General features: G+C 47.0%; 54 protein-coding genes (1 of these 54 only partly in view). 15 read left to right on the top strand and 39 right to left on the bottom strand.

Annotation, left to right across the window (positions count from 1 at the left end; all coding sequences use genetic code 11):
* A protein-coding gene (locus AC2VDX_RS10930; protein ID WP_378179732.1) for a plasmid replication protein, CyRepA1 family crosses the window boundary here: on the bottom strand, positions 1–57 show its start. Its footprint begins 3,096 nt before the window's first position; the window shows 57 of its 3,153 coding nt (coding positions 1–57); it begins with the start codon at positions 55–57; its stop codon lies beyond the left edge, outside the window.
* A gap of 114 nt (positions 58–171) precedes the next feature.
* Between AC2VDX_RS10930 and AC2VDX_RS10925 the strand changes: the two genes are divergently transcribed.
* Positions 172–372 (top strand): hypothetical protein, encoded by a 201-nt coding sequence (locus tag AC2VDX_RS10925; protein ID WP_378179734.1) that lies wholly within the window; start codon positions 172–174, stop codon positions 370–372.
* A gap of 18 nt (positions 373–390) precedes the next feature.
* Here AC2VDX_RS10925 and AC2VDX_RS10920 read toward each other — a convergent pair whose 3' ends face one another.
* The 3 genes from AC2VDX_RS10920 to AC2VDX_RS10910 form a co-directional block, all read right to left on the bottom strand.
* Positions 391–1,962 (bottom strand): adenylate/guanylate cyclase domain-containing protein, encoded by a 1,572-nt coding sequence (locus AC2VDX_RS10920; RefSeq protein ID WP_378179736.1) that lies wholly within the window; start codon positions 1,960–1,962, stop codon positions 391–393.
* 894 nt (positions 1,963–2,856) lie between these two features.
* Complete coding sequence (locus AC2VDX_RS10915; protein WP_378179738.1) at positions 2,857–3,333, bottom strand: universal stress protein; 477 nt, start codon at positions 3,331–3,333, stop codon at positions 2,857–2,859.
* 113 nt (positions 3,334–3,446) lie between these two features.
* On the bottom strand, positions 3,447–3,638 hold the full coding sequence (locus AC2VDX_RS10910; protein ID WP_378179741.1) for a hypothetical protein: 192 nt from the start codon (positions 3,636–3,638) through the stop codon (positions 3,447–3,449).
* 76 nt (positions 3,639–3,714) lie between these two features.
* Between AC2VDX_RS10910 and AC2VDX_RS10905 the strand changes: the two genes are divergently transcribed.
* Positions 3,715–3,939 (top strand): hypothetical protein, encoded by a 225-nt coding sequence (locus AC2VDX_RS10905; protein WP_378179744.1) that lies wholly within the window; start codon positions 3,715–3,717, stop codon positions 3,937–3,939.
* Between the two features lie 72 nt (positions 3,940–4,011).
* Here AC2VDX_RS10905 and AC2VDX_RS10900 read toward each other — a convergent pair whose 3' ends face one another.
* A complete protein-coding gene (locus AC2VDX_RS10900; protein ID WP_378179747.1) occupies positions 4,012–4,458 on the bottom strand; it encodes a hypothetical protein in 447 nt (148 codons plus the stop codon).
* A gap of 517 nt (positions 4,459–4,975) precedes the next feature.
* Here AC2VDX_RS10900 and AC2VDX_RS10895 point away from each other — a divergent pair.
* A complete protein-coding gene (locus AC2VDX_RS10895) occupies positions 4,976–5,347 on the top strand; it encodes a hypothetical protein (RefSeq protein ID WP_378179750.1) in 372 nt (123 codons plus the stop codon).
* Here the strand turns inward: AC2VDX_RS10895 and AC2VDX_RS10890 are convergent.
* Positions 5,308–5,655 carry an antibiotic biosynthesis monooxygenase gene (locus AC2VDX_RS10890; protein ID WP_378179753.1) on the bottom strand — a complete coding sequence of 116 codons (348 nt, stop codon included), beginning with the start codon at positions 5,653–5,655 and terminating at the stop codon, positions 5,308–5,310. The genes AC2VDX_RS10895 and AC2VDX_RS10890 overlap by 40 nt on opposite strands.
* On the opposite strand from AC2VDX_RS10890, the gene AC2VDX_RS10885 reads away from it, so the two are divergent.
* A complete protein-coding gene (locus tag AC2VDX_RS10885) occupies positions 5,654–5,776 on the top strand; it encodes a hypothetical protein (protein ID WP_378179756.1) in 123 nt (40 codons plus the stop codon). The genes AC2VDX_RS10890 and AC2VDX_RS10885 overlap by 2 nt on opposite strands.
* On the opposite strand, the gene AC2VDX_RS10880 is transcribed toward AC2VDX_RS10885, so the two are convergent.
* Both AC2VDX_RS10880 and AC2VDX_RS10875 read right to left on the bottom strand, forming a co-directional pair.
* Positions 5,773–6,510 carry an LmeA family phospholipid-binding protein gene (locus tag AC2VDX_RS10880; protein ID WP_378179759.1) on the bottom strand — a complete coding sequence of 246 codons (738 nt, stop codon included), beginning with the start codon at positions 6,508–6,510 and terminating at the stop codon, positions 5,773–5,775. The genes AC2VDX_RS10885 and AC2VDX_RS10880 overlap by 4 nt on opposite strands.
* 738 nt (positions 6,511–7,248) lie before the next feature.
* On the bottom strand, positions 7,249–7,515 hold the full coding sequence (locus AC2VDX_RS10875; protein ID WP_378179762.1) for a hypothetical protein: 267 nt from the start codon (positions 7,513–7,515) through the stop codon (positions 7,249–7,251).
* Positions 7,516–7,789: 274 nt separating this feature from the next.
* Here AC2VDX_RS10875 and ccmP point away from each other — a divergent pair, with 274 nt between their 5' ends.
* The 3 genes from ccmP to AC2VDX_RS10860 all read left to right on the top strand — a co-directional run bounded on the left by ccmP (position 7,790) and on the right by AC2VDX_RS10860 (position 10,183).
* Positions 7,790–8,431, top strand: coding sequence for a beta-carboxysome protein CcmP (ccmP, locus tag AC2VDX_RS10870; protein WP_378179765.1), 642 nt, complete (start codon positions 7,790–7,792; stop codon positions 8,429–8,431).
* A gap of 117 nt (positions 8,432–8,548) precedes the next feature.
* Positions 8,549–9,400, top strand: coding sequence for a pentapeptide repeat-containing protein (locus AC2VDX_RS10865; RefSeq protein WP_378179767.1), 852 nt, complete (start codon positions 8,549–8,551; stop codon positions 9,398–9,400).
* A gap of 99 nt (positions 9,401–9,499) precedes the next feature.
* The gene (locus AC2VDX_RS10860; RefSeq protein ID WP_378179771.1) at positions 9,500–10,183 is read left to right on the top strand and encodes an SDR family oxidoreductase; all 684 of its coding nucleotides are present in this window, start codon (positions 9,500–9,502) and stop codon (positions 10,181–10,183) included.
* Between the two features lie 227 nt (positions 10,184–10,410).
* Here AC2VDX_RS10860 and AC2VDX_RS10855 read toward each other — a convergent pair whose 3' ends face one another.
* Both AC2VDX_RS10855 and trxA read right to left on the bottom strand, forming a co-directional pair.
* Positions 10,411–11,517, bottom strand: coding sequence for an alkene reductase (locus AC2VDX_RS10855; RefSeq protein WP_378179774.1), 1,107 nt, complete (start codon positions 11,515–11,517; stop codon positions 10,411–10,413).
* Positions 11,518–11,743: 226 nt separating this feature from the next.
* Positions 11,744–12,115, bottom strand: a complete 372-nt coding sequence (trxA, locus tag AC2VDX_RS10850; RefSeq protein WP_378179777.1) for a thioredoxin — start codon at positions 12,113–12,115, stop codon at positions 11,744–11,746.
* Positions 12,116–12,516: 401 nt separating this feature from the next.
* On the opposite strand from trxA, the gene AC2VDX_RS10845 reads away from it, so the two are divergent.
* A complete protein-coding gene (locus AC2VDX_RS10845) occupies positions 12,517–12,897 on the top strand; it encodes an ArsR/SmtB family transcription factor (protein WP_378179780.1) in 381 nt (126 codons plus the stop codon).
* 82 nt (positions 12,898–12,979) lie between these two features.
* On the opposite strand, the gene AC2VDX_RS10840 is transcribed toward AC2VDX_RS10845, so the two are convergent.
* The 3 genes from AC2VDX_RS10840 to AC2VDX_RS10830 all read right to left on the bottom strand — a co-directional run bounded on the left by AC2VDX_RS10840 (position 12,980) and on the right by AC2VDX_RS10830 (position 14,401).
* Positions 12,980–13,396 (bottom strand): nuclear transport factor 2 family protein, encoded by a 417-nt coding sequence (locus tag AC2VDX_RS10840; protein ID WP_378179783.1) that lies wholly within the window; start codon positions 13,394–13,396, stop codon positions 12,980–12,982.
* Between the two features lie 218 nt (positions 13,397–13,614).
* A complete protein-coding gene (locus tag AC2VDX_RS10835; protein WP_378179786.1) occupies positions 13,615–13,758 on the bottom strand; it encodes a hypothetical protein in 144 nt (47 codons plus the stop codon).
* A gap of 109 nt (positions 13,759–13,867) precedes the next feature.
* Positions 13,868–14,401, bottom strand: coding sequence for a CAP domain-containing protein (locus AC2VDX_RS10830; RefSeq protein ID WP_378180007.1), 534 nt, complete (start codon positions 14,399–14,401; stop codon positions 13,868–13,870).
* 683 nt (positions 14,402–15,084) lie between these two features.
* On the opposite strand from AC2VDX_RS10830, the gene AC2VDX_RS10825 reads away from it, so the two are divergent.
* Entirely contained in the window at positions 15,085–15,393 is a 309-nt protein-coding gene (locus AC2VDX_RS10825) for an RNA-binding regulator (RefSeq protein ID WP_378179789.1), read from the top strand.
* Between the two features lie 93 nt (positions 15,394–15,486).
* Here the strand turns inward: AC2VDX_RS10825 and AC2VDX_RS10820 are convergent, their stop codons facing one another.
* The 3 genes from AC2VDX_RS10820 to AC2VDX_RS10810 all read right to left on the bottom strand — a co-directional run bounded on the left by AC2VDX_RS10820 (position 15,487) and on the right by AC2VDX_RS10810 (position 19,101).
* Positions 15,487–15,885 (bottom strand): hypothetical protein, encoded by a 399-nt coding sequence (locus AC2VDX_RS10820; RefSeq protein ID WP_378179792.1) that lies wholly within the window; start codon positions 15,883–15,885, stop codon positions 15,487–15,489.
* A 347-nt stretch (positions 15,886–16,232) separates the two neighbouring features.
* Positions 16,233–17,447 carry a DUF790 family protein gene (locus AC2VDX_RS10815; protein WP_378179794.1) on the bottom strand — a complete coding sequence of 405 codons (1,215 nt, stop codon included), beginning with the start codon at positions 17,445–17,447 and terminating at the stop codon, positions 16,233–16,235.
* A 130-nt stretch (positions 17,448–17,577) separates the two neighbouring features.
* On the bottom strand, positions 17,578–19,101 hold the full coding sequence (locus tag AC2VDX_RS10810; RefSeq protein WP_378179797.1) for a DEAD/DEAH box helicase: 1,524 nt from the start codon (positions 19,099–19,101) through the stop codon (positions 17,578–17,580).
* A 411-nt stretch (positions 19,102–19,512) separates the two neighbouring features.
* Here AC2VDX_RS10810 and AC2VDX_RS10805 point away from each other — a divergent pair, with 411 nt between their 5' ends.
* The gene (locus AC2VDX_RS10805) at positions 19,513–24,330 is read left to right on the top strand and encodes a PAS domain S-box protein (protein WP_378179800.1); all 4,818 of its coding nucleotides are present in this window, start codon (positions 19,513–19,515) and stop codon (positions 24,328–24,330) included.
* A 24-nt stretch (positions 24,331–24,354) separates the two neighbouring features.
* On the opposite strand, the gene AC2VDX_RS10800 is transcribed toward AC2VDX_RS10805, so the two are convergent.
* The gene (locus tag AC2VDX_RS10800; RefSeq protein WP_378179803.1) at positions 24,355–25,095 is read right to left on the bottom strand and encodes a Uma2 family endonuclease; all 741 of its coding nucleotides are present in this window, start codon (positions 25,093–25,095) and stop codon (positions 24,355–24,357) included.
* A 264-nt stretch (positions 25,096–25,359) separates the two neighbouring features.
* On the opposite strand from AC2VDX_RS10800, the gene ggt reads away from it, so the two are divergent.
* Positions 25,360–27,105, top strand: a complete 1,746-nt coding sequence (gene ggt / locus AC2VDX_RS10795) for a gamma-glutamyltransferase (RefSeq protein WP_378179806.1) — start codon at positions 25,360–25,362, stop codon at positions 27,103–27,105.
* Here the strand turns inward: ggt and AC2VDX_RS10790 are convergent.
* The 4 genes from AC2VDX_RS10790 to AC2VDX_RS10775 all read right to left on the bottom strand — a co-directional run bounded on the left by AC2VDX_RS10790 (position 27,055) and on the right by AC2VDX_RS10775 (position 31,740).
* Entirely contained in the window at positions 27,055–27,321 is a 267-nt protein-coding gene (locus tag AC2VDX_RS10790; protein WP_486928154.1) for a hypothetical protein, read from the bottom strand. The genes ggt and AC2VDX_RS10790 overlap by 51 nt on opposite strands.
* 509 nt (positions 27,322–27,830) lie before the next feature.
* Positions 27,831–28,637 (bottom strand): inositol monophosphatase family protein, encoded by an 807-nt coding sequence (locus AC2VDX_RS10785; protein WP_378179810.1) that lies wholly within the window; start codon positions 28,635–28,637, stop codon positions 27,831–27,833.
* Between the two features lie 74 nt (positions 28,638–28,711).
* A complete protein-coding gene (locus AC2VDX_RS10780) occupies positions 28,712–30,157 on the bottom strand; it encodes a BCD family MFS transporter (RefSeq protein ID WP_378179812.1) in 1,446 nt (481 codons plus the stop codon).
* Between the two features lie 338 nt (positions 30,158–30,495).
* A complete protein-coding gene (locus tag AC2VDX_RS10775) occupies positions 30,496–31,740 on the bottom strand; it encodes an RNA-guided endonuclease InsQ/TnpB family protein (protein ID WP_378179815.1) in 1,245 nt (414 codons plus the stop codon).
* A 114-nt stretch (positions 31,741–31,854) separates the two neighbouring features.
* Between AC2VDX_RS10775 and AC2VDX_RS10770 the strand changes: the two genes are divergently transcribed.
* A complete protein-coding gene (locus AC2VDX_RS10770) occupies positions 31,855–32,805 on the top strand; it encodes an aldo/keto reductase (protein WP_378179818.1) in 951 nt (316 codons plus the stop codon).
* A 237-nt stretch (positions 32,806–33,042) separates the two neighbouring features.
* Complete coding sequence (locus tag AC2VDX_RS10765) at positions 33,043–33,315, top strand: hypothetical protein (protein ID WP_378179821.1); 273 nt, start codon at positions 33,043–33,045, stop codon at positions 33,313–33,315.
* A 267-nt stretch (positions 33,316–33,582) separates the two neighbouring features.
* On the opposite strand, the gene AC2VDX_RS10760 is transcribed toward AC2VDX_RS10765, so the two are convergent.
* From AC2VDX_RS10760 to AC2VDX_RS10680, 17 genes are all read right to left on the bottom strand, one after another.
* Complete coding sequence (locus tag AC2VDX_RS10760; protein WP_378179824.1) at positions 33,583–33,720, bottom strand: hypothetical protein; 138 nt, start codon at positions 33,718–33,720, stop codon at positions 33,583–33,585.
* 80 nt (positions 33,721–33,800) lie between these two features.
* Entirely contained in the window at positions 33,801–34,979 is a 1,179-nt protein-coding gene (locus tag AC2VDX_RS10755) for a glycosyltransferase family 4 protein (protein ID WP_378179827.1), read from the bottom strand.
* 239 nt (positions 34,980–35,218) lie between these two features.
* Entirely contained in the window at positions 35,219–36,523 is a 1,305-nt protein-coding gene (locus tag AC2VDX_RS10750) for a nucleotide sugar dehydrogenase (protein ID WP_378179830.1), read from the bottom strand.
* A gap of 73 nt (positions 36,524–36,596) precedes the next feature.
* A complete protein-coding gene (locus AC2VDX_RS10745; protein WP_378179833.1) occupies positions 36,597–36,758 on the bottom strand; it encodes a hypothetical protein in 162 nt (53 codons plus the stop codon).
* 411 nt (positions 36,759–37,169) lie between these two features.
* Positions 37,170–38,582: a hypothetical protein gene (locus tag AC2VDX_RS10740; protein WP_378179836.1), complete on the bottom strand. Its 1,413-nt coding sequence runs from the start codon at positions 38,580–38,582 to the stop codon at positions 37,170–37,172.
* Between the two features lie 98 nt (positions 38,583–38,680).
* Complete coding sequence (asnB, locus tag AC2VDX_RS10735) at positions 38,681–40,648, bottom strand: asparagine synthase (glutamine-hydrolyzing) (RefSeq protein WP_378179839.1); 1,968 nt, start codon at positions 40,646–40,648, stop codon at positions 38,681–38,683.
* Positions 40,649–40,653: 5 nt separating this feature from the next.
* A complete protein-coding gene (locus AC2VDX_RS10730) occupies positions 40,654–41,802 on the bottom strand; it encodes a glycosyltransferase family 4 protein (protein WP_378179842.1) in 1,149 nt (382 codons plus the stop codon).
* A gap of 18 nt (positions 41,803–41,820) precedes the next feature.
* A complete protein-coding gene (locus tag AC2VDX_RS10725; RefSeq protein WP_378179845.1) occupies positions 41,821–42,975 on the bottom strand; it encodes a hypothetical protein in 1,155 nt (384 codons plus the stop codon).
* On the bottom strand, positions 42,960–44,075 hold the full coding sequence (locus AC2VDX_RS10720) for a glycosyltransferase (protein ID WP_378179847.1): 1,116 nt from the start codon (positions 44,073–44,075) through the stop codon (positions 42,960–42,962). Before AC2VDX_RS10720 ends, AC2VDX_RS10725 begins: the two co-directional genes overlap by 16 nt.
* Positions 44,072–44,899, bottom strand: coding sequence for a class I SAM-dependent methyltransferase (locus AC2VDX_RS10715; protein WP_378179850.1), 828 nt, complete (start codon positions 44,897–44,899; stop codon positions 44,072–44,074). The genes AC2VDX_RS10720 and AC2VDX_RS10715 overlap by 4 nt, the downstream gene beginning before the upstream one ends.
* A complete protein-coding gene (locus AC2VDX_RS10710) occupies positions 44,896–46,002 on the bottom strand; it encodes a glycosyltransferase family 4 protein (RefSeq protein ID WP_378179853.1) in 1,107 nt (368 codons plus the stop codon). Before AC2VDX_RS10710 ends, AC2VDX_RS10715 begins: the two co-directional genes overlap by 4 nt.
* Positions 45,993–46,727, bottom strand: a complete 735-nt coding sequence (locus AC2VDX_RS10705) for a class I SAM-dependent methyltransferase (RefSeq protein ID WP_378179856.1) — start codon at positions 46,725–46,727, stop codon at positions 45,993–45,995. The genes AC2VDX_RS10710 and AC2VDX_RS10705 overlap by 10 nt, the downstream gene beginning before the upstream one ends.
* Positions 46,724–47,413 carry a class I SAM-dependent methyltransferase gene (locus tag AC2VDX_RS10700; RefSeq protein ID WP_378179859.1) on the bottom strand — a complete coding sequence of 230 codons (690 nt, stop codon included), beginning with the start codon at positions 47,411–47,413 and terminating at the stop codon, positions 46,724–46,726. Before AC2VDX_RS10700 ends, AC2VDX_RS10705 begins: the two co-directional genes overlap by 4 nt.
* Before the next feature lie 38 nt (positions 47,414–47,451).
* Positions 47,452–48,195 (bottom strand): TylF/MycF/NovP-related O-methyltransferase, encoded by a 744-nt coding sequence (locus AC2VDX_RS10695; protein WP_378179862.1) that lies wholly within the window; start codon positions 48,193–48,195, stop codon positions 47,452–47,454.
* Positions 48,192–49,565 (bottom strand): murein biosynthesis integral membrane protein MurJ, encoded by a 1,374-nt coding sequence (gene murJ / locus AC2VDX_RS10690; RefSeq protein ID WP_378179865.1) that lies wholly within the window; start codon positions 49,563–49,565, stop codon positions 48,192–48,194. The genes AC2VDX_RS10695 and murJ overlap by 4 nt, the downstream gene beginning before the upstream one ends.
* Before the next feature lie 125 nt (positions 49,566–49,690).
* Positions 49,691–50,254 (bottom strand): hypothetical protein, encoded by a 564-nt coding sequence (locus AC2VDX_RS10685; RefSeq protein WP_378179868.1) that lies wholly within the window; start codon positions 50,252–50,254, stop codon positions 49,691–49,693.
* 25 nt (positions 50,255–50,279) lie between these two features.
* Positions 50,280–52,028 carry an S-layer homology domain-containing protein gene (locus tag AC2VDX_RS10680; RefSeq protein WP_378179871.1) on the bottom strand — a complete coding sequence of 583 codons (1,749 nt, stop codon included), beginning with the start codon at positions 52,026–52,028 and terminating at the stop codon, positions 50,280–50,282.
* Positions 52,029–52,182: 154 nt separating this feature from the next.
* Between AC2VDX_RS10680 and AC2VDX_RS10675 the strand changes: the two genes are divergently transcribed.
* Together AC2VDX_RS10675 and AC2VDX_RS10670 are read left to right on the top strand one after the other, a co-directional pair.
* Positions 52,183–53,700, top strand: a complete 1,518-nt coding sequence (locus AC2VDX_RS10675; protein WP_378179874.1) for an SLBB domain-containing protein — start codon at positions 52,183–52,185, stop codon at positions 53,698–53,700.
* Positions 53,701–53,861: 161 nt separating this feature from the next.
* Positions 53,862–56,234 carry a GumC family protein gene (locus AC2VDX_RS10670; protein WP_378179877.1) on the top strand — a complete coding sequence of 791 codons (2,373 nt, stop codon included), beginning with the start codon at positions 53,862–53,864 and terminating at the stop codon, positions 56,232–56,234.
* A gap of 232 nt (positions 56,235–56,466) precedes the next feature.
* On the opposite strand, the gene AC2VDX_RS10665 is transcribed toward AC2VDX_RS10670, so the two are convergent.
* On the bottom strand, positions 56,467–57,477 hold the full coding sequence (locus tag AC2VDX_RS10665) for an NAD-dependent epimerase (protein WP_378179880.1): 1,011 nt from the start codon (positions 57,475–57,477) through the stop codon (positions 56,467–56,469).
* Positions 57,478–57,671: the final 194 nt, after the last annotated feature.

The following is a 57,671-nucleotide window of genomic DNA, read 5'->3' as shown; positions in this document are numbered from 1 at the left end:
GCCGCTGTCCAAGGCTAATTCCTGAAAGTGTTTGGGGTTTAGATTGGGTGGATGCATTTGGAGGAGTATAAAACTCTTGAGACATCAACGGATCTAAAACCGTACCACGAACCAGCCGATTAAACAGATGAAGCGTGAAGGCATAATTCACTGACAAAACTCCTGAAACCATTGAAAAAGCGTAACTCCTCAGTCCTCACTCCTCAATCCTCAGTCCTCAGTCCTCAGTCCTTCTTCCTCCCTCCTCCCTCCTCAGTCCTCCTTCCTCCCTCCTCAGTCCTCCTTCCTCCCTCCTCAGTCCTCCCTCCTCAGTCCTCAGTCCTCAGTCCTCAGTCCTCCCTCCTCCCTCCTCCCTCCTGTTTCGGTCAGTGAATTAGGCGTGGATGCCGACTATTCCTTTAGGCAATACACAATAATCGGGTGGGGTTGCCCCTTCACTTGCTGGGGAGGCAATTCTTGGGTCGAAATTGTCGAGGGTGAGGGTAATTGCTTGTGAGTCGCCGCACTCAGCAGCAACGGTTTTCCGAGTTCCTTGGTCAAAGATTCGATCCGCGAGGCGACGTTCACCGGATCTCCGATCGCAGTGTACTCCAAGCGCTGGGGCGAGCCGATACTGCCCAACACCACAGACCCCGTATGAATGCCAATTCCCATTGCTAAAGGAGCTTGCCCCTGTTTTTCTAGGTCGCTATTAATAGATTGCAGGCTGACGAGCATTTGTTGAGCCGCTGCAACAGCCTTGGCAGCATGATTGTGTGGGTCATCTCCCACCCCAAACAGCGCCATAAATCCATCCCCTAAGAATTTGTTTACCATCCCCCCATGCTGCTGCTCAACAATTTTTACCATTTCAGTCAGGAACAAGTTCAGCATAGTCACGACTTGCTGGGGAGAGGAAACAGCGCATCGGGCTGTAAAGTTGCGGATGTCAGCAAATAGAATCGTTAATTCCTGCTCGACTCCGCCTAAGCTGGGATCGCGCTGGAGAATCTGTTGAGCGGCTGTTTGACCGACATGACGACCAAAGGTTTCTTGCAAGCGTTGCTTCTCTCGCAACTCCTCAATCATGTCGTTAAAGTCATCAATTAAGGGACCAAATTCGTCGGCTCGCAGCAAGGTAAGGCGAATGTTGAGGTTCCCCGCTGCCACAGTGCGAGCCGCCTGCTGTAGCATCTCTACTGGTTCAACGACTAATTGACCGACCATCCAAGCACTGGTAAACCCGAAGACCATACCCAGCCCCCCGACGGATAAGGTGAACCAGGGATCTGGCGTTGCGGATGCACTATAGGTCAAGCTTAAAAGTAACAGCGAAGCGATGGGGCATACTCCAGCCGATACTGCCCACATGAGTCCTCGTTGCCGAAGCGAGAGGGGAAAAGCCCCCGGTGTTTCAGCCGGGTGAGCTTCTTGAAACAGCAAGGGGTACAACAGTCGCTGGCTTAACAGCTCAACGGTAAAAAAACCTTGAGGGATGGCAATCAGCGCTGCAACGATCACCGAAATCGGCAGGTGCAAGAATACGCGCGGGTCGAGCGTTCCCGGAGCATAATTCAGGGCGAGTAGAAATACGGGAATGCACAACAGCCAACCGATTCCAGCCACAAGCATTCCCCACCACGGCAGATTAATCGCTCGTTGTCTCGCTTTAATCAGATGTTCGGCTCTCAAGGTTTGGCGGTGCAGTATCTTCTGTAAAGGGCGCTGTAGCGACAGCACGATCTGCACCCATAGGAACAGAGCGATTGGGTAGACTACGACGTTATAAACCAAGAGAGTATTGACAAATACTCTATTCTGAGCAGGAGTCAGCAGCGATTGAATCTGGGTCAGGTTGTACCAGATATTAAATGCACTGCCAATCAACTCGGCAGCGAGTGGCGCACAGGCAATCATCCCTAGACGATAAAGAATGAGCCAGTCCAATTGACTCCTATCAACCAATTCATAACGGGATGCCATGCAATCCTCCTGCTTGATGGGGAAAGCCAATCGTTGTTGGCATGGTTTCACACAGAAGCGATCGCTTCTGTGCTTCTGGTTTTACCGATTCCTAACGGCAATGTGCCTTACTCATCATTGTGCGAAAAAGGTAGGGATTTCGGTGATTTCTTACCACTATGCTTCACGAATTGGGCTGTCTCCGGGGCATTTTGCGATGAACTCACAAAATGAGTCAATTTTTCTAGTCTGGGAGGAATTATTGAACAGCTACTATTTCATACCCATTCACTGTTTTAAGGTTACGCTTAATCTTGTTCTGAACTTCCCTTTTTCTAGCGCAGTGGTGCGTAAGCGCCAGGGTTGGGGGGAGCTGATGTGTAGACTCACAAAAGTGAAATGGTATCCAATAAAGTATTTATCTTGTTGGCGACAGCTTGTTTACGGAATGCTTCGCCTCTATGAGATGCCAAGATGAATCCAGATGCTTTGCCATAGGGACACGGCATTGCCGTGTCCCTACACCCGATGCCAATCGCATTTCACAAAAAAGCCTTCTTTATAGAAGGCATAATCTCACTGATGAGTAAGCAGTTCTTGAGTGGTAGATAGATTTATATATAGCGATTGTTCAAGGCTGGTTTCCAGTCGCTTTTTTGAGTGAAGCTTATTTGAGGTAGCTCAAATGAGTGACACTCAAGCGATCGCTCACTAATAAAAATGCCCTCTCATCTCTTCTGCTGAAAGGGCATCGTCTAACTGATGGGTGTGAGAAGGGTTTTCACCATGCTTCTTAAAAACAAGCATAAGTCGTGAATGTGACAGGGGTATGACAAGTGAATAACAATGCTGCGATCGCTTTTGCTTGTTTTGCCTTCGTTCCCCTAAAACACCCTTCCCGTGCCATTTGGGAACTTAACGATGCACAACCAGAACCGAGCAGGAGGCATGATGGAGGACGTAATTGCTGACACTACCGAGAACTAACTCACCAATCCCAGAACGACCCCGACGCCCCATTACGATGAGATCGGCACCCCAAGTTTGAGCTAAGTCACAGATGTTTTCACCTCGACTGCCAAGGCTTTGGGTGAATTCGGCACTGATTCCTGCCTTCGTTGCTTCATCTACACGCGATCGCAGTAGCGCTAAGTATTGACTTTCAAATGCATCCCACTGCTGTCGATAGTCGCTTGGGACATCATCGCGTCGCCAAGGATAGTAGTCCAGACCGGGCATTCCTGGAATCCCTGGACTGCCCTCTTCATTCGCAGATAGGACGTGCAATAGCATCAGACTGGCATGAAACGCTTTCGCTAAGGATACGGCTTCATCAAAGACTTGCTTGCCGATTTCAGAGCTATCCATTGCCACGAGAATTTTGTAAAACATACACACCAGTCCCTACCTGTTTTTGTTGCCAGAATGCAGCACTTCTTGACCAGTGAAGCCTGGATGTCTAGCTCTCCTTGCGGTTCGGACTATGACTACCAGTTCCTCCATTATCAGGGGTGCAGATGATACTCTTTGATCAAATTAGTCGAGGCTAGCAACTGGTCTAGCGCTTTGGTCGCCTTGTAGCCGAGGACTGGCTTTCCCAATGAAATCAGCGTCCCGCAACGATCGCCTGCATTTCCTTGAGTTCCTCCCGGTTCCACTGGTAGGGTTAAAACATACTTTACTATAATTAGCAACACTAGCAGTAGTGGAGTGAAGGGGCTACACTCAAACTAGCATTGCTCGTGGCAGCACTCTTCGCGCCGAGGTCTGAAAATGGTGAACAATAGCGCGATCGCTTTCAAACCCTACACCTCACCCAAACTGGTTGAGCAGTTTCCGGTTGGGTGTCGAGTCAGGCGCTTGGACTTTTGTACGGAAGGGGTAGTGGTGAAGTACGAGGCAGGCGATCGCATAGGCTATACAACGGATGATGGCTGGTATGACTTTCCTCATCATTCCCAGCTCAAACGGATTGATGAGGATGAGGTGGATTGGTAAACAGCGTGACTCTTTGTGCGCTTTCCTATCGCCTCTACCCAAAAGAGTCGCTATAGGGTTTTTGTCGCCACTTTAATGGCTTAGAAATTGTTGGATGTAGCTAGCCAAACTTTGTTGTAATTCCCAGTCAGTGCTAGGAATCGGAGTTAAATAAAATCGCTGTCCTGATAAAAGCGTCAGACTAAGCCGGTAAAAGCGAATTCCTCCCAAGTTGGATTCTTCTACTTGAACGCCCGTAATCTTGTCAATTGAATAACCCGTTACTTGAGTTCCCAACCAGCCTTTTTGTTTGAGAATTACTCGATTGAGATGTTTGTCAAATCGGCAACTCTTCACCGGACTTCCAAACATCATCAAGTTAGCACAAACAATACAGAACAATCCAAAAAAATCAATAGGCCAATTGGAAGAGATAAAAACAAGAAGCCCTAAAACAGCGGTAAAACTGCTCAGCATCCAAATGCCAACTGGGCGTTCTCGCAGTGTGAGTAATGTAAAAGTTTGCTGAATTACCTTCATCGGTTTAGTCGTGGATGCGATCGCACCTCAAGAGCAGATTTGTTGCTATTGTCCTAGGTGACGTTTGGGTCACGCACTGAAGCTGCTGTGAGATCCTTTCAAATGCGTAGCTAGTAGGTTGGGTTGAGATGAGCGTTACCCAACAAATGCTGATGTTCTGTTGGTTTCGCTGTTGCTCAACCCACCCTACGCTCTTAGGACTTACGCAAAGTTTATGCATATAGCATTTTGTAGGGGCAACCACAGGGGGATTGCCCCCATATGTGGTGATGTTGCGTAAGTCCTGGCTCTTTGAATGCAACTCGCATGACATGGTAACGCCACAAGTTTAATTCCCACCAAGCCTTCCCGCTGGCAAATGTGACGTGCCTCACACCATCAGTGCGAAGCGCATCACGAACGATTTCATTGTTCTGTCACCTGAATCGCTTTAAACAATCACTTTTGCTTGCGGGTTGAATCACGACCCGCCACAGTATTTTCACTGATAGTAAGGGCATCGAGTTCCCGTGCCCTAATGATGCTCCCATCCAGTCAACCCCAATTCTCAGTACCATCCAACGCCGCTGATACTGACATTAAAGAAGTTCCCAGCCAATATAAAGGCTGGTCAATCAGTACAAAAGTGATTGATGGAAAGCTATGGTTGCGTTGGCAACATCCGCAAGAATTCTTCCCCCAGTTCGGGTGTCCCGTAAACGAAGCTGGTCTTGCCTCAACCATCAGCCATGTGCGATTCTTGATCGATCTAGCCATCAAGTTGGAGTCAGAAGTGCCAGCGAGAACGCCTTTGACATCAAATGACTCAAATTTCTCCGACCGGATAGAGCGATCGCTTTTTCGGGTTGACTATATGGATGGAGATTCACCACTTTCATTTATGGGCTGAATTTCACTAACGATTTCATAAAAAGCAGTGGTCGGCGGTTTCTCAAACAAAGGATTCATCTGATTTAATATGGCTTGATAAGCCTCGCTTTGATTAGCTTGCATATCTTCCACACTCTCCCAAAGAATAATCGCGATTCCTCGGTCAGTCCCCGGTTCTTGCAGTAAGTACGACCCCTTAAAGCCTTGCGTATAGGTTGAGACAGCTTTTTCATAGAGTTGCTCAGCCTCATCAAACTTGCCAGGTTTGAATTCTCCAATCGCAACATAGGCAAATTGGTGCTTTAGAAAATCTTGAAACTCTGTCATGGCTTCCTCCTTGAAGCTGGGGTTATCGCGGTTTTCAGATGCGCTACGTGCAGGCGGAACTAATGGGTTGAACGGAGAACCGCTTGCTTATGCGATCGCGCCCTCCATCCTCGATCGTTAATTGGGAATTTGCTTGACGTAGGCTTCGGTATAAAGGGTTAAACTACCCTCTTCCACATACAGCTCCTTAATGCGGATTGCCATTCCTTGCAGGTCAAAATAGGGTAAGTTCGCCAATTCTCCTAACTTCTCCATCAAGGCGATCGTGAGTTCCAGTGAAATCCCTTCTCCAGGATTGCAGCTAAACCCCTCCAACAAGATTGGCGTTGAAGAAGTGCGCGGACGCACTACGGCGGCGAAACCGACTTGCCGAGCCTTATCCACGTCATGCAGTAGCATCTTTCCACTGAATTCCATCTTGCCGTCACCCGGCAGATGCATCTCCAGTTGTTGCGGTTCCAAGGTCACGATTTGACCATCCGCATTCAACTCCATGCTTTGAAATTTGCTGCGGATGTAGTCTGAGCTTAAAGCGCGGTTAATATCTTGTTCGGTGAGTACAACACGGGCAGTTGCATCTAGCGGATGGTTTAGCTTAATCTGACCGAAAATCGCGTCAAAGAGATTGATCGCAACATTATCGGCGTGCAATTCCATTTCCTGCACGCGGATATCTTTCTGAATCGCCAGACCCCGACCTTCAACCGAAACTGAATCTGCCTGTCCTTGCGCCATCTTCAGCAAATCGGTTCGGACATCTACATCTATGTTCTCTGCGTCATCCAGCAGGCTAGATAGCCCCATTTCCACTGCCTGCGAGAGCGCCTGTTCCTCTAGCCGTGGCTCGTCTGTCATCGGTGCTTAATCTCAAAAAGTGTTCTGCTACTGGTTACTCTAGACGCTCATCACTCAGCAGCGTATCTACATCCCGGAATAAACAAAATGTAACAAATCATCTAGTCCAATACTTTTCGGATCGGACACTCCCTTACCCCCAACCCCTTCCCTGGTAGGGAAAGGGAGCCGGAGCCATCTTCAAAGCCCCTCTCCAGCCAAAAAAATTTATTCCTTTTCCCTCCCCTTGTAGGGAAGGGTTAGGGAGAGGTCTGCGACTTGTGTGTACACGGTAGTCTTGTAGGGAAGGGTTACGGAGAGGTCAAAAGCCCCATCAATTCGCCATCATCAGGATTGCCACCTGCTTATCAGTCCAAATGTGTCGTTTCTGGAGGCAAGATAAGCCCTGAATCTGAAGCTGTAGTTCGTTGTTGAGGGATTTTGGCGGACATGAAAAAGCGCTTGGGAGTCTTGCCGTGTTTCGACCCCAAACGCTTTTTCTTTTAAACTCGCTCCTCACACAAATAAAGAATATCGCTTGTTCAATCGAATCAATCCTCTAGTACGTGACACTTTATTAACTGACACGCGCCAGACAAAAATCTTTACATTACGGTTGATAGCTGACTAGATGAGGCAAAATCGATCGGCGACTCAGATATTAAAGCTTGTCTCTAGGCGATCGCTTTCTTGTAACGTGACACACTCAATACATCCCAGCTTACCTAAGCGTCGGTCATCTTTCCAGATTTAGGAATTTCAGGTGTATTCAATTTGAAGGAAAACCGCCAGAACTCCGAGAATTGCCACCCCAACAATGGTTTCCCGTTGCTCATCCCAAAGACGGCGCAAGCTATAAAAAACATAGGCGAATGTTGCACGGCGTTCTCGTCCTAGTTGCGCCATCAGCAATTGAACTTTAGCATCTACCTGTTCAATCGAGACTTCGCCCTTTTGATAGGCAGCTTCTAGCTCATCTAATTTGCGCCAATATTCTTTTGTCGCTTCCCAGAGATTAGGCATCATAACTTAAAGGTGTATTCTTTTATCGTTAACTTATGTAAATTAAGGTAACGCGCCTGCCTGGGTAGTTGTGTCTATAAAGGGGTAGAACCCGATGGTCTATAAATAGGTAGAACCCTGGTTGCGTGAGTCTTCAGGTACCTAAACGCGATCGCGCCACCTGAAGACTCTCGCTTCCCTGACCGGCTGACCAGACGCAGTTTCTGGCGATCTGAGATCGCGGTAAACTCAGATGTTGCACCCGATTCCTTTTTCCTAACCTCCGGAGATAATCACCTTGGGCATAGAACTACGCAGTTACGTATTTCTAGACAGCTTGCAGCCTCAGCACGCAGCTTACATGGGGACGGTAGCGCTAGGGTTCTTGCCATTGCCAGGAGATACGTCGCTGTGGATTGAAATCTCACCGGGCATTGAAATCAACCGGATTACTGATGTCGCCCTCAAAGCTGCCTCTGTACGTCCAGGGGTGCAGGTAGTCGAACGACTGTATGGGCTACTAGAAGTGCATTCCAGCCGCCAAGGAGAGACGCGGGCGGCAGGCATTGCCATTCTGGAGGCGCTGGGAGTTGATCGAGACGAATGTCTCAAGCCGCACGTCGTTTCTAGCCAGATTATCCGCAACATTGATGCTCACCAAACGCAGCTGATCAATCGCACGCGCCGAGGACAGCTACTTCTAGCAGGACAAACGCTTTATGTATTAGAAGTTCAACCTGCCGCTTATGCAGCGCTGGCGGCGAACGCGGCGGAGAAAGCGGCGGCAATTAACATCTTGGAAGTTCAGGCTGTGGGAAGCTTCGGACGCCTCTATTTGGGCGGAGAAGAACAGAATATTCTGGCGGGTTCTGCGGCGGCGTTGGTGGCGCTGGAAAGCTTGCCTGGTCGTGAAAATCCTGCTAGTTGGCGTCAAGAATAGCTGAAGGAGATTGATGACGAGGGAGAGATGGGGAATGCGATCGCTTTCTTTGAAAGAAAGCCACTTCAGATTACAGTCAATGCGTTAGCACTGGTGGATTAAGCAAAGGAAATCCAAATGGCAAATCTAGAGCATCTTGCACTACTTCAGAACGGTGCAGTGAAATGGATTGAGTGGAGAAGGAAAAACCAACAAATAGAACCAGATTTGAGCGAAGCCAACCTCACAGGGGTGAACCTCAGAGGGGCAATCCTCACAGGGGCTAATCTGAGAAGGGCGAATCTGTGCAATAGTTTACTCATCGCCGCTAACCTCAGTCATGCTAACCTCAGCGATGCTAACCTCCACTCCGCTTCCCTGATCGAAGCTAACCTGAGTAACGCCAACCTCAGCATTGCTAACCTGAGCAAAGCCAACCTCAGCGATGCCGATTTGGGCAATGCGAACCTGATCGGGGCTGACCTCAGAGGCGCTAACCTAAAAAGAGCGAATCTAAGTAATGCGAACCTGATCGGAACCGATCTCAGAGGCGCTAACCTTCACAAAGCCGATCTCGGTGCAGCAAAGCTGACGAGAACTAACCTCAGCGAAGCTAACCTGATTGCAGCGAACTTAATTGCCGTCGATCTCAGTAATGCTAATCTTCACGACGCTGAACTAATTGGAGCTTACCTTTACAAAGCTGACCTGCACAAAGCAAACTTGATCGAGGCTCACTTCAATGATGCTTATCTCTTCAGGGCTAACCTCAGCGAAGCTAACATGACTCAGGCTGACTTCCGATGGGCTAACCTCAGCAAAGCGAACCTCACCGGCGCTAATTTGAACAAAGCAAACCTTAGGGGCGCTAATCTCACCGGCGCTAACCTCACCGGCGCTAACCTCACCGGCGCTAACCTCACTGGCATTAACCTGACGCGGACTATACTCCAAAAGGCAATGATGCCTGATGGCACAATTCACCCTTAGCTGGCAATTAAATTTGGGGTAGTAGAAATGCGAATAATTGCGTTTCCACGTCTGACCATTCCAAAATCCCAAATCTAAAATCCAAGATTGGTATAACTTATGAAAAAACTGATCGTAATTACAGGGGTAAGTCGGGGTCTCGGTCTTGCCATGACTGAAAAATTTATTGAGCTGGGGCATACAGTTTGTGGGTGCGCCCGTTCAACGGAAGCAACACAGAACCTTAAGCGCAAATTTGGAACGCCCCATCATTTTGCCAGCGTGGATGTTGCGGACGAACCTCAAGTGAAAGCCTGGGCTGAGCAACTGTTAGCTAACTACTCATCCCCCGATTTATTAATTAATAATGCCGCATTAATTAATCAACCCGCCCCACTTTGGGAAGTCGATAACGAGGAATTTTCTCGACTCATTGATGTAAATATTAAAGGAGTCGCTAATGTAATTCGCTACTTTGTTCCAGCCATGATTAAAAACAATAGTGGCATCATTGTCAACTTGAGTTCAGGTTGGGGTCGTTCCACCTCGCCTGAAGTTGCACCCTACTGTGCTTCCAAGTGGGCAATTGAAGGATTAACTCAGTCGTTGGCTCAAGAATTACCTTCGGGAATGGCGGCGATTCCCCTCAACCCAGGCATTATTCATACCAATATGTTAGAGATTTGTTTTGGAGAAGAGGCGGCTGCTTACACAGCGGTGAAAGACTGGGTTAAAAAAGCGGTTCCGTTTTTACTGCAAATGACACCAAAAGACAATGGTGTGTCGCTGACAGTTCCTTCATAACCTTCTTACGCAGTTAATCTAAGAACGAGAATTAAAGACAGAAATAAACTTAGATACCCGACTTCTTAGAGAAGTCGGGTATCTCGCCTTCACGAACCATTTAGGACTGCTATATTTCGGTTTAAGTAACTTGTACAAGGCGCGAATGCTTCACCCTCAACCTAAGAACCCAAGCATCGTAAGAGAAGGGTTGGGGAAGAGGTTCTATGTAAAGAAACTAAATCCACTCAAGCCGTCTGTAGTTCAAGGCTTGGATAGTCGATATATCCTTTCTCATCGCCACCGTAAAAGGTGGCGCGATCTGGCTTATTTAGGGGAGCATGGAGTGCAAAACGTTCTGGCAAATCTGGATTGGCAATATACAGCCTGCCATAAGCTACCAAATCCGCATTACCAGAAGCCAAAACAGCATTCCCTAAGTCGCGGTCATATCCTCCCGCTGCGATTAAAGTCCCCTTGAAGATAGGACGGAAGTATTCGGTAAACAAGCCTCCTGTAGAGTTGTCGAGGGTAGTATTACCATCGGTTCTCGGCTCAACGATGTGGAGATAAGCGAGGTTAAAACGGTTGAGTGAATCAGCTACATAACTGAACAAAGCAGATGGATTCGAGTCGGACATACTATTATATGTGCCGCTTGGGGAGAGGCGAATTCCTACCCGTTGTCCACCCCAAACACTGACTACCGCTTCAGTCACTTCCATCAAAAGTCGGGCGCGGTTCTCAATTGAACCACCATATTGGTCGGTGCGTTTGTTCGTCCCATCCTCAAGAAACTGGTCAAGTAGATAACCGTTGGCACCATGAATTTCAACCCCGTCAAATCCAGCAGCCAAGGCATTTTCTGCCCCTTTGCGGTATTGTTCGACGATTTCTGGAATTTCTTCTGTTTCTAAGGCGCGAGGTGTGACGAAGGGTTTTGGCCCTTCAAGAGTGATCGCTTCACCTTCGGGTGCGATCGCGCTGGGTGCTACTGGCAGTTCTCCTCCTGGTTGCAGTGATGGGTGAGAAACCCGCCCAACGTGCCACAGCTGTAAGAAAATCCGCCCGCCATGAGCATGAACTGCATCTGTCACCAGTCGCCATCCTGCTACCTGTTCTGCTGAGTGAATGCCTGGAGTATTCGCATATCCCTGTCCTTGAGGCGATACTTGAGTGGCTTCTGCGATAATTAACCCCGCCGACGCCCGTTGTGCATAATAAGTAGCATTCATGGTTCTGGGAACATTTCCCGCTCCCGCACGCATCCGGGTTAACGGAGCCATCACAATTCGATTGGGAAGTTCTAAGGAACCCAGCTGAACAGGTGAGAAAAGATTGACATTCGCGCTCATTGGCTTAATCTCCATTGGAACGACATTACAGTTTTTGATTGCACAACGCAGACATCAGAAACTCTAGCAAGCTAGTGTATGAGTGGCGCGTATGATTACCCGAACCGCAAGCAAACTGGACAGTTACAGGACGGACTTACGCATAAGTTATGGAAAAACGAACCGCGAAGGACGCAAAGTACACGAAGGAATAAGAGTTTCAGAGAGTTCTTGCGTAAGTCCTAAGTTAGTTTATCGCCACTTGCTTTGTGGTTAAGTTGTTCTGTGGAAGTAAAGCTTTAAGTTTGTCAGCAAGCACTTCCAAAGCAGCTACGCCAGTGGCTCGATCTACCACCACACCATCTTTGAAGAACAGAAGCGTGGGAACGGCTTGGATGTTGTATTGTGTAGCGATGTGTCCATAGTCGTCAATATTCAGCTTGCCAACCTTGGCAATTCCTTCAAAATTGGCAGCTAATTCTGCAACCAATGGGTTGAGCATTCGGCAAGGACCACACCAAGCTGCCCAGAAATCTACCACAACTGGAACTTTACTTGCTAGGACTTCGGTTTCAAAGTTGTCTTTGGTCAAGGTGACATATTTAGCGTTGTCTGACATGGTTTCCCGCCTCCTTCAGGCTGTAGATCAACGTGAGGGGAATGCCAGCGGCTGTTGCAGGAAGCGCATTGCATCATTATCATGCGATCGCGTCCACTCAACTCGCTGCTAAAAGTTACCAATCTGGTTTCATTCCCCTAAAGGGTTTAGTAGTTAAACAACCATTTGATTAAATACTAGAACAATCTTTCCCTAATAGTCAAGTAGTTATTTAACTATTTCATTACTGAGCGCCAAGACGTAAAATAGAAGTAAGACGGTAAATTTTAGCCAACGGCATAGATCCAGAGCGTGAGACACGCCTGTACCGTCGTTCAACCTTCTGTTAGCGTTGACATCAGAGTAATCGCAGAGTCCTGCTGGGGCTTGCTCGTGGCTTCTTGTACTAACCCCTACTTCCCATGATCGATAACAACAATAGCGTTCAACCGCCCTCTGCGTCTCAAGCTGCCGTTCGGGACATAGAACTTCGGGCTAAAATCTTTGCAGCTCTCTCCGATCCTACACGCTTGAGGATTGTGGAGATGTTAGCTTCTTGTGAGGAAATGAGCGGAAGCGAGATAGCCAATCACTTAGGGATTAGTTTAGCTCTCTTCTGTCACCACTCCAAGATACTGGCGGAAGCGGGGTTAATCCAGATCCGAAAAGAAGGTCAAACCAAGTACAACTCGCTGAAACGGGAGTTACTGCTTGATTGCTTCGCCAGTTTTACGCCCAAACAGCTAAAAACAACCAGTGAAAATAATCCTAAAGATGCTAACGCGATCCAACTCAAGCCTTGATTCCTCTTCTATTTTCTCTAATTAATGTAGGCTAGGCAAAAGCCCGACACAACGAATTGATGCAAAGTTTTTCAGCATTCACTTAAAATTGGTAACGACGCTCTTGTTCTTGAATTGGGTAGTCATTAGCGCTCATATCGCGCCTTTTCATCAGCCCATCAGCGTCAAATTCCCAGTGTTCGTTTCCATGAGTGCGGAACCATTGACCAGTCTCTGCATCACGCCATTCATACTCAAAGCGTACAGAAATCCGATTATCTGTGTACGCCCACAATTCTTTCATCAGACGATAGTCCAGTTCTTTTTCCCATTTGCGCTTCAAAAACTCTTTGATGGCTTCTCGACCTGTAAAAAATTCGGTACGATTTCGCCATTGAGAATCAACTGTATAGGCATTAGCCACTCGTTCAGGATCGCAAGTATTCCAAGCGTCTTCGGCTGCTTTTACTTTGGCGAGTGCAGTTTCTTTAGTAAATGGGGGACGAATTGGGGATGACATTTTGAGATTCCTCCTGTTAATTGACTTTAAGTGAATAGAATTGGGATGAAGTTTAAGTTTATACAGATGTAGTTTATACAGATGTAGGTTGGGTTTCACTATCGTTCAACCCAACGCCGTACAGGGGTTGCTGGGTTTCGTTCCAAGAGTCCAGCCTAGGGAATTTTGTACACTTGAATTGAGAGATTTTTAGGTAAATTTTTGTAATTGAGACGATGCTAATTTTCTGCCAGTAGAAGATTCGGTTGGCTGTGGGAACCAGGTGATAAGTGGGTAAGCAGCGAGGATGCGATCGCAACATTGTCATCTAATAGAGGTAGAACTGTCACATTCGCTGAGTACGCTGATAGTAAGAACTGCAAAGTTCTACTCCTCACACCATTAGATGCAGCTCTCTTGTTCAACAGGCAAGAGGGCTTTTTCCTTAATTACAGCACTTCCAGATCGTCGTCAAGCAAATTGCGATCGCAATTACTTGAATAAATCTTTGGGTGAAAATTGCGATCGCAAGAATAACTGCGTAATGTAATAAGTGTTTCCTTGCCGCCAAACTCCTATACCCGTCTCGGCGTATTCGGCTTGCAAAATATTTGCACGATGTCCGGGACTATTCATCCATCCCTGGACGGCTAACGGCACGGGTTGGGGAGCATTAACACTTTTAAACAAATTCTCGCCGACTACCCAGTAGGAGATTCCCCCAGCCCGAACCCGTTTAGCCAGAGTGCTGCCGTCTGGACTAACGTGGTCAAAGAAGTTCTCACGAGCCATCTTCTGACTGTAATTGCGAGCAACCCGTGCTAATTTTTCGTTGTTTTGAAGTGGATTTAAGCCATTCTGCTGGCGGACTTCATTGATACGCTGACGGACAGAGGCTTCCATCTGGGCAATGGTGGAGGATTGAGCGGCGCTGTTAGGCAATGCCGGTGCTTCGGGTACATCCTGTCCAGGCAATTGCCGCAATAAATCTGCGGTAGGTTCGCACCCCACCAATCCTAGAGCCATCGGTATCCAGAATATCCAAGCTATCCCTGGTAGTCGCTGACGCCCGATTGCTGTCCTTGAATTTTGAGCGGGTATGCTTCTGCTGGTTGCTGTTTTAGTTTGTTGAATCTGAATCAATCGAAAAATCCTTTTGTGATTAATCGCTGCTGGCATCAGCCATCTTATCTTTACAATTTTTCTGGATAAATATGGTTAATTCCATAGAACTTACGCAGAGATCCCCCTTGCATCCCCCGATAAATTGGGGGACTTTTGCGGTTCCCCCCAATTTATTATCCACGGGTTAACCCCCTTGTTTGTTCTTGAGGATACATTTTGTCAGCACTCAGCGCTGTCCGTTTCACTGGAAAATAGGGCTATAGGAGCGGGGTTTTCTCGCCCATGCTGGTACTTAGTCTTTTGATGCGATCGCGCACCGCTATCCTGGGTTAATTGGAGAGAAGGGGAGAGAAGTGCCGCTGCAAGTGCGCGATCGCCTTTTCCCACCACATCATCCTGAATATTGCGTTTTGTAATACTTTTCTGCCGCTTTTACAGATAAATTTATAAGATGCTATCATCTCAAAGGAGAGTTGATTCGGTTGCAAGGTTTTGTTTTTATTGACTGGCTTTTTCGTCTTGGTCTTAACAGACTTCTCTCCGAAATCTAAATCTCTACATTCCTATGATTTTGGAGACGATCTATGTCTATTTATGTAGGTAATCTGTCCTACGACGTTACCGAAGCCGATCTGACCGGAGTTTTTGCAGAATATGGTTCTGTAAAGCGGGTTCAGCTACCGACTGACCGCGAAACAGGTCGTCCGCGCGGCTTCGGCTTTGTGGAAATGTCTACCGAGGCTGAAGAAACGGCTGTCATTGAAGCCCTGGATGGTGCTGAATGGATGGGTCGTGACATGAAAGTGAATAAAGCCAAGCCCCGCGAAGACAGAAGTCCGTCTGGTGGTGGTGGTGGCGGTCGGAGAAACAACAGTTTCTCTCGTCGCTACTAAAGCATAAAGTGAAAGCCCCCAGAAACGGGGGCTTTTTTATTAGGTCAATGGAGGGCGATCGCACTTTCTTCGCACTCCAGACAGGCGGAGAGTCTAAGGTCTTCGGGGATTATTACACTGCGGATTAGGATTATTTAAACATAACCAAATTCCTGGCGTGAGATTGCTGTTATTCGTAGTACTTGTGGGTGAAGGACTGGCAGGTTCGGGACTGGCTTCGGGACTAGGTTCGGGACTAGGTTCGGGACTGGCTTCGGGACTAGGTTCGGGACTAGCTTCAGGACTAGGTTCGGGACTGGCTGGCGTGTCTTGAGCTAATAACTCTTGGCTACTCGCAGTTAAGTCAGCGCGATCGGAGTCACTAACAGAATTGGAGTGATTATTAGGGCTACTAATTAGTGCAGTAGCTGGAAAACTCAGCACAATTCCAGCAGTCACAATCAACATCATGCCAACTCGCGTTTTAATTTGAGTTTTAATATCTCTATTCATCGGTTTCTACTTGGTTTCTCCTAGAATCGGGATGCACTTGATTAAAACTCATTCCTCTGTAATCGTCTTCCTACTTCCGATAGAAGTATAAGTAGTGTCTACTCAATGTTTGCGTAGTGGGCACTACTTAATAAGATTCGACTAGAGCTAAAACCACCAAAGTTAGCATTTGCAGAACTTACGCAAAGCTTATACATATAGCGTTCTTGTCGGTTCAATTTCCCTGTAGTTGCCCTTACTATGTCGCGCAAGTTGCGTAAGCCCTGATTTGTTGGTTGCTGTTACTCAACTAACCTACAACTATTATTTTTAACAGCAAGCGTATTGGTACTTATGACGACTAGATATTAATCCATTGCCGCTAACACCACCTTGGGTGCTAATTTATCTTTAAACCAAACAATTCTTGCCGGTACATCGTTCAATTTGACACCGGCTTTCTCCAAATTTAGCCTTTCCGAAATCGCTAAGATTAAGTTATCGCATTCAGCGCGACGCACCTGAGAAAACTTCTTTTGTAAGTATTCGGGACGCCAGTAGCCGACAATTTCTAGTAAGAACGTGCGACCATCGGGATGCACTAGGCGAAAGTCAGGAATCATCACACTGCCTGGAATGGGGATAAGGTCAACTTCTCTTTCTAATACCCATTCACTTTTCAGCGAGTCCCAGCGGTCGGCAAAAGACGCCTCTAACATACTGTCATAAGGCTTACCGGGTGGGTAGTGGGACACCAAACCACACTCAGAATTCAGCGTAAAGCGTCCGGTTTTCCAGTTGCCAGTGAAGGCGTCGCGGTTTTGCAGCGTGGCGCTCAAGCTCCATTTAGTCACGTGGAGTAAAGCTGGGAGGAGTTTAGCGATCGCTAACCCATAGCGCGTACTCGGCTTAAATAAACTGGTAGGGCCATCCACAGTTATCGTGAAGCCGTGATCCGCATCGCCCTCAATATATGCCATCAGTTGAAATAATTTGAGATAGCGGAATAACAGCTTATATTCGCCCGGAACGTTGCGGTGAGCATTCAGGGTAATTTGACTAGCACGATAGAAGACACCCTGCACCTGGGATAAATTGTAGCGGTGCAACAAATTTTCAGGCGTGGGAGCGTCAAACTGTGTGAGGATGCGATTCTCGGCTAAATCTGCGTAAAGTCCCAGGCGAATTTGACTTGCCAGCACTTCTCGATCCAGTTCCTGGCTGAGTTTGTCAGCTAATAAGCTTAGTGTCTGCACCGAAGCTTGGGGACTGGGAACAGATTGAGCAGCCAGCGCAAAGACTCGTTCCCGCAATTCCTGCGGTTCCAAGGGACTAACGACATCAAACGTACATAAACTGCTTTTAAGAATGTGGGCAAGTCCCCGCCTCAGACGATAATCAGGACTATCTCCTTCTAATTCCTGCAACTGGCGATCGAGTTCCCCCTGCGTGCAACCCAGCGCCTCCTGAAAACAGGTAATGAGAGCGGATGCAATCCCCAGATTCTTATCATCAATATTCAAGCGCTTCGGGACAATTGTCTCGCCATTTTGACGGTGGATTAAAAGGTCAGTAGGTAACATAAAACGGTATATTTTTTTAAACGCTCTCGATACGCGCTTTCGGTACGCAAAGATAGGCTTATACTCTACGCAACTTTGCGTAATCTTTGGCGCTACGAAAGCGTTTAAAAATGCCCAACCTAAATAATTATCAATCTTCTTTCCATTTTTCTGAAGACTCCGCTGCTTTTTTGGTAACATTAGACTTCCCGCCGTAAATTGTAGGTGGAGACGGCAAAATCTCCAATTGCTTATCTTTCTCCTCCTCTCTTCCTCTGCGTTCTCTGCGCCTTGGCGGTTCGTTTCTCTTATCTCCCCGCCGCCTCTGGGACGTACCTTCTTCGCTAGTATTTTCCGCCACCACTTCATAGAGAATAGCGCGTTTATTTTTATCTTGACTTTTCCGCAAAACCCGTCCCATGCGCTGAATAAACTCACGCTGCGAACCTGTGCCCGATAAGATAATTGCTACGCTAGCGGCGGGGACATCCACACCCTCATTTAGGACGTGGGAAGCGATCAGAGTTTTGTATTCTCCCTCCCGAAAGCGGGTTAGTATCTCGTGGCGTTCCTTCACCGGCGTTTGATGGGTAATTGCTGGGATTAAGAAATCTTGGGAGATGCGATAAACAGTGGCGTTATCAGCAGTAAAAATTAGAATTCGTTCTGCGTGATGTTCGGCGATCAAATTGGTGAGAATTCGCAGTTTGCCGTCTGTACCCAAGGCGATATCTTTCGCTTCCCGGTGGGCTAACATCGCACGGCGTCCCGCTGGCGAACCTGCACTTCTCATCACAAATTGCTGCCAGCCTTGTATGCTGCCTAGAGAAATATTTGATTCTCGCAAAAAGTTGTTGCGGAGTTGAATGAGCTGGTTGTAGCGATCGCGCTCTAGTTGCGATAACTTGACTTTAATCTGCACGATCTCATGCTCAGCGAGTGCCGAACCAGAAAGTTCCTCTGCTGTTTTGCGGTAAACTTCGGAACCAATGAGAAGATTTAGATCGGCGTGTTTGCCATCAGAACGCTCAGGAGTGGCACTGAGTCCCAGTCGGTAGGGAGCGATCGCATATTCGGCAATCACCCGATTAAAATCAGTCGGTAAGTGGTGACACTCATCAAACACGAGCATTGCATATCGATTGCCCAAGCTTTCGGCATGAATTGCCGCACTGTCGTAAGTGGCAACCAGAATCGCTGTTTTATCCCGCGAACCACCTCCCAACAATCCCACCTCTGCATCCGGAAAAGCCGCCGTCAAATGAGCATACCACTGGTGCATCAAATCCAGTGTCGGCACCACAATCAATGTACTGCGCGGTGTCGCCTGCATCGCCAGTTGAGCCAGATAAGTCTTCCCAGCCGCCGTAGGCAGCACCACCACACCCTGACGCCCCGCTTGCTTCCAAGCCATCAGCGCCTCAGTTTGATGCGGGTAGGGTTCCATTTCCATGCTGGCGACGAGTTCCAACGCCTGAAAACCCTTCGCCTCGTCGATAAAATTTGTTTCTTCCGCTTGCAGTGCTTCCACCAGTTGACGATAGTGAATCGCCGGAATGCGGAACTTTTCCACGCGATCGTCCCAAGTAGCATATTCCACCCAAGCTTTGCCCCTAGGAGGCGGATGCAATATTAAAGTGCCGCGATCAAAAGATAAAGTAGGGCTACGAGCCATTATTTTTTTAAATTCTCAATCCCCCCGCTAATTTTAGGAGAGTTAATGCACAATGCGATTGAATCGGGCAGTAATTGGAGCTTTCCCCCATGAAAGGATGAACTCATCGGGGGTAGCAAAGAGAGGCTCCCAACCTCACCAATTGTTACAGTATTGTGCAATCTTGGGCAATAGCGGAATTGGAGCCGATTTCTATGTTTGATGCTGGCATCATCAGTATTTTGAAATATACAGGCGCTAAACCTTGACATCTGGCTATGATACGGATCGAGGAGTCAATACGGTAGATGTGCGAACCAGCGATCGCGTTGGTGCGGGAAATTAGTTTTTCATTTTTCACATCAAGAATCGCTGTTGGCATTTGGGTAGTACGAAGCGCTGTAAAAGCTGAACCCGCCAGGAGAACGAAATATGTTAAAAAAAATAAACCCTCGATTACGGCGCTATTGTGTTGCTGTACTCGCCGTTGCTAGCGCCATGCTACTGACGCTGTGGATATTGCCGCACATTCAGCCGCACATTTCCCCACTTTTTTTTGCTGCCGTGATGTTGAGTGCCTGGTACGGCGGCTGGAAACCGGGGCTGCTAGCTACCGTTTTGTCTACTGTAACGATTACTTACTTTTTTATCCCTCCGTTCCATTCACTATTGTTTGGTTGGGGGGACATCCTGCGATTGGCGGTGTTTGGGTTTGTAGCATTATTCATTAGTTCGCTCAGTGCGGAATTAAAGGCTGCCAAGCAACGAGCCGAGATGAACTTATTAAAAGTACGAGCCAGCGAGGAACGGTATCGTAGCATCGTCGAGACGGCTAACGAGGGCATCTGGTTAGTTGATGCCCAACTGCGGATAGAGTATGTCAATCAGCGGTTAGCTGAGATGTTCGGCTACGGTGTAGAAGAGATGCTCGATCGTCCGATTTTTGACTTCATGGATGAAGAGGCTCGCATTCATATAGAGCGATATTTGGAGCGCGGGAAACGGGGCATCAAAGAGCAGTTTGACTTCCGTTTCCGCCGCAAAGACGGTTCGACGCTTTGGGCAATTGTCTCCACGAATCTTATTTTTAATGAAGACGGTGAATTTAGCGGCGCGAAAGGCGAAACGATGCCAAAAGCGATCGCTATGTTGACTGATGTCACCGAGCGCAAAGCGACTGAGGAAGAATTAAAACGATATCAACTTCTTTCTCAACACAGTCGTGACATTGTTTTATATGTGCATCTTGATGGTCAAATTATTGAAGCAAATCAGGCGGCTATTAAGGCTTATGGCTACGATAAATTAGAGTTGCTTTCCCTAAAAATTAACAATTTACGAGCGCCACAAACTCAGGATTTGATAGCTCAGCAAATCGAGCAGGCAGACACACAAGGTATTTTGTTTGAAACCATTCACTGCCGCAAAGATGGGAGTTTCTTTCCTGTAGAAGTGAGTGCCCAAAGCCTAGGGATTGGCGATAAAAAAATAATTTTGAGTATTATTCGAGACATTACTGAGCGCAAGCAAGCTGAAGCCTTGCTGCGGAACAGCGAAGAACGCTACCGCGCTTTTATTGAGCGTAGTTCAGAGGGAATTTGGCGGTTTGAACTTGAGCAGCCTATTTCTATAGAACTTGCAGAAGATGAGCAGATTCAGCATTTCTACCAATATGGATACTTAGCTGAATGTAATCATGTCATGGCTCAAATGTATGGTTTTGATAGTGCCGAAGAAATTATTGGGGTAAGATTAGAAGATTTTCTGATTCCCTCAGAGCCAAATAATATTGAATATTTGCGTGCGTTTATTCAGTCTGGCTACCAACTCAACGATGCAGAATCCTATGAGGTGGATAAAGAAGGAAATTCTAAATATTTCTTAAATAATCTCGTAGGAATTGTAGAAAATGGTTTTTTAGTACGAGCTTGGGGAACTCAACGGGACATTAGCGATCGCAAACGAGTGGAAGAAAACTCTCGGCACCTCGCAAAAGAGCTTCAAGAACAAGCCAGTACGCTGGATGCGATTCTTTCGGCATCTGTCGATCACATCTACATCTTCGATCGTGAAGGTCGCTACAAATATGTAAGCACTGGCGGTGCCCAAGTCGTGGGCTTCCAGCCAAGGGATTTGGTAGGCAAAACTTGGCGAGATATCGGCTTGCCAGAAGAAATCATCACACAATTCGATGCTCACAGACAAGAGGTAATCTCTAGGGGAGAACCTATCAGAAATGAGAACGACTTCTTAAGTGCTAGCGGCTTGCAGCACTACGAATATATCGTAGCCCCACTGCACAATCAGGATAAAAGCATCAAGGGCATCGCGATCATTTCCCGCGACATCACCCAGCGCAAGCAAGCCGAAGCGGCTCTGCGAGAGAGCGAAGCACGGGCGAGACGCTTGATTGAGTCAAATATCATCGGGGTTATCGTTGCGGACTTTTCTGGCAACATTCTGGAGGCAAACGATGCCTTTTGTGACATCGTCGGCTATACGCAGGAGGAAGTGTTGTCCGGAAAAGTGAGCTGGGCGCAAATAACGCCGCCAGAATATCGGCATCTGGATATGCAGGCGATGGAGGAGATGCAGCAGACAGGCACCCATACTCCCTTCGAGAAAGAATATATCCGCAAAGACGGCACCAGAGTGCCCATCTTGGTTGGGACAAGCTATCTGGGCGACTCTAACCAAATCGGTGTGGGTTTTGCGATTGACTTAAGCGATCGCAAACGCGCTGAGCAAGAGTTGCGAATATCCGAAACTCGCTTCCGGGCTTTGGTGGATCAGTCCCCGTTGAGTACGCAAATTATGGCTCCCGACGGTCGGATTCTTCAGGTAAACCGAGCTTGGGAGCAACTTTGGGGAATCACTCTTGACCAAATTCCAGAATACAACCTGTTGAAGGATGAGCAATTAGTCGCTAAAGGCATCATGCCATACATTCAACGGGCATTTGCTGGCGAAGCGGCAGCCATCCCACCAATCATATATGATGTTGCGGAGCTAGGAGATTACCAAAACCAAGAACGCTGGACGCAGTCTTTCATCTATCCCGTAAAAGATGAAACCGGAAATATTTGCGAAGTGGTTTTGGTACACGAAAATATTACGGAACGCATACGGGCAGAGGAAAGGCTTCGAGAAAGCGAGGAACGATTCCGGAAATTTTTTGAAGAGGCACCCATTGGCATCTCCGTTGTTGACTTAAACGGTCGGTTGGTCAAAATGAATAAAACCTACTGTGAGATGTTGGGATACCCAGAGCAAGAACTCAGTCAATTGACGTTTGCGGATATTACCCACCCCGAAGATGTTGAAAAAGATTGGCGCTATGCAAAGCAAATATTCAAAGGTGAGCTAGCTTGCTATCAAATAGAGAAACGTTACATCCAGAAAAATGGAGAAATTTTATGGATTCATCTTACAGCTACGGCAATTTTTAATGGCGAAGGGAAAGCTTGCTATGGATTGGGCATGGTTGAAGATATCAGCGATCGCAAGCAGTTAGAGCAAGAACGCAACCAACTTTTGCTCAACGAACAACAACGGGCGACCCAACTTCGAGGCTTGGCGGATGCTGCTTTAGCCATCAACTCTACACTCTCGATCGATCGGCGGTTGCAAGCGATCGCCGAGCAAGCGCGTACCATCATCGGTGCCCACCAGTCAGTCACTAACTTGAGCGGAAATCAAGACTGGGCGCAGTCTCTCAACGCCATCTCCCTCTCGGACAAATATGCAGCTTGGCGCGAATCCTTGGAAAAGCTCGATGGTACGGGCATCTACTCGCTTGTCAGCCAGAGGAACCGCCCGATGCGGATGACGCAAGCTGAACTGGAGGCAGATCCCGCTTGGCAAGAATTCAGCACATCTGCGGGTAAATATCCACCGATGCGAGGCTGGCTAGCCGCACCCCTGACGGGACACAACGGGAACAATATTGGTTTGATTCAACTGTCGGATAAATACGAGGGTGACTTCACCGAACAAGATGAAGCCATCTTCGTCCAGCTGGCACAGATGGCTTCCGTAGCTGTTGAGAATGCACGTCTTTACCGGGAAGCCCAAGAAGCAAACCGCATCAAAGATGAGTTTTTAGCTACCCTTTCCCACGAACTGCGAACGCCTCTCAACGCCATGCTGGGATGGACTCAACTCCTTCGTACCCGGAAGTTTGACGCCGCCACTGCCGCCCGCGCCCTAGAAACCATCGACCGGAATACAAGGGCACTGTCTCAACTGATTGAGGATGTCCTAGATGTCTCGCGGATTATTACCGGCAAGCTGCGCCTAAATGTGCGTCCCATCGAACTTGTACCCGTGATTGAGGCGGCTATCGATACGGTGCTACCTGCCGCAGAAGCGAAAAATATTCAAATAGAATCTAGATGCGATCGCTCAGTCGGACTCATTTTGGGCGATGCCGCTCGTTTGCAGCAAGTTGTCTGGAATCTGCTTGCTAACGCCGTCAAGTTTACCCCCAAGGCGGGGCGGATCGAGGTACAACTTTCAGTGGTTATGGGGAATGGGAATGAACACCCCAGAACCAACTATGCCCAAATCAGAGTCACCGACACGGGACAGGGGATTAGTGATGACTTTCTCCCTTATGTATTTGAACGCTTCCGTCAAGCCGATGGTACAACTACGCGATCGCATGGCGGACTCGGACTCGGACTCGCGATCGTGCGCCACCTCGTAGAATTGCAAGGTGGAACCGTCCGCGCCCAAAGCCCCGGACTTGGCTTAGGCGCAACCTTTATTGTGAATCTACCGCTCCGGACGGATGAAGCAGGGAGAAAGGATGAATTAAATTCTCATCTTCATCTCTCATCCGTCAACTTCGCTTCTCCCGTAACTCTGGATGGCTTGCGAGTGCTAATCGTGGATGATGAAGCCGACGCCCGCGAAGTGCTAATTGCCATCTTGGAGCAATATCGCGCCCAAGTCACGGCTGTGACGGGTGCAGGCGAAGCACTGGAAGCGCTCCACCGCTTGCAGCCAGATATCTTGGTGAGCGATATTGGGATGCCGGGAGAAGATGGCTACGCCCTGATTCGTAAAGTGAGGGCGCTGGATACACAAGGCGGAAAAATTCCGGCTGTAGCGCTGACAGCCTACGCCAGAGCTGAAGACCGTACAAAGGCTCTCCTAGCAGGCTTCCAGCTACACATTCCTAAGCCAGTCAACCCAGCGGAGTTAGCGACGGCGATCGCCAACCTCACCGGACGCATGGGAAAATGACACAGGGGCGATCGCTCTTGTCTGTTACAACTGCTCTGGGTCAACTCCCATCTGACGTAGCCGTTCTGCCAGCCGTTCTGCCCGTTGGCGTTCTTGTTCTGCCCGTTGGCGTTCTTGTTCTGCCCGTTCTTCTGACCATAGCACTAACTCACCTTCAGCATTCCACCACCGCAGCCAATAGCCAGTTCTGCCTTCGTGGCTTCCTTCCCAAACTCCCAGAAATAAATCTAATCCGGGAATCCAATAGCGCCCCGCTTCCTCTGGTGTTTGCAGTTGGTAACGTTCCGACTCCAAAGCATAGACTTCAATGCCTCCCGTATCGGGTCGGAAGATGACGTAGCGGGGAACTTGAATCACTTGTTCGTAAAAAAACCACTTGCCCACACCCTCTGTAAACTCAACCGAATATTCTTCCCCATAAGTAGCAGAGAGAAACTCCATCACCACTTGAGGAATGGTGCCTTCAGTATGCGGCGTATAGCTGCGGCGGGAATAAGCATGAGGCCAAGCTTGAACAGGTCGCACATACATCCAGTCTGGTGCTTTGCAGATAATCCGCCCTTCAATGGCTGCACACAAGGCAAAGTTAGACACGATGAGCGCGTCTTGCACTCGGTCGGGTAAGGCAATCAAGAGTTGGCGCAAAGCTGCTGCTAAAAGTGGCTGATCTGTATTCTCCACGGGGTCATCTGGCAGGGGAAAATTCTCTGGCAGATAGGGCCAGGTAATTGATAGTTGCGTCGGCGTCTGAGTGATGGGAGGCACTTTTCAAGGATGAAGGATGAAAGGTCGTGGGCAAAAAATTAGAATGGTGCTGTTCTTATGCAAGCCTGTTAAATGAAACGATCTGGGTTCGGGCTTTGCCCAGCTTCTAATATTTTCCTCATTGTACAGACTCGTTGAATCCCCTATTCTTCCTCTGCCGGAAGAGAGCAGTTCAAATCCAAACAATTATTTGAGCCAGCGGGCGAGTGATATGTTTATTGGCTATCAGGTGATTGGCGATTAGAGCGAAAAGAGAACCCAAAAATGCCCAGCTTTCTCAGGTTTAAGCGTTTTTCTCTAGCACTGGTGACAATTTTTGTCTCTGTCTCCGTGTCTTGGTGCGACAAAGCACCCGCAGCATTTATACAGCCCCTCAGAAGCAAACGGGGTATGGTTGTCTCCGCTCATCGACTGGCGAGTGACGCCGGTTTGACCATGTTACGCAAGGGAGGCAATGCAGTCGATGCAGCCGTGGCAACTGCTTTTGCCATTTCCGTTGTAGAGCCTTTTTCTGCTGGCATCGGCGGCGGGGGTTTTGCGCTGGTACGCTTGGAGAAGACTGGCGAAATCAAAGCGCTTGACTTCCGCGAACACGCCCCCCTGAAGGCAACGCAGGATATGTACCTGGATGCAGGGGGAAAGGTGCGTCCCAATGCCAGTGTGAATGGCTATTTGTCAGTAGCGGTGCCCGGAACCGTGGCGGGACTGTATGAAATCCATCGCCAGTATGGCAAACTTCCCTGGCAAGAAACGATCGCACCCGCCATCCGTTTTGCGAACGAAGGCTTTATGACCAACCCCAGCTTGCGTTTCGCCCAGGTGGCTGGAAACCGCAAGGATGCCATTCTAAATAATCCAGCAGCACGACAAATTTTTGCTCCTAACGGCACTTTGTTTGCACCGGGAGAGAAGCTGGTACAAAAAGATTTAGCCAAAACTTTACAAGCGATCGCTCTCAATCCTCAAAGCTTCTACACCGGCGAGATTGCCCGCGCGATCGCTAGCGATATGGCAAAAAATGGGGGTTTGATTTCCCTTGAAGACCTAAAATCTTACAAAACTACCTGGCGCACCCCCGTTTGCGGCAATTTTCGCGCCTCTCGTATTTGCTCGATGCCGCCGCCTTCGTCGGGAGGCGTTCACCTGCTGGAAATGTTAAATATTATTGGGGAAACTGACTTAAAATCCCAAGGATGGCACCACCCTGACACCCTGCATCTAATGGTAGAAGCAATGCGGATCGCTTATGCAGATCGGGCCGTGCATTTGGGCGATCCGGCTTTTGTGAAAGTTCCCGTTAACGCCCTGATTAGTCCGGCATACGCCGCCAAAAGACGCCAGGAAATTAGTCTGCAACGGGCGCGATCTTCCACTGAGGTGAAGGCAGAGAATCGGGAGACGTTACAGCGCTTTGCCAATCCCAAGGAATCGCAAGATACGTCTCATTTAACGGTAGTCGATGAGGAGCGCAATACCGTCAGCCTCACGTTTACGATTAACTACGGCTTTGGATCGGGTGTGGTGGTGCCGGGAACGGGGATTCTGCTAAACGACGAGATGGACGATTTCGCTGCTGCGCCGGGAGTCCCCAACGTTTTTGGTTTAGTGGGCGGTGAAGCGAATGCGATCGCTCCGGGCAAAATTCCCCTCTCCAGTATGACCCCAACCATCGTTACCGAAAAGGGCAAGCTGCGGATGGCTGCCGGTGCGCCTGGGGGTAGCACGATCATTACTACCGTGCTGCAAATTGTCCTCAACGTCCTAGAATACGGCAGGGATGCCGGTGCCGCCGTTTCTGCCCCCCGCATCCATCATCAATGGCTTCCTGACACGCTCAACGTGGAACCTTACGGCTTAGACGCCGCCACGCTTGCAGAACTCCGCCGTCGAGGGCACAAAATCGAAGAGCGATCGCCTTGGGGAAATGCGAACGCGATCGTCGTGACCCCGGAAGGCTTATTAGAAGGTGCTGCCGATCCTCGCGGCGAAGGTGCCCCAAGCGGTTATTAAGGGGTGGAGGGCTGAGGGAAGAGGACTGAGGACTGAGGGAAGAGGACTGAGGACTGAGGGAAGAGGACTGAGTGAAGAGGACTGAGGAGTGAGGGCTGAGTGAAGAGGACTGAGGGCTGAGTGAAGAGGAGTGAGGGCTGAGGAGTGAGTGAAGAGGACTGAGGGCTGAGGACTGAGTGAAGAGGACTGAGGAGTAAGCAAAAAAGAAGTTGGCATCCTCAGCACACAAGGTTTCAAACCCCTGGCTTTTGCGATCGAGAAGAAAGAAAAAATTAGGTTGAGACACGCAGTCCGAGACATAAACAGGACTTACGCAAAGCTGATACATATAGCGTTTTTTCGGGTTCAATCCCCCTGTGGTTGCCCTCAGATGTGGTGATGTGCGGCGAGTCCTAGTGATGTTGCATAAGTCCTGATAAAACGTCCTTGTTTTAAGCCCTCACATCTTCAGGACTTACGCAAAGCTGATACATATAGCGTTTTTTCGGGTTCAATCCCCAGGGGGATTGCGGTGGCAGATGTGGTGATGTTGTGTAAGCCCTCACATCTTGCTCTCCTGCCCTCAGAATATAATTCTGGGGCGATTGCATTCCCAGTCCCAAAAGTGCGGACTAACAGAAAATCAAGGCTTCTGTAACCTGTCGGGAGCAGGTTTCATTTGTGTAGCTGCGGTTTCAACAGCCTGGTGCAAGATGTGAGAAGTTTTCCTTAAAGATGGGGAAGTGTCAATTGTGATTCCCCAAAAATTGCACTAAAGGTTGAAAAGTTGGGACGAGTTCGGGACGACTCACTACTAAAGTGGGGAAAGAAATACTGCCATAATTTACTCCTTTTTGCAAAGGAAACACGGGTTTTGAAGTCAGCGGTATCCAAACTCCACCCGCTGCGTGCAAAATTGCCCAGACTGCTGCAATATCCCAAACTTTGGGGGTAGATTCAACACCGCCCAAGCTGGTACCGGAAGCAACTGCAAGGAAATTGTAGGTAGTGACGCCCAACATCCGGATTTTGCAGGGGAAAGGTTTCTGCAAGATGGAGGTACTTCTGGCACACACGCAGAAGAAGTGACTATTACTAGGAGAATCTGGGCTAGTGTGAATGGGGCGATTATTTAAAAAAGCACCATTGTTACCGCCGTCACCGTGCCAAAAGCCGTAAAAAGATTGTCTGGTGGGGGGAAAATACACGTACCCGAATACCGGAGTGCCTTGATACAGCAACCCCATTGAAATTCCCCAGATCGGAATTCCCCGCGTAAAATTGGTGGTGCCATCAACTGGATCGATAACCCAGCACCATTCGGAACCAAAAAAAGTATGTTCTGCCTCTTCGCTCAAAACATCGTGACTGGGGAATGTGTGGGCGATCGCTTCTCGAATTTCTCGATCTGCCCACTTATCCGCCTGTGTTACCAAACTCCCATCTGCTTTATGTTCTGCCTGTACTTGCCCAAAATCTTGCAGCAGTTGCTTGCCAAGTCTCACAGTCGTCTCTTGTGCAAAGCTTAAAACCTTCTCCCAAAAATCTGTCATCTGCGTTCGTGGTTCGGGGTTGATGGCTAATGGTAATACAATTAGCCACTCTTCGATTATCTATTCGCAATTTGTTAGTCTAATTCACCTTCTAGGATTGCGATCGCACTCTTGGCATCTGTGCGAAATTCTGTTACATTTACCCGCCTGAGGAACCAAACCGCTAGCACCATTCCCACGGCTTGCAGCGCAAATACTAATCCATAAGATAGTACCGGGTTAGTAAATAGCTTTTTCCCCACATCCAAAACAGCACCCCCTGTCACTGTTGCCAGTGCCCGTGCCATTGCCTGCGCCAATCCCCAAGCACCGATGAACGTACCTGCCGTTTCCGCTGCTGTCAGATCCAGCATTAAGCTAATCGCGCCGGTGGTTGTGACGCCAGAGGCAAGACCAAACAAGAATAACGCACCCTGCAATAACTTTTGATTTTGGCTGAATCCTGACAGGATAATCAAGACAAAACAAGCAGCTACCAACAGACAGCCTAGCTTAGCTGTTTTTTGCTTGCCTAGACGAGGCACAATTAAAAAGCCGGTGCTGCTAATTCCAATTAGGGTTCCCAATCCCCAGTAAGCATTCAGCTTGGTTGTTTCGGAAACTGGCATCCCGAAAACCTCGCCCCCATAAGGTTCTAACACTGCTTCCTGCATAAACAAACTAATCGTCATCACCATCAAAAACGTGAAAAAGATTCCCGTTTGCCGATTAGCCGTTAACACTCGCAATGCCTTACCCAAGGTAATGCTATCTTCTCGCTCTACTAAAGTGGAACGAGAGGTATAGCGGGAATATTTCTTTTCAACGCCCACCGTCGCCAGCAACGCCAGACCAACTACGGTCGCCGGTATAATCACAAACAAGCGGTCGATCGAGGCTTGCAATGCTGCTAGCGGTGCGTCTGTGCCGACTTGCTTGAGCAAACTGCCGCCGATAATTGCCCCGATAACAATTCCCACCATTAGCATAGACCAGACAATCCCGACGAGTTTAGAACGATTATCTTCATCGGAAATATCCACCAACATCGCGGCAAAGGGAGTCGAACTCATACTCAGCGCCACGCCATAAAACGCGAAGATGAGCGCCAGTAAAGCAGTCCAGCCGTAGGTTTGGGTTGTCCATGCCCAACCCCCGGCAGCTTGTACCACATTGCCCAGCTGCCACATGACTTGTACGGCGAGGAAGGATGCGATCGCAAATAGTGTTGCACCTATCCACACATAACCTGTGCGGTGATAACCCAATAACGGCTTCGCATCCGACATTTGCCCAAACCACACTCGCACTGGGGCAACAAACTGGTGCATCGCCAAGGCACCCGCCGCAATTGTGGCAGGAATTGCTAACTCCCCAATCATGACTCTGTTGAGAATGCCCAGCGCCAAAACAGACATCATCCCCAATCCCATCTGAAATAAGCCGAGTCGGAACATGGTGAATAAATTCACCCTGGGAGGAAATGACTCGTGCGGTTGCGATTCCTCTGGTTGCAAATTTGATCTATCACCTGATGCCATCTTTTTTTAAAATTAAATGAAAACATCCTTTGCTGTTTTCATTTCACCATATTAGACCTCTTACAAAAATACTTGGCGATGTTCGTAATTGCGGCTACAAAAACGTAGGCGCGTTCATGCCGTAAGGCTTTAGCCTTCAAGGGAGGGTAGTCCGCCTGCGCGGACTCTTAAAACCCGCTTCCGTCGGGTATAGGTATGTATGCCTCAGACTTCAGTCTGTAGGCATCCATCGACTCTGTGCAAGAGGTCTACTCATCTGCGACTGTCTGCGACGTTAAACTGAAATATATGAAGTTTTTTGACATACCCCCCGCGAGTCAAGCGACGGGGATTCTTGTTCATAGTTCACAGAAGTCCACTTGCTGTTTGTCAGGTTGCCCATCAATAGTAGAGGTGGTCTTCTCCCTATGCTTTCCCTCTTGCGAGGCAGATCCCTTTTGCCCAAAGATACTGTTGTTCCACTCTATGCCCAGAATCCCCATGCCCTTTTTGAGGATGTTGATTGCTGCGTTTGTGTCACGGCAAATCTCTATCCCGCAACTAGGGCATGAATGAGTCCTGGTACTGAGGGACTTTTTCACTCTCTGACCACAGTTAGAACAATCTTGGGAAGTGAAGTTAGGCGATACCGCCACGACTGCCTTATCCCAGATTTCCCCGTAGTAATCCAACCACTGAGTGAACTGATACCAACCAGCATCATTAATCGACTTAGCCAAATGATGATTCTTGACCATATTCGACACCTTTAAATCTTCATAGACGACAACATCGTTAGATGCTACTACGCACCGAGCTTGTTTAATTGCCCAGTCTTTACGCTGTCTTTGGATCTTGAGGTGGAGTTTCCCTAGCCGAATCCGTGCTTTATGGTAATTCTTTGATTGAGGTTTTTTGTTCTTATTAAATTTTCTACTGACCCGCCGTTGTAACTTCTTAAGTCTCTGCTCAGACTTCCGGAGATATTGAAGATAGATTACAGCGTTATTATTTTGATTTTTCGTGAAGAATTTCAACCCTAGATCAAGTCCGACGACATTCCCTGTGTATTCTCCTTGCTCTTTACGTTCTGCATCAAAACAGAACTGTGCATAGTAGCCATCGACTCTTTTAACTACTCGGACACGGTTGATCTTCAGTCGGAACAGGTCTTCTCTTGTCTGGTTGTTACAGTACAGTGACAAAGTACCAATATTGAAGCCATCCATGAAGACAATGCTCATGCAGTCTTTGGCTAGTTTCCACCCGGATACTTTGTACTCTACGGAGCGGCAATGCTTCTTGAACTGGGGATAGCCCTTCTTTTTCTCCTGTTTCTTGCAACGACGATAGAAGTTAGAGATAGCCTGCCATGCTCTTTCCGCACTAGCTTGACGGGCTGCTGAGTTTAGCGACTTTACGAAGTCAAATTCTTTAGCTAAGTCTTTGCATAGTGTGTACAAATTAGCTTTACCCACACCCTGATTGTCTATCCAATGCCGTATCGCCTTGTTGCGAATGAATTGAGCTGTTCTAATGGCATCGTCAAGGGCTAGGTATTGCTCTTTGGTTCCGTTTAGTAGCTTGGCTTCTCTAACTAACATGAATCTACTTTGCCATGTAAAATCGCGGATAAAGTATTAAGATTCAATAAAAGCCGCCCTAAAACGGCGGGGCTTTATACCCAAAATTTTCGGTAAAAAGTAAAGATTTTGAGCGTGCAAACCATTACTTTAGGGCGCGATGGCCCCACTGTCACCCAACTCGGTATCGGCACTTGGGCTTGGGGGGACAAGCTGTTTTGGAATTATGGCAGCGATTACGGGGAAGCCCAACTGCGAGAAGCCTTTGAAGCCACTCTAGATTCCGGCATTACCTTTTTTGACACTGCTGAGATTTATGGCCCAGGAAAATCAGAGGAATTCTTGGGACAGTTTATGCAACAAACTGGACGTTCAGTGCAAATTGCCACCAAATATGGCCCCTACCCTTGGCGATTCACCGCCCAATCTGTCTCAGATGCCTTAACAGACAGTTTAAAACGCTTGCGGGTTGAGCGAGTTGCCCTTTATCAGGTGCATTGGCCTTTTGCCTTCTTGATGAGTCAAGAGACGCTGATGAATGCCCTAGCCGATGAGGTGAAGCGAGGCAGAATTGCTACAGTCGGCGTCAGCAATTACTCAGCCGAACAAATGAAAGAAGCGCACCAACTGCTGGCAGCTAGAGGAGTGCCTTTAGCGGTGAACCAAGTGCGCTACTCTCTGCTAACTCGACAAATCGAAACCAACGGCATTCTAGACACAGCGCGTCAACTGGGAGTCACGATCCTGGCTTACAGCCCTTTAGCACAAGGGTTACTCACTGGCAAGTACACTGTTGAGAAGTACCAGGAACCGACGGGTGCCCGCCGATTTGACTCTCGCTTCAGCCGCAGCGGCTTGGAGAAAATCTCCCCGGTGACATCCTTATTAAGTCAGTTAGGCGAAAAGTATCAAAAAACACCTGCTCAGGTTGCCCTCAATTGGTTAATTGCTCAGAACGATGTGATTCCGATTCCGGGCGCGAAGACAGCCGAACAGGCGCGGCAGAATGCCGGGGCGCTAGGTTGGGAATTGAGCGGCGAGGAAGTTGCCCAATTGGAACAGGTGAGTCGTCCTTGGCGGAATTAAACCGATTTTATATTTTGGTTCGCAATCGAGGCCCAGCCTCGATTGTGTCCACAGTCATTGAAAATAAAGCTAAAAGTCGAGCGATCGCATAACGATGAAAATTTTTACTACCCAACTTCTACAGCCCGCAGCATTTTTTTAGCCACTTGGAAAAGCGACACATAAAATTTAACTTAGTTACCACTTCAGGCTAAAATTACGAGATGGTGTGAGTACGCAGAAATATCTATTTAGCTGATGTCCACTCGTTCATCTACACTGACCCGTCCTCAAGACTCTGTTGGCAATTCTGAGCCGCTGAGCAATGTTTCGACAGCCTCAACGGGTAACAAGCATCTGAAGCCTGTGACCAAAGCTGTCTATCAAGCCGACCAGCAAGTTAAGTTCCTGCATTTGCAGGCGGAAGTTGAAATTCTCTTGCAACAGCTGCAAACAATCAAACAGCAGCGGTTAGCATCGGATTGCGAGACGGCGGCGATTCCCAACACCGCCAACGCGCCCGGTTCGTAGGAAGAGGCTTTTATCCCTAGAAATGCTGTTTGTAACCCCATCGGCAACTCTTCGGTGCTAGCTTCGTTCGCCGAAGTCATAAATCATTAGCCGATCAAAAGTACTGCCTGCCACAAATTCGGATCGGGCAGTATTTTTGTGCCCGTATAAACGCACTGCACTCAACTCCACAGTTGGCGAATTCTGCACAATTACCATCATGCCCACACCAATAAGCTCAATGAAGACAACGCTTGGGAACCCTTTCACCCAGCATTTTATGACAGTTTAGGAAGCTTGGGGAACGGGTGCTTGGAGATGAGCCGCTATTCGCACCGGAATAACCCCAATCGGCAGCACGAGCAGCGCTGAGATTGCTAAACACAAGAAACGGCATTTTTGGCGCTGGGGATGAAAAATTTTCATCAGTTTGCCTTTGCTGCGGGTGAGTGAGGCTACCGTTACCAACTACTGCTCAACCAATTCCAAGAAGTAAAAATTAATCGCTATTGCTCAGTTGCTGCCATGTCACTTGATAGCATTACTCCTATTACTTCGTAGACTTTTGCCGTCCTTCTTACCACATCCTGGTCATCAAACTCACGCAACACCTTCTCTCTCCCGGCGTCCCCCATCGCTTTGCACAGGTCTGGATCTTTCAGGAGTACCTCAATGGCATTAGCCAGCAGCCGAGCATTTTTTACTGGAACTAGAAAGCCATTTTTGCCAGGAATAACCACCTCTCGACAGCCGGGGACATCCGTTGCTACCAGTGGTTTACCCATCGCAGCTGCTTCTAGTAAAATCCGAGGCACACCTTCCCGGTAGGAAGGAAGCACAACAACGGTTGATAAGGCGATCAGGTTTTCCACCTTCTCTGCATACCCTAGAAGGTCAACCGCTCCCTCCCTGCGCCACCGCTCCAAGGTCGTCTCAGAGATTGAAGATGGATTTCCGGGGTCTGGGACACCTGCTATTTGAAACGTCGCGCGGACTCCTTTTGTCTTGAGGATGCGGGCAGCTTCAACGTATTCAATCAGGCCTTTATCAACTAGCAGCCTAGCGGCGAACAGCACAACCGGAGCAGGTGGAGTATCGGGATGACTGGGACGTGGTGAAAAGCGCTTTAAGTCAACACCAGAGCTTCTGATTAGTACCGTCCGGTCTGGAACGATCAGCTTTCGGTCTGCAAAAGCTTGCAGGTCATCCATATTCTGGAACACAACCCGCACCCTACGGGCAGTCAATATCTGCCGATACAGAAACCGGATAATAGGTTGTAAAATCCGAGCCTTCCATTCGGTGCTAATAAAGATGTAGCCCAATCCGGTTACAGCATCCACAACTGCTCTCGTTCCACTTAGCTTCGCACCAATCGTTCCGTACAGAACGCACTTAATTGTGAAGTGATGGACAGCGGATGGCTTCTCGCGAAAGTAAATGTATGTTAAGTGAGCAATGGTCAAGAGTTCTACTAAAGGGTTGACACTCCGCCGACTCAGCCGCAGTTGAATCCAACGAAACCCTTCTGCTTGTAGCCTTTCAACGTAGGCATCCCAAGGGGAAACTAAAACGACTTCGATTCCCTGAAGGCGCAGAAATCTAGCTAGAGGCAGACGGAAGTTATAAAGATACCAGCCCGTATTAGCAACTAGCAAAATTTTCAGGCGATTTTTGTTTTCCACACAACTTATCTCACCCCAGTTTTATCAATTAGTTTATATGCAGGTATGGAAATATATAATCTTGGTAGTAAAGCCGATACTAAAAAAGTTTGTATGAAGTCAACTCATCCAGCTTAGGTGCGCTGTTGGTAGCGGCTCTCTTAAGAGCTAGCAGTCGTAGGAAAAAACAGGGTTCTATCGATTCATTCCTGGTTGAGTGCTTCGCCACTACAAGATAATCAGCGCGTTACAGACATACTCTAAAGACTCCAATAATGGATAGTCGATGGTAATGTAGCAGGGTCAAGAACGGATTTGACATCCATTAATACTCCACCTGAGCGCAGACAAGCGAGTAGTTGAGCGCGGGGTATGTCTAGGTAAACTTGATGACTGACAGCAAGTATAAGTCCCTCCAGATCGGACAAGGCTTGCCAAGGGACAAGCTCAATGTTATATTCTCGCTGCGCTTCATAGGGATCAACCAAGGGGTCATGTACGAGTGGCTCTACACCAAATTGTTGCAGCTCTGCCACAATATCTGGTACTCGGCTATTCCGCAAATCTGGCACATTTTCCTTAAATGTTAGCCCTAAAATGCCAATCCGCGACCCCTTAATGGGCAAATTAGCCTCAACTAAAAGCTTGACTAAACGCTGTGCTAGGTATGTACCCATGCTGTCGTTGATGCGGCGACCAGCTAAGATGACTTGGGGATGATAACCCAGTTCTTCTGCTTTAGTAGTTAGGTAATAAGGATCGACGCCAATACAGTGACCACCGACGAGTCCTGGCGTGAAGGGCAAAAAATTCCATTTCGTCCTAGCTGTTGCCAAAACATCCTCTGTGCGGATGCCCAGGCGATCGCATATTAAGGCTAACTCGTTCATTAAGGCAATGTTCAAGTCTCGCTGGGTGTTCTCAATAACTTTGGCTGCTTCGGCAATTTTAATCGAGGGAGCGCGATAAACCCCGGCGTCAATTATGCTACTGTAGACTCTGGCAATTCGTTCTAGGGTTTCCCCATCTTCCCCAGCTACAACTTTGACGAGCTTTTCTAGGGTGTGAACGCGATCGCCTGGATTAATGCGTTCTGGCGAATAACCCAATTTAAAATCAATTCCCTGCTGTAAACCTGATACTTTAGCTAAGACCGGCCCGCAAATATCTTCTGTTACTCCCGGATATACCGTAGATTCATATACTATTACAGCTCCCGGTTTTAAAACTTTGCCTATCGTTTCAGAAGCTTGGATCAGGCACGTTAAGTCCGGTCGGTGGTTGCGATCGATTGGCGTTGGTACAGCGACTACAAAAAAATTTGCTTCAGCTAGGTTGGCGATCGCAGTGGTGATCTGGAGATTGGAAGCTTTTAAGTTTTCATTCGAGATTTGACGGGAAGGATCGACTCCCTCTTTGAGAGTATTGACTTTATCTACATTGATGTCAAAGCCAATTGTGCCTGGAAACTTTTCAGCAAATGCCAAGGCAACTGGTAGACCAACATAACCAAGACCGATAACTGCAATGCGATTTGTTTGCCTAAACGCTTTGCGATCGCTCATGATACTTGCTTCTCTTTGATGTTTAGAACCGACAGGTCGGTCTGCCTTTAGTCATCCAACCATAGCTGGAACATTAGGACAGCCCATAGATCGTATTGCCAGATGCGATCGCCCGAAAGATGCTTCCTCTCTTTCTGAGCAATGGGTTGAGGATTGAAACAACCCCAATGCTGCGATCGCTATTCACAAAGCAATGCTTCTGCCCAGTGGCACACAGAACTCCGGCAACCAGCATTTAATCGAAATACCAAAGTCCATTTTGGGTCTCTCAACCAAGTTCTGAGGCATATACTTACATAAAACTTGCGGCAAAAGTTATGTACCCTAACTCTTTTTGATTTTCATTGTCAGTGGCAGGCACTAAGCAAATTCCATAATTGTAAAGGTACCAATCCGTATTAGCGATTCAGAAAAATTTGAGGCAATGTTTAATTTTCACACCGTTTATCCCACCCTGATATCACCAACTAATTTCTATTCCACGTCTTGAAATATTTTAATTTGCTAGTCATTCTGATACCAAGCTACAACACATTTGATGCACGCCTCACTTAGCGTATTAAGCTTGATGCCTATAGCCTGCAATCAATCATCCCTTTTAGCTTTCAAGCATTGCTCTTGCTTCATGAGAGGGTATACGCACTTTTCATTTCACCTCAGTAGCTTCAAAGGCAAGTTTAAGTAGTAGAGATTTACACGATGAAGCCTTCATTACTTCTCGTGAGTCCTGTGGTATAATTCCACAACCGAATACCGCCATTATACCTTCTGGTCTATGGTAAGCTGTGCCCGGCTCAACTTGATGCATTGTAATCCCTGCTGATTCCCAACTAAAATTAATACCTTCTCCATTTTTATTTTTATAAATAAATTTCTTTAACTTAATGTCTAAAGCAGGAGGTGTTCCAATAGTAATACTAAGGCTACTACTGATTTCTTCTACCTTAAATAGTGGCTTCCCACTTACAGAGTAACAGTTATTCAACTTTTGAATGAGGCAGCATCTTACTTCTGGGTCAGGAATTTCTACAGCAATCTGCGGCACCATTGCCAGAAGTTGCTTGTAATCTGTTTTTCGTAAGCCAAATACACCCATAAATTTGGGAATATCTGAAATTGCCGATGAAAACCCTTGATATTCATCCCGGTGAATTGCGGCTTGCCCCATACTGGTGGCAAATACTAAAGTTATTTCTGGATTTACCTGGCAAAATTGCATGGCATCAGCCAGTATTTTGTCAAGTATTTCAAGAGCGAAAATCATGGTAGCCGCATGGAGCTTAGGTTGAGTGACGTAGCGATCGCCAAATTCTTCAGGAAAAATATGGTGCCAGTAGCGGTGCATTACACTAGCCACATGATTTGTGAAAAATGTAGAGAAGGCTGGCGGGTTTTTCTGGTTATACAGTGACTTGAATATATCCCACAAAAGCAGAGTCTGAAAAGTTGACCGACGTGCAACACGCGGCGGATCGAGCCATTCCAGCCAAAGCTGCTTGGCGATTTGTATGATGGTACTCCTGGAAATACCAAGTTTAGGTAGAGAGGCTAATAAACCTGATAAATCTTTAGAAATCAGTCTATCTTTTTTGATGACAAGACCGTTTTTGGCAACTTGCCCCAGGTTAAATTTTTGGAAAGGCTCAATATATCTGGGAATACACCTCTCGTCGTGAGCAAAAGTATCGGGAATGTAGAAGCCACCCTCACCTGGATCGCTAGGAGGCCAACTTTGTAAAGAACCACAGATACCAATACTCAGACCAAGTTCGCGAAAGTCCTCCCAGAGTGGCTTACCTTTGAAAGTACGGGGATCTTGCCCTAAATTTTTGATTCCATGCTCTTGATTACTCATACCCCGATAAAACGAAGGCCAAGTAACCCAAGGGGAAAGTTCACCGCTATCAACTGCTAACGTAGTGTAAGTTTTGGCGTTGTCAAAAAACTTTCTGATATGGGGAAAGCGGGGGTCAGTTTTGAATCTATCGATAAGCTGCCACGGAACTTCATTGATTTCCAATAACAGAATTTTGCGGAGTGGTCTAACTAGATTAGACATTTATAACCTCCAATAGTTGATTTTTTGGTAGCACAGTAACTGGATCAATTACTGACTTGCATCTATCAATTTTTGATAATGAATGGAGATAAAGAGTGTCAGGCATCTAACCAGGCTTGGAACATGAGGACATCCCACAGATAGTATTGCCAATTGCGATCGCCCGCAAGATGCTCTTTCCATTTCTGACGAATGGGTTGAGGATTGAAATAACCCTCCTGCTGCAATCGCTCTGAAGAAAGCAATTCCTCTGCCCAATCTCGCAAAGAACCACGCAACCAGCGATCGATCGGAACGCCAAAACCCATTTTAGGACGCTCGATCAAGTTTCGAGGCACATATTTACACAATATTTCTCGTAACAGCCATTTACCCCCACTATTGTTGATTTTCATGGAAAGTGGCAGGCGCAGGGCAAACTCGACAAGGCGATGATCTAATAGTGGCACGCGAGCTTCTAAAGCCACTCCCATACTAGCCCTGTCTACCTTGACAAGAATATCGTCCGGAAGATAGCTGACAGTATCGAGGTACATCATGCGTTGAATAAATGATGGTAGATGCGTCCAGTGTTGACGTAGGACAGAGTCCGAACCGTAGGCATCGCTCAATACTGTCGGTGGTTCGCGGCTACCTATTACCAAAGCTTCTGGGTTTTTCCAGTGGGAAACAAAACTCCTGTACATAGCATCAGGGTTCGGCATTGCCAATATTTCAGCTAGCTTGTGGAGTTTGTCGCCTGGGTTCGGATGCTGTAGTTGCGCGGGTAGCAGACTATCAATATGACAAAAAGCTTGGTTCCACTTATCGGGGGATAACTTAGTCAATGCATCTGCTGCAACCTGCCGCAAGGTGGTGGGTATCCAGCCGATTTGCTGCCAAATCTTACTAGCCCGAAAATAGCGATTGTAGCCAGCAAAGAGTTCATCCCCGCCATCCCCGGAAAGCGCAACACTCACTTGCCCTCTGGCAAGTTGAGAGACGAGGAAGGTAGGAATCTGGGATGAGTCAGAGAATGGTTCATCGTACAAACTTGGTAGCTTGGGGATAACTGCTAGTGCTTCCTCCGGTGTCACATACAGTTCTGTGTGGTCTGTGCCTAGATGTTGGGCAACAGCCTTGGCATAAGCTGCTTCATTGAAAGCGTCTTCATAAAAACCGATGGTAAATGTTTTCACGGGTTGGCTTGAGACTCGCTGCATCATGGCTACGACAGTCGAGGAGTCGATGCCGCCTGAGAGGAAAGCGCCCAAGGGGACATCTGCCACCATTCGTAGCTTGACGGCTTCCTGTAACAACGCCTCTAGCTGTTGTGCTGCTTCCGCCTCTGAACCCGCGAAAGGGCTGGTGACACCTGATTCAGCGACTTGCTTGGCAGACCAATATGGTATTGGAGAAGAGCGAGTTTCAAGACCATTCCAGGTTAGGACTGTAGCGGGGGGTAATTTGTAGATGCCTTGGTAGATAGAATAGGGTGTGGGGATGTAGTTGTGCCGCAGAAATAGCGCTAAGGCATCGCGGTTAATTTCAGCTTGAAAATGGGGATAAGCTTTGAGAGATTTTAATTCGGAACCGAATAAGAAAGTTTTGCCCATCCAGCCGTAATATAGAGGTTTTTCGCCTAGCCTGTCTCGGCACAAGTGCAAAATTCTTTCTTGACAGTCCCACAGGGCAAAGGCAAACATACCATTAAATTGTTGGACGGCTGGCTGCAAACCCCACTCGCTAAAAGCAGCCAGCATCACTTCTGTGTCGGAACCACCTCGAAACCGATGTCCTAGCCGTTCGAGTTCTCGCCGCAAGTCTAAAAAGTTATAAATCTCGCCGTTGAATACAATTACATAGCGCCCATTGGCAGACAGCATCGGCTGATGTCCTTCTGGGGAGAGGTCTACAATTGCCAGCCGCCGATGCCCGAAAGCAATGCCAGATGAGGCATCCACCCACACTCCGGCGTCATCTGGCCCTCGATGGAGTAGGGTATTTGACATTTTTTGAGCGATCGCCTGCATTTCCAATGCGCTTTTTTGTCTGGATATGTCCCAAAAACCTGTAATACCGCACATTCACCCTAATTCCTTCTGTTGAGTTGCCAAGTAAGTAGACTCTCATACAACGCCTCGTACTGTGCCACAACAGAGTCTAAAGAAAAGTGTTCGATGATTCTTGTCCGTGCCAGATGCCCTAGCCTTTCTCTACCCATTGACCCCAGATCGATTAACTCTTTCCAGGCATTGGCGAGTGCTTGCGGATCTCGTGGAGGTATAACCCGCCCTGTATCGCCCACAATCCAGGCTGAGTCTCCCACATCTGTAACCACGCAAGGTACACCGCAGGACATAGCTTCACCAATTACATTTGGAAAAGCTTCGCTGTAAGAAGAAGAGGAAGCAATATCCAAAGCTGCTGTAATCTGTGGCATATCAGGGCGTTCTCCTAACAAGTGGATTCGCTCTGTCAACCCCCATGTTTCGATAAAATCCTGTAGGGCTATATTGTCTCGACTGATTTCCCTACCTGCAAGAACAAAATGTATATCTGAGTATGTTTCTAGTAGAGTTGCAGCTGCTTTCAAAAAAGTTGCGTGATCTTTAACAGCGTGATAGCGCCCCATTAAACCGATGAGAAATATATTCTCTGCAATGCCTAGTTCAGTTCGCAAGCTATTTCTAGCTTCTGTTGAGGGGGTAAATAAATCTGGATCAAAGCCATTAGGAATTATTTTAGTTTTGTCAGCTTTGTAGCCAAGCTCCTCATGGTGGATTGTGCTAGTTTTAGAGTTATACAGAATTTGTGCGGGATAACTAGAAAGTTTAGCTAATAGTTTAATGATGGCTGCTGTACCTGCTTTCTCACTGTCCAATGAGTGCAGGGAGTGGCGAATATTCCAGATTACAGGTACGGGCTGAGGAGCAACAGTACCAGCTAACTGTGCTGCTAAGTTGCCATGATACATCCAGCCTTGGATCAAGTCAGGATTGAGTTCTCGCACAATACTAACCAACCGCCAAATAGAGGCTAAGGTTGGTATTCCTGGTTTCATATTAATCGTGTAAACTGGGATGCCTAACGATTCGATGCAAGCGTTTAAGGTTCCTCGCTTCATTAGAGAAATGACAACAGGCTCAAACTGGTCTCGATTTATGTGAGATAACAGATTGTAGAGCATCATTTCAGCCCCACCAGTTGAAAGCCCAGTGATAATAAACAACAACTTCATCTAGTTTTGTAATATTAGCTATATCAGATGTGTTTTTAACGGATTGCGAACGTGCTGAATTTTTAAAATCACCCACAAGAAGTGAAACTGTGCCCAAGCAATGATAGGAGTTATCTGAAGCCGCTGACGAGGGCCTTGTAGCTCATAAAAAGCTCCATAAAGCAAAAGGGTTAGGGCAAGGTATATCAACAGCAATTTAACTTCCCTTGAACGCCGCCAAAGCATCCATCCACCCGAGATAGCAGGGAGAAATAATACCCAATGAAGGATAGATGGAAAAAATAGGAAAGTATATGCTGGCTCAATTGACCAAGGTTGAGGCGTTAGTGCCATCCTGATTACTCCTAGGAAAATGGTTGTCCAATTCCAATCGAGGCGATTTAAATTATATAGAGTATCTTCTAACCCTAAAAAAAATAATACAAAAATGCTACCAATGGCTGCTAAAGCAAGTAAAATATATCTCCGCCAGCCCTTCTGAAAAAGAGAAATCCAAATTACGATAGCTATCATCATGACGGCAGGAACATAAAATCTAATCCCGAAAAAGATAAAAACTATTCCTCCCAAACCCAATAAATCATAAAATTTAAGCTGTTTTGATAATCTTAAAATTAAGTAAATCGCTATTATAGTAAAAGTCATAATAAGAGGATCTTTTAAATTCAGAAAGGATGACCATGCTACTATTTCCCAGTGAAATAAAGAAAACAGAAGCAGCCCCTTAGCATACTTACGGCTAAAACCACTCAGATCAGCTATACGAAACAGAAAATATCCACTAATAAAAGTAAGAGAAACGTTAAGAAATACTGGAGAGTAGTAATGCTTACCAAATAAATACTGACCGAGTATATTCCACCACCCATAGAGGATGTGTCTCCCTCCCGATAGAGACCTCAGATTCAACAGACCATCTGGATTGACTAATGCTGTAATCGGGTTATATCCCAATTGCAGCATTTTGGTTCCCTGGGATTGATAAGTTATGTCATCCAGAAAGATCCAAGTACCATCAAAGAAAAAAGCAAAATAAACCAGCGGAATTAAAACTTTGACAAGGGCTACATAAAAGGCTGTAAAAATTGAAATATTTCGACTAGCAATCCAGAAGCATAATAATCCAATACAAAAAGTAGCCCAGAGCAAATCGCTGGTTAAACCTTCAGCCACAGCACTTCCTCTGTTTGTTCAACTAGCTGCTTTACACTGAAATTCTCGACAATGCGCGATCGCGCTTTTAACCCCAGGACACTCCTCTCCCTTTCTAAACAAGCTACCCACCCTAGAGCAAGAGCTTCTGGGTTTTGCTTCCCCACTACTACCCCAGTATCACCTACAATCCAGGCTGAATCTCCTACATCTGTCACAACACAGGGGACTCCACACGCCATCGCTTCTCCAATCACATTAGGAAATCCCTCGGTGTAAGAAGAAGAAACAGCAATATCTAGGCTATTATGAACCGCAGGCATATCCGTACGCGCTCCTGCCCAGATAATTTTGTTAGAGATACCTAACTCTTCAGATAACCGATACAACTCATTAGCATAACTCTCCAACCCGCTACCCACGCAGACAAAGCGTACATTTTCCCGCTCTTTACATAGAAGTGCAGCTGCCTTGAGAAAGGTAGGATGGTCTTTCATAGGGTCTATCCGTCCCACTAATCCAATTAATATCGTGTCTTCAGATATATCCCATTCTACCCGCACCCTTGCCCTTGCTTCCTTGTCTGGTTTAAAGCGTTCTGTATCGATACCATTGGGAATTACTACCATCTTATCAGCGGGGAAACCATGCGCTAGATGATAAGCTTGACCAGCATGAGAGTTGACAACAATTAGGTCGGCAAAACGAGACAATAACCACTCTAGTTTGAATATAAGACGGACTAACCAGTCATAGCGGCTTAAATCAACATTGGATGCTCTAACTCCCCAAAGCATCCTAGTTGACGGAAAAAAAATCTTTAGGAAGATAGTCAGTAAATTTGATGTACCCATAAATCCATGCAATACGTTAGGATTTATACGCTTTAGATGAAGGACAAGACGCCACAAAAAACCAACAATATCCCAGCGATCGCGCTTCTCTAAAGAAATCAACTGTATCCCGCTATCTTGCAGGTCTTTTTCTAACGTCCCACCAGAGTAAAAGTATAAAACTGTTATATTAAATTTTTTCTTGTCAAGGGCTTTTAGGAGGGTTATTAATTGTCTTTCAGCACCGCCGTAATTTAGCGAACGAATTAGGAAGGCAATTTCACTCATTGCTTTTTAAAGACAAATTGATTGTTGCCTAAGCCACCTCCACAAGTGATAAGGTTTTCTAGCACAAAATTCTTATCCCGATAAAACTTAAAGATATCTTCTGGTTTGGCGACTTCAAAGGGATAGCCGCCTAACCAATCAAACCAATCATAAACTCTAGACATACCCCTGGATTTTTTGTACTCGGTATATCGAGCTATTGGATTTCGAGCCTTGAGTATATCTACAGCTAACCCACCTAAGATAAAATAGGGAATGAAGAAAGTAGAAACTAGAGTTTTGCCTGCTATTCCTGAGCAGTAAACTTGCTTGATTCTGCGCCACCGATTAGATTTACTACCCTGCTCGTTATAGATAGCAATAAACAACCTACCCCCCTCTGCAACAGGCAAAGTAGCATTTTCTAGGGCTTGCCACATAGCTCCAGTATGGTGAAGCACACCCCATGAATAAACAATATCAAACTGACCTACAGACTTTAAGTAATCTGCGTCTAGAACTGAACCTCGTTCAATAATCCAATTATTATCATCAGGAAAATAGCGGCGTTTGAGTTCTTGCGTACAAGCGACTGAATCAGGATCGTAATCAAAAGAATGCACTTTAGCTCCTAAATGACGAGCCGCAAGAGAAAATAAACCGCTACCAGAGCCAATATCAAGAAAGGTTTTACCTTGTAAATCTTCTACTTGCAGCATCTGTTTGAGCGACTTTTGTGCTTCTGCAATGCGCTCGTCATTGAGAACTGATAAAAAGCGCTGCCAGTTTTTGCCAAATTGAAAGCGATCGCCCTGCTTAACTTCCTGTTCAAAAGTGCTTGTCATGACTTCTCCTTGACAACTTGATTTACCAAGTTTTCCCACATTTCCATTACTTTATCCAAGCTAAATCGCTCTGTCACCTCTTTCGCACGACTAGCTAGGCGTTGGCGCTCTGCTTCATCAGACATGAGACGCTCCATTGCCGCAGCTAAAGCATCTACATCTTCATTTTTTACTAAGATACCATCTATGCCATCACGAATAATCTCTCTTGGTCCACTGGGACAGTCTGTAGAAATGACGGGTAGCCCACAAGCCATTGCTTCGCACAGAGCGTTAGGAAATCCCTCAAACCGGGAAGACATAACGAAAATATCCGCCTGCTTCAGAAATTCATAAATGTTTTTCACCCGTCCAGGTAGATGAACCCGGTTAGACAAACCAAGCTGATCCCGCAAAGCTTCTAATTCCGTGCGTAATGCCCCTTCTCCTAATATTGTCAATGTCCAATCAGGGTAGCAGACTTTTAGCTGTGCAAAAGCTTGTAGCAGTAAGTCAAAACCCTTCTGAGAGTCTAGCCGTCCAACAGCAATTAGGGATGGTTTAGTTATCAATTTTGCTGACTCTGTTTGGTTTGTATTGATAAATATAACTGGGTTAGGGATAACATACGAGCGAGATTGTATCTGGGCAGAAAAATAACTCAACGCTCTCGTAGTTACCGCAACAACTCGATTGGCTTTGGGATAAATACACTGACGCAATAACTCCCATACCCCACCAATAGAGTACATTCCTGGGTGAATGCGCTCAGATACTACTACTGGGATGTCTAACCCGCGCGTCGCCAGTAGGGTGAGTATGTTATTTTTATCTATAAAGCTAATTACAGCATCGGGCTGACTATCAGCAATGGCGGCTCGTAGAACTTGAATGCGTTTCAGGTTATTCCAGATACCAACGAGCAAGCTTGGCGACTCTCTAGCTATACCCAAACGAATATGATGAACATGGCAATCTAGGTCATAAAACGGAGGTACTTTGCCATCATCGAAAGTCAACAAAGTAATTTTCCATCCCTTAGCTGCCCAGTAGTTAGCCATGACTGACATCACCCTTTCAGCACCGCCAGCGAATAGAGAAGAAATTACTAACGTTAACCGCATTTCTTTTTAGCAACTATTAAAGCATTACTATAAAATGCCTGAGTGCGATCGCTATAGTCTATCAACAAACCGCTTAAGTTAACGACCATACAAAAAACTATCCAAAGCGGGAGAATTACGCCTTTTAATATACGGCTGTATTTGTACAAGTTCATTTGCGTTTCGAGCCAATTTAAAACTAGCGTCCCAACCGTGCTACCAATACCACCCTGATGTTTTGCTTCCATAACTTCATAATCTTGCTCGATTAATTTTTTAAGTCCATATACTGAAAACCGCCGATAATCATCTGGTTCCCCATGCTGGTTATAGATAAAAGGTGCAGTTAGTATTAGTACACCGCCCGGTTTTAAAACACGGCTAATCTCCTCAATAGTATTACCTAAGTTGGCGGTGTGTTCTAAAATCTGAGTGCATAAAATGGCATCAAAAGAAGATGTTTCTAAAAGCCATTCTTCATCAGCGTTGATGACAATATCAACCTTAGAACCGGGATAAATATCAATGCCGATATGTTTGACTTTCTCTAAATTTATCCAAGTGCTGTAAGGTTTATCACCGCAGCCAACATCGAGCAAGCGCCCTTCAACAGTCGGTAATATACGCTTGATATCTGAATAAAGGTCTTTTACTGCCAACCATTGAAAATGCCAAAATCGTATATGCGGATGGGTTCCACAAAGCTTTTTATATAGGTTAGAATAAATATCACCGATAACACTCATACAAATTTCTTACTTATAAAAAATATATTTTCGTTGCTTCCATGTAATCCAATTAGTGATAAGCACTTCTTGAACAAGGCATTTATAACACCCTTCCAATTCAATGATGACAAACTAACAAAATAAATTACTTTAAGTTTTTCCACCTTCAGATTACCTGAAAATATAGTCGCTAAACTATGAGTATTAAAAGACTGTTGATGTCCCCATTTGTGAAAAATATGTCCACAATCAGGACATACGACTTGGCTGTTAGAAAGGTTTTCCTTAAATGGAACAGTCCCAATCAATAACCCAGAATTTTTCAATATCCGTTCTATCTCATGCAAGCCTTGCTGTATTTGTTCATCCGATAGATGTTCTATGACCTCAGAACAAAAGACAACATCAAAAAAATTGTCCTCATAGGGAATCTGTTCTATATAACCTACCTTTCCTTCAATACCCCTTTGCTCCAGTTTGGCAATAGTTGTTGCACTTGGGTCTAAAGCATAGGTTTCCCAGCCTTGTTCCATACATTTCTGTTCAAGCCAGCCGTTGCCAACTCCTATATTCAACACTCTTGGCTTGGTGTGACTATAAATTGCCAAAACTTGGCGAAAAAGATAGTTTAACCTTGGAGCTGACTGCAAAAATATGTCAGCGGATTTCACCTGAAAATAATCCCATATTTTGTCCTGTTGCATTTTTTTATTTTACTGAAGCATTGCTGTATCCAGTACAATTATTTTTTGATGACAAAAGCTTGACCACTTGGAACATTAATAATTTTTTCTGTCTTATCTTTCATAAACTCATCAAATGCTTTTTTTGCGCCTGGACAGGTTATAAATCCGTAGTCATCACACAAGATTAGTCCACCAGTTACCATTTTGGGATAGAAAAAACAAAGGGAATCAAAGGTAGGTTGATAAAGGTCAACATCTATATGAACAAAACAAAATTTTTCACTTGAGACATTCTTAAATGTTTCTGGTATCCATCCTTTATAGATTTTTATTTTATCTTTATACTCGGCAAGATTTCTTTTAGCTATATCTTCAGTGGCTTTCAAATCACCTGCCTGCCAATACACTCCATCTATGTCCAAAGGTAAAGATAAGCCTTCAAACGAGTCAAAAGCATGATGTACCTTGTTAGTATTTTTAAATTTATTACAAATTAGCCAAGATGAAGCACCGTTAAAGACACCACACTCAGCCGTGTCACCCGGCAATTCATCAACGAGCGATAACAAAGATGTAATAAAAAATTTTCTATCAGCAGAACGGTAGCTTTTCCCTACATATTTATCGTAAAAATTGAAAAATTCTTTATCTTCAAGCCATATCTTCCCATGCTCACTGACAGTAAATTTTGGATACCATAAAGATGCTAGCTTCTCAGCGAGAACAAAGCTGGCATAGATACTTTCTTGTTTAGAAAAGAACTTCTTATATAAGAGCCGAAAAAGTGTTAGTAACTTCATATAAGTTTGTGCGTAATTTTTTTCACCTTCAATAAACAGTAGGTCGAGTAACAAAAGGAAAAACAGATAACAATGGAAGTAGATAAGGCAATACCTGAGACGCCCATATACTTTGTAAACAAGTAATTCAAGCTAATGTTAATTATTAAATTAAACACAGCCGTCCACATCAGTATCTGATTAAGCTGAATTGATGAAATTAACCGCACAATCAAAATGCCCGCAATATAAAAAGGTATTTGTAAGGCATAAAAAGCTTGTATTTGGGCTACTAAGCGAGTGGCTTCATTTGTAAATGAACCTCTTTGAAACAACACTTGGATGATACTTTCAGAAAACAGGAATAAAAACCCTGTTAAGGGTACTGTTACCAGAAAAATTAAAAAAAGAAAACGCTGAAGTGTATAGCGCACTCCTGCCCAATCTTCACAGGCAACCATTTTTGAACAATAGGGAATCACAGCAGTTCCCAATCCTGTAGCCATTAGCCCAATTGGAAATGCAATTACTTTATTGCCATAGTTCAACGCAGCGACACTTCCGGGTGATAACATCGCCGCCATTGATTGATCTACCAAAGTAGTGCTGCTCATTAAACAAGCTCCAGCAATCATGGGAGCATACTGACCAGCTACCAGACGCAAGTGAGAATCAAATCCGTACCAGCTGGGGCGCAATGAGATGCCTTGCCGCTTCAAGGAGGCTCCCAAAAGCAGCATTTCCAATAATGCACCGCAGACTAACCCAGTTGCTAAGGCAAAGATACCCCAAGAGCGGCACGTCAGTAACAGTATTGCACTACAGGTCGGAGTGATAATCGGCGTGAGAGCGGCTAATGCAAACCGCTCTCCCGCATTCAGTACTGCACCCCAGATAACTTGAATTCCACTCAGCATCAGAACAGGGGCAATTATCCAGAGTAAGCGGTAAGTTAAATCTAACTTTTCTGGGCTGAATCCTCTAGCAATTAATGGTAGATAGAACGGCGCAGTTACTACCATTAAAAAAGTAGCGATCGCCAGCAACCCCAAACTCCAAACCATTACCCCAGAAAACAACCTTTGAGCCGCTTCTTTTCCTTCTTTTTCGCGCACCCTAATATATGTAGGGATCAGAGCTGCATTAAAAGAGCCAGCCACTACACTGATCAGAAAAGAGGGAATTAATAAGGCAATTAAAAAAGCATCAAGGTCGTCCCCAGTTCCAAACCTCCAAGCTACAATAAATTCCTTACCAAAGCTTGCCACTTTCACTACAGCCGTCCACATCGCCACTGTAACCGCTGCACCAAAAATTTGGCGGTTGATTGAGCCACTGGTCAGCTTTTTCCAAGAATTGAGCAGCTTTTGTGCTGACAGAGTTTGTTTCACCTACACTTAGATCGAGTTTTCAGTCCGCTGAGCGATTTCATCCCAAAAAACCCTGTAGGGATTGATAGTAGCAGCGCTCAACCCCACAGAGCCTTATTAACTGACATCAAAACTTGCAGGTACCATTAACCTGCTCCAAAAGCCGCATTTAGCAATGCAGCTAGGACGGATTGAATCGCCAGCAGCTCATCGGGAGGATCGCTTAATAACACACCACTACTGGAGTTGATGAGAGCATTGTAGGCTTCAACTGCTGCCGCCAGCCTAACCGCATCGACTCTACCATTTGCGGTTAGCCCTTGCAAATTGGCAACCACGTTACGAGCCAGGGTCGGATTAATGCCTTCAGTAGCATTCACCAGACCGCTTTCCAGCTGGCTAGCGCTAGCAGCAACATTTCCAGTCCCCGTCAAAACGTTCCCTAAGCTGTTATTTGCAGTCTGGGAGTTGACTGAGGTTGCTGCCTGATTGACAGCAGAGGCGATCGCCTCCGTTCTGAAAGCGAGTCTTCCCCGCCCACCTCTGTCGGGTATAAAGGCTCCGTTGACAAAGTCGCTAGTCGTCATAATCGGACCAGTGACATCTGAATTGAAGCCGGGAGTTTGGGCAAATGCTGTTTCCGAAAACAGTAGAGAAGAACCTAAAGCTAAACCTAGACTGAGATTTAAAGAAAGACGTTTGATGTTCATGGCTTTTGTTTTGCGAGCAAAGAACTTAGAAAGTGATGCCGTAACCGACGCCCAGGATGAAACGCGCACCATCACCGGCATTTCCGGTTACATCAGCAAGCGCTGGAGTGATGATCAGCGGTATATTCTGGAACGGAGCAATAGAAGCACCCACATTCAAATCTTGACCGCTCCATTCGGCAATGACAGATATCGGTTGAGCGACCCGCACGCCAATACTGCCAAACGGATTGACTGAGTCTCTACCCGCCTCAATATCAGGTACTGACCGAAAGCGACCCCCACCCAAACCCACAGAGGCAGTAACTGAGGGGGAGAAGCCTGCGGTTGTCCGAGATCCTAGCGGAAAAACTTTACTGACGACACCATAAACGGTGCTGTACCCCGGATCGGGATTTCCGAACGTCTCAATATTTTCCACCCCAACCGCTACAGCTATGTCATTAGCAAACTGACGGTGAATCTTGAAGCTAATCCCACCATCTTCAAAGCTATCATCGCCGAAGAGGTCATAAATTGAGATAACTCCTTCTACACCCACTGTTTTCCGAGCATCGCCCAGACCAATACCCGCTGCAATTACCCCATCTGCCCTATTGGTGTTACGAGTTCTTTCTTGGAAGCCCCCTCCGATAAATGCCTGACCCCGGTCAGCCCCGAAAGCCGTGGGTGTGGTAATACTGGAATTTCCCCCAATTAACCGCCGCAGCTGTTCTACTATCGGGGGTGCGGGAAGTCGATACTGTTGGCGCAAGGCTGCAACTTGTTCTGCTGTCAGGGGAGGCGGTGTTGTCGCAACTGGTTCGTAGCCAACAACGTAACGAGCGGCAACATCCGTTGGGGGAATCTGCGGCGCTTGCCCCGCATTCACTAAAGCCTGGTAAATAAACGCCGCTACGTCAGCACGGGTGGCTAACTGATTGGGATTTAACAGCGCCACATCTGGATAGTTGACAACCAGTTGATTTTGTGCGGCGGCGGCAATGCTGGTGCGGGCATAGTCAGGAATGCTGCCAGCATCCTGAAATAAACTGTTTAAAATCGAGGCGGTGTCTGCTGTGGGATTCAGGTTAAGTCCACTGACCAAAGATACCAAGACTTGGACGCGGGGGATGTTTTGATTCGGCTGGAAAACCCGGTTGGGGTATCCTTCTAGAAATCCCGTCCGATAAGCTTCCTGAATCGCTGTGTAACCCCAGTAATTTGCAGGTACATCCACAAAATCCACCGCTTGGCGAGTGGCAGGTCTTTGAAAAGCCTTGCGAATCATGGCGGCAAACTGAGCGCGTGTCACCGGCTCGTCAGGACGGAAAGAGCCATCTGGAAAGCCTACGATCACATCTCGCTGTGCGAGTGCTTCAATAAAAGTCTGCGCCCAGCTACCCTGTACATCCGGGAAGGTGCTGGCTTGAGCCAATTGAGACGGCGTCCTGACGGCTCCGGGTTGCTGTAAACTTCTTCTTGGGGCGGCTGGATTGCTAATCGCTGGCAGCGAAGAGTTGGCAGGGGTGGCGGTTGAAGGAGCAGGCGGGTTGTTAGAACGCAGCGCCTCAGCCCCCAGCATCGTTTTTAAGAGTGCGTCACCCATTGAACCGCTACCCTTGGCTGGTACTGAAGCGTTCCCGTTGGTAGAACTTGCCCCGGTGGTAGCCAAACTGGCAGCCGCATAGAGGATCGTACTGCCCAAAAACATGGAACTTAGTAGGATATGTACTCGGTACCGCAATTTCTTGTTGCTAGCACTGACACGGCTCCTACCTGTTGCTGGCGTCATAACCTTTCCTCCTCATACCCAAATATTCCTTGCCACCTCAAAGGTACACGAGTTTGGGAAAATTACGTTGATGATTAAAATTTATACTGCAACTTTTTACGGATTGTATCCGTCAATGGCGTGACTTTGTGTAACGAGGTTTAACAGATTTGGAATGGAGAGTGCTAAGTTGAGCGCCAAAAGGCATCGTGAAACAAGCTGTAATTTTTGGACGATCGGTACTGGTTTTCCGAAACTGGCTACCCGAACCGTTGTGGGCTTCGCGCTCCTATTTGTGGCGGCGATGACGGTTTCACCACCAGCGATCGCGCAACTCCCCGGATTGCCATCTGCTGCCCCAGCGGGAACATCTGCAAGACGTGGACCGGATGCCCCGTATACTTTAGGAGCAGGCGATCGCGTCCGGCTGGATATTTTTGAGGTTCCCGAATACAGCGGTGAGTACCAGGTGCTAATCGATGGCACGCTCAACCTGCCAATCATTGGCAGCGTACCCGTTCAGGGACTGACCCTCCAAAGAGCAACCGATGAAATTTCTAGCAGATACGCTCGTTACATCCGACGACCCCTGCTAACCATTACTCTACTGGCACCCCGTCCGGTCAAAATCGCGGTGGCTGGGGAAGTCAATCGTCCGGGTTCCTACACCGTTAGCCTCACCGAAGGCAGGCAATTTCCCACCGTCACCCAAGCACTGCAATTGGCTGGAGGCATTACCCAAGCCGCCAACATCCGCCAAGTACAACTGCGCCGCCTTCAATCACCCGGTTCCTCGGATATCATCGCCGTCAATCTCTGGGAATTACTCAACAACGGCGATTTGAGTCAAGACCTCACCTTGCGAGATGGAGACTCGCTGTTTATCCCCACCAGCCCCCAAATCAACCCCGATGAATCCCGTACCCTAGCTGATGCCAGCTTTGCACCCCAGAACACCGGGCCGATCAAGATTGTCGTTGTCGGGGAAGTGTCCCGTCCAGGGCCTTATATCGTGTCGCCAGCAACCGTTGCCACTGCCAATATTCCCCCTGAGGTCAATACAACGGCGGCTTCCAGCAGCACTCCTGCCACCGTGACACAAGCCATTCAAGTCGCTGGGGGAATTACCCCCTTAGCGGATATTCGCCAGGTTCAAATCCGCCGTTCCGCCCGTTCTGGACCAGAAAAAGTCCTCGATATCAACCTCTGGCAACTTTTACAGTCCGGGGATGTCACTCAAGATGTCATCTTGCAGGAGGGAGATACCGTGGTGGTGCCTACTGCCAGCAATATCGACCCCTCTGAGGTACCCCAAATCGCCTCGGCTAGCTTCTCTCCCAATACCATTAGGGTCAATGTGGTCGGGGAAGTTGCCAAAGCAGGGACGATTGAAGTGCCACCCAATACGACCTTGAATCAAGCAGTGCTGGCAGCCGGAGGATTTAACAATCGCGCCCGGAGGAGTTCGGTAGAGCTGATTCGTCTCAACGCCAATGGCACCATTTCTAAGCGGAACGTCCAGGTCAATTTTGCTCAGGGCATCAACGATCAAAACAATCCTGTTTTACGAAATAACGACGTGGTGGTGGTAAACCGCTCTAGCCTCGCTAATTTCTCAGACACGCTGGGGACAGTGTTGAGTCCGCTGGGAGGGGTTTTCAGCTTATTCAACTTTTTTAGAATCTTCCAGTAGAAACCTGGCTTGCTAGGTCTGGAAAGCCGCAATCAAGAGCTGAGGAAAAAATTCGGTCGTTTGGATGTAGCTTCCTGCACTTTCATGGTACAAAATGAGGCAAGAACCAGGAATATCCCTGGCGATCGCGTCAACCAAGCCAACAAGGTGCAGGGGTTTAGATGGAAGCGGGCCAATTTTCTCAACCGTCATCGCCGAAAGGGAATGGCAAGCAACTTCAGCCATTGCCGCTAACCGACGAAACTCAGTTTCTGGATAACAACCAGGACGAGTTGAATGTTCGTCAGCTCTTGAATGTGGTGCGTCGCCGTGCCTTGGTGATTGCGGGGGTGGCGATCGTTGTCACGACTGGAATCGGCTTGTGGACATTCAGCCAGACACCCAAGTATGAAGGAAAGTTTCAACTGCTGGTGGAACCCGTTACGGCTGAAAATAAGCTGACCAAACTCACTCAATTGCAGGCTATAGAGCCAGCCCTAAACGAATCTAGTCTGGATTACGAAACCCAAATTAAAGTTTTACTTAGTTCCGAACGGATGGCTGCATTCATCGCTCAGATACAAAAGCGCTATCCCGACATCGACTATGAATCACTAATTCTTGAAAAAAACCTGACAATTACCCAGTTAGATAAAACAAAAATTTTAGAAGTACGCTACCGGGATACCGATCCCGATAAAATAAAGTATGTATTATTTGAGTTGGCTAAAGTTTATCTGAGGTACTCTCTTCAGGAGCGGCAAACTAACCTCAACCAGGGAATTAAGTTTGTAGACGGTCAATTGCCTGCACTTCAGCAACGGGTGGACAAACTCCAGGGACAACTGCAAACATTTCGGCAGCGGTACAACATCCTCGATCCGCAAGAACAAGCCAAACAACTTGCCGAGCTAGTCTCTAATGTTGAGGAACAAAAACTCGATAACCAACTAAAACATAATGAAGTCCGATCGCTGTATGTAACGCTACAAAAACAGTTAGGATTACCCCCCAATCAAGCGATCGCTGCCGCGTCTCTTTCGGAAGCACCGCGCTACCAACAGTTACTCAACAAACTCAAGGAAGTCGAAACAAAGCTTGCCACCGAGTCAGCCCGGTTTCTAGAAGAAAGCCCCACCATTCAGTCACTCAAAGAGCAGCAGCAAAATTTGCTGCCCCTGTTGCAACAAGAAGCGGCGGCGGTACTGGGAAACAACCTGTCTGGTCTCAGCGAACGACAATATTTGTCTTCCCCCAGCACGGTGCGCCTAGAGCTGATTCAGCAATTTGTGGATGCGGCAAACCAAGTGCAGGTTCTGGAAGTTCGCGGCAATGCGATCGCGCAAGCAGAAAATCGCTTAAATCAACAAGTTAGACTACTGCCCCTGATTGCCCGTCAGTACACAGATTTACAGCGGGAACTCAACGTCGCAACCGACAGTTTGAACCGCTTTCTAGCCGTTCGGGAAACCCTGCAAATTGAAGCAGCACAGAAAGCTCTCCCCTGGCAGCTGATCGCCAAACCCCAAAAGCCAGAAGATCCCATCTTTCCCAAGCCAAAGCAAAATCTGATATTAGGAGCGATCGCTGGGGCAATGTTAGGACTGGCATCTGCCTTATTAGCAGAGCGACTCGACAACGTCTTCCACTCCCCTGAAGAACTCAAAGACAGCACCCGACTGCCCATTCTCGGCTTGATCCCCCAGCACAAAGAACTCAAGCTATTCAAACCCATCGCAGAACTCACCAATTTCGCCCAGCCGGATGGGAACAGAGCCTCAGCCAAGAACCAAAACGGAAATACCCCATCCAAAGAGCGTGCCCACACTCGCAAAGCTAGCTGGTACAATGCTTCTCCCTTCTTAGAATCCTTCCGTTCTCTCCATACCAATATCCGTTTTCTCGGTTCTGATACCCCCATCCACTCGCTGGTGGTTAGCTCAGCATCTCCAGCAGATGGCAAATCCACCGTTTCCGTACACCTAGCGCAAGCTGCTGCGGCAATGGGACAACGAGTTTTGCTGGTAGATGCAGATTTGCGGCGTCCTCAGGTTCATAACGTCCTCGGTTTAGAAAATCAGCAGGGACTGAGCAACGTCATTGCCACGGGTGTCACTCCCAGAGAAGCCATCCAGCGCTTGCCCTCCTGGGACAATCTCTACGTGCTAACCGCTGGGCAAATCCCGCCAGATCCAACCAGGCTGCTTTCCTCCAAGCGAATGCAGTATTTGATGGAGCAGTTGAACGCGGTTTTCGATCTAGTGATTTATGACACACCACCTATACTGGGTCTGGCAGATGGCAGACTCCTGGCTGTCCATACCAATGGCGTGATCATGGTGGCACGACTAGGCAAAACAGACCGCTCCATCCTGCTGCAAGCGATAGATGCATTAAAAATCTCTAGCGCCCCCGTCTTGGGTATGGTTGCCAACGGTGTGAGAAGAAGCGCCGGTGGATCGTACTATTACTACGATCGCTACTACGCTTCTAACCAAGAATCAGAAGTAGAAAATGCCAAAAAACTCTTGCAAAAGAAACTTGGATTGCGCTAGTCGTTAGGGATTAGTCATTAGTCCCTGAAAGACTATCCAAATCTCGGATGTGTAGGATGTGTAGGCTCCCTTTGAGTTCACGTTCCCCAGCACTGGTGCAATTTGCCCTAGTTACTCTCCCTTGAAGGCTAAAGCCTTACGGCATGAACGCGCCTACGCTATCGCTCTACCATTCCCTACGATTTTTCAAGCGTTTCAGGAGTTTTGGATAGTCTTTCAGAATGACTAACGGCTACGCCCCATAAAAAGAGCGATACCACTCAACAAAACGCGGAATTCCAACCTCAATGGATGTACTAGGCTTGAAGCCAACATCTCTTTGTAAATCACTAATATCGGCATAAGTTTCAGGAACATCTCCCGGTTGCATTGGCAGCAGATTTTTTACTGCCTTCGTACCGAGACAATCTTCCAAAACCTCGATAAAACGCCCTAATTCAACCGGCGTATTATTGCCAATATTGTAAATTTTATAAGGTGCCGCACTCGCTCCCGGATCGGAGTCAGCTCCTGCTAAATCAGGATTTGGCTGTGGAATTTTATCAGCTACTCGTAAAACTCCTTCTGCAATGTCATCAATGTAGGTAAAATCGCGCCGCATCTTACCATAATTAAAAACATCAATCGGACGCCCTCCTAAAATGGCTTTGGTAAACAAAAACATCGCCATATCGGGACGACCCCACGGCCCATAGACTGTAAAAAAGCGCAAGCCAGTAGTTGGTAAACCATACAAATGACTGTAGGTATGAGCCATCAGTTCATTTGCCTTTTTACTGGCTGCATACAAGCTGACTGGATGGTCTACATTGTCATGCACCGAAAAAGGCATTTTCTTATTTGCCCCGTAAACCGAACTAGAAGAGGCAAACACCAAATGTTTAACTTCCGAATGCCGACAACCCTCCAGGATATTCATAAATCCCACCAAGTTGCTATCGACATAGGCATGGGGATTTTTCAGCGAGTAACGTACACCCGCCTGGGCAGCCATGTGCAGCACTTGTTCAATCTGGGAATTAGCGAATAACTCAGCAATTCCTTGACGGTCAGCCAATTCAAGTTTGTAAAACTGAAAATTATTTTTGTCCTTCAGTTGCTCCAGACGAGCTTGTTTTAAATTGACATCATAATAATCATTGAGATTATCGATGCCAATGACCTCTTTTCCTCTATCCAGCAGCAGTTTACACAAGTAAAAACCAACAAAACCAGCGGCACCAGTAACTAAAATTTTTCCCATATTTTTTGTTTCTACTAGCTGTTAGCAGGTTGGTAATTGATGTGGCGTCATTGACAAGTAATGGCGATGACCGCGACAAATACAAAGGCGTTCAAGTCCAAAGTCTAGCCCAATTACTCAGGCGAATGCCATAGTTCCGTACAAGCTGCACTGGTGACATTAAGGGTTCATATGCCCTTACAACCCCACCAAAC

The sequence above is a fragment of the Coleofasciculus sp. H7-1 genome (assembly GCF_057473865.1).
The sequence above is the reverse complement of the archived record's forward strand: the minus strand, read 5'-3'. Positions and strand labels throughout refer to the sequence as shown.

Bases quoted from the DNA above. Each gene is read 5' to 3' on its own strand.
- AC2VDX_RS10750 (WP_378179830.1), bottom strand. From the start codon at position 36,523: ATGAGCGATCGCAAAGCGTTTAGGCAAACAAATCGCATTGCAGTTATC.
- AC2VDX_RS10825 (WP_378179789.1), top strand. From the start codon at position 15,085: ATGTCTATTTATGTAGGTAATCTGTCCTACGACGTTACCGAAGCCGAT.
- AC2VDX_RS10715 (WP_378179850.1), bottom strand. From the start codon at position 44,899: ATGACAAGCACTTTTGAACAGGAAGTTAAGCAGGGCGATCGCTTTCAA.
- AC2VDX_RS10775 (WP_378179815.1), bottom strand. From the start codon at position 31,740: ATGTTAGTTAGAGAAGCCAAGCTACTAAACGGAACCAAAGAGCAATAC.
- AC2VDX_RS10875 (WP_378179762.1), bottom strand. From the start codon at position 7,515: ATGATGCCTAATCTCTGGGAAGCGACAAAAGAATATTGGCGCAAATTA.
- AC2VDX_RS10920 (WP_378179736.1), bottom strand. From the start codon at position 1,962: ATGGCATCCCGTTATGAATTGGTTGATAGGAGTCAATTGGACTGGCTC.
- AC2VDX_RS10765 (WP_378179821.1), top strand. From the start codon at position 33,043: ATGTCCACTCGTTCATCTACACTGACCCGTCCTCAAGACTCTGTTGGC.
- AC2VDX_RS10830 (WP_378180007.1), bottom strand. From the start codon at position 14,401: ATGGCTCTAGGATTGGTGGGGTGCGAACCTACCGCAGATTTATTGCGG.
- AC2VDX_RS10815 (WP_378179794.1), bottom strand. From the start codon at position 17,447: ATGTTACCTACTGACCTTTTAATCCACCGTCAAAATGGCGAGACAATT.
- AC2VDX_RS10720 (WP_378179847.1), bottom strand. From the start codon at position 44,075: ATGAGTGAAATTGCCTTCCTAATTCGTTCGCTAAATTACGGCGGTGCT.
- AC2VDX_RS10855 (WP_378179774.1), bottom strand. From the start codon at position 11,517: ATGAGCGCGAATGTCAATCTTTTCTCACCTGTTCAGCTGGGTTCCTTA.
- AC2VDX_RS10695 (WP_378179862.1), bottom strand. From the start codon at position 48,195: ATGAAGTTACTAACACTTTTTCGGCTCTTATATAAGAAGTTCTTTTCT.
- AC2VDX_RS10700 (WP_378179859.1), bottom strand. From the start codon at position 47,413: ATGCAACAGGACAAAATATGGGATTATTTTCAGGTGAAATCCGCTGAC.
- AC2VDX_RS10760 (WP_378179824.1), bottom strand. From the start codon at position 33,720: ATGAAAATTTTTCATCCCCAGCGCCAAAAATGCCGTTTCTTGTGTTTA.
- AC2VDX_RS10730 (WP_378179842.1), bottom strand. From the start codon at position 41,802: ATGAAGTTGTTGTTTATTATCACTGGGCTTTCAACTGGTGGGGCTGAA.
- AC2VDX_RS10890 (WP_378179753.1), bottom strand. From the start codon at position 5,655: ATGACAGAGTTTCAAGATTTTCTAAAGCACCAATTTGCCTATGTTGCG.
- AC2VDX_RS10675 (WP_378179874.1), top strand. From the start codon at position 52,183: ATGGAGAGTGCTAAGTTGAGCGCCAAAAGGCATCGTGAAACAAGCTGT.
- AC2VDX_RS10680 (WP_378179871.1), bottom strand. From the start codon at position 52,028: ATGACGCCAGCAACAGGTAGGAGCCGTGTCAGTGCTAGCAACAAGAAA.
- AC2VDX_RS10670 (WP_378179877.1), top strand. From the start codon at position 53,862: ATGGAAGCGGGCCAATTTTCTCAACCGTCATCGCCGAAAGGGAATGGC.
- AC2VDX_RS10865 (WP_378179767.1), top strand. From the start codon at position 8,549: ATGGCAAATCTAGAGCATCTTGCACTACTTCAGAACGGTGCAGTGAAA.
- AC2VDX_RS10745 (WP_378179833.1), bottom strand. From the start codon at position 36,758: ATGCTGGTTGCCGGAGTTCTGTGTGCCACTGGGCAGAAGCATTGCTTT.
- asnB (WP_378179839.1), bottom strand. From the start codon at position 40,648: ATGTGCGGTATTACAGGTTTTTGGGACATATCCAGACAAAAAAGCGCA.
- AC2VDX_RS10810 (WP_378179797.1), bottom strand. From the start codon at position 19,101: ATGGCTCGTAGCCCTACTTTATCTTTTGATCGCGGCACTTTAATATTG.
- AC2VDX_RS10915 (WP_378179738.1), bottom strand. From the start codon at position 3,333: ATGTTTTACAAAATTCTCGTGGCAATGGATAGCTCTGAAATCGGCAAG.
- AC2VDX_RS10665 (WP_378179880.1), bottom strand. From the start codon at position 57,477: ATGGGAAAAATTTTAGTTACTGGTGCCGCTGGTTTTGTTGGTTTTTAC.
- AC2VDX_RS10860 (WP_378179771.1), top strand. From the start codon at position 9,500: ATGAAAAAACTGATCGTAATTACAGGGGTAAGTCGGGGTCTCGGTCTT.
- AC2VDX_RS10685 (WP_378179868.1), bottom strand. From the start codon at position 50,254: ATGAACATCAAACGTCTTTCTTTAAATCTCAGTCTAGGTTTAGCTTTA.
- AC2VDX_RS10900 (WP_378179747.1), bottom strand. From the start codon at position 4,458: ATGAAGGTAATTCAGCAAACTTTTACATTACTCACACTGCGAGAACGC.
- AC2VDX_RS10845 (WP_378179780.1), top strand. From the start codon at position 12,517: ATGATCGATAACAACAATAGCGTTCAACCGCCCTCTGCGTCTCAAGCT.
- AC2VDX_RS10820 (WP_378179792.1), bottom strand. From the start codon at position 15,885: ATGAATAGAGATATTAAAACTCAAATTAAAACGCGAGTTGGCATGATG.
- AC2VDX_RS10740 (WP_378179836.1), bottom strand. From the start codon at position 38,582: ATGTCTAATCTAGTTAGACCACTCCGCAAAATTCTGTTATTGGAAATC.
- AC2VDX_RS10895 (WP_378179750.1), top strand. From the start codon at position 4,976: ATGATGCTCCCATCCAGTCAACCCCAATTCTCAGTACCATCCAACGCC.
- AC2VDX_RS10880 (WP_378179759.1), bottom strand. From the start codon at position 6,510: ATGACAGACGAGCCACGGCTAGAGGAACAGGCGCTCTCGCAGGCAGTG.
- AC2VDX_RS10710 (WP_378179853.1), bottom strand. From the start codon at position 46,002: ATGCGGTTAACGTTAGTAATTTCTTCTCTATTCGCTGGCGGTGCTGAA.
- AC2VDX_RS10785 (WP_378179810.1), bottom strand. From the start codon at position 28,637: ATGACAGATTTTTGGGAGAAGGTTTTAAGCTTTGCACAAGAGACGACT.
- AC2VDX_RS10885 (WP_378179756.1), top strand. From the start codon at position 5,654: ATGGCTTCCTCCTTGAAGCTGGGGTTATCGCGGTTTTCAGATGCGCTA.
- AC2VDX_RS10840 (WP_378179783.1), bottom strand. From the start codon at position 13,396: ATGTCATCCCCAATTCGTCCCCCATTTACTAAAGAAACTGCACTCGCC.
- AC2VDX_RS10790 (WP_486928154.1), bottom strand. From the start codon at position 27,321: ATGCCAACTTCTTTTTTGCTTACTCCTCAGTCCTCTTCACTCAGTCCT.
- AC2VDX_RS10705 (WP_378179856.1), bottom strand. From the start codon at position 46,727: ATGAGTGTTATCGGTGATATTTATTCTAACCTATATAAAAAGCTTTGT.
- AC2VDX_RS10780 (WP_378179812.1), bottom strand. From the start codon at position 30,157: ATGGCATCAGGTGATAGATCAAATTTGCAACCAGAGGAATCGCAACCG.
- trxA (WP_378179777.1), bottom strand. From the start codon at position 12,115: ATGTCAGACAACGCTAAATATGTCACCTTGACCAAAGACAACTTTGAA.
- ggt (WP_378179806.1), top strand. From the start codon at position 25,360: ATGCCCAGCTTTCTCAGGTTTAAGCGTTTTTCTCTAGCACTGGTGACA.
- AC2VDX_RS10805 (WP_378179800.1), top strand. From the start codon at position 19,513: ATGTTAAAAAAAATAAACCCTCGATTACGGCGCTATTGTGTTGCTGTA.
- AC2VDX_RS10905 (WP_378179744.1), top strand. From the start codon at position 3,715: ATGGTGAACAATAGCGCGATCGCTTTCAAACCCTACACCTCACCCAAA.